Here is a 56,639-nt window from a genome sequence, read left to right on the forward strand (position 1 = left end):
CGAGCCCAGGGCAAACGCCACAACCAGGCGCTGATTGCGCTGGCCCGGCGCCGCACCGACGTGCTTTACGCGATGCTCCGCGATGGCACCCTGTATCAAGATCCGACCGCCCCGCCAGCACCATCATTAGTCGCTCTCGCGGCTTGACGAAAACCATAGAGGCACCCCCCTGGCGCAGGACCTCATCACGCGGCGGTCCGTCACGGCGCCGGGTCCGACGTCCCGGACCGCCATCGATCCCGTTGCGTCAAGGACGCGGCCGCGGAGCGCCCCGGTGCACCAACGGAAGCGGGCACAGGTGCGGAGGCGCGAAACGGCCCGTCATCTGCGCGCGCAGATGACGGGCCGTCGTCGTGAGGGAGCCGGCCCTGCCGGCGACGTCACTCAGCTCAGTGCTGGTGGCCGTGCTCGTCCTCGTCCTCGGGCTTGTCCGCCACGAGGGTCTCGGTGGTGAGCACGAGCGCCGCGATGGACGCCGCGTTGGCCAGCGCGGAGCGGGTGACCTTCACGGGGTCGATCACGCCGTCGGCGAGGAGGTCGCCGTACACGCCCGTCTTCGCGTTGTAGCCGTGGTTCGGCTCCAGCTCGGCGACCTTGGAGACGACGACGTAGCCGTCCTCGCCCGCGTTCTGGGCGATCCAGCGCAGCGGCTGCTTGAGCGCCTTGCGCACGATCTCCACGCCCGCGGCGGCGTCCCCGGTGAGGGCCTGCACGTCGGCGTCCTCGTCCAGGACGGAGAGGGCGTTGATGAGGGCGGTGCCGCCGCCGGCGACGATGCCCTCCTCGAGCGCGGCACGCGTGGAGGACACGGCGTCCTCGATGCGGTGCTTGCGCTCCTTGAGCTCCACCTCGGTGGCGGCGCCCACGCGGATCACGCCGATGCCGCCGGCGAGCTTGGCGAGGCGCTCCTGCAGCTTCTCGCGGTCCCAGTCGGAGTCGGTCGCGGCGACCTCGGCCTTGATCTGGGAGACGCGGGCGTCCACGTCGGCCTTCTCACCGCCGCCGTCCACGATCGTGGTGTTGTCCTTGGACACGGTGATGCGGCGGGCGGTGCCGAGCACGTCGAGGTCGGCCTGCTCGAGCTTCATGCCGAGGTCCGGGGAGACCACCTGGGCGCCGGTGAGGATCGCGATGTCCTGCATCATGGCCTTGCGGCGGTCGCCGAAGCCCGGGGCCTTCACGGCCACGACGTTCAGGGTGCCGCGGATCTTGTTGACCACGAGGGTGGACAGGGCCTCGCCCTCGACGTCCTCCGCGATCACGAACAGCGGGCGGTTGGACTGCAGGACCTTCTCCAGCAGGGGCAGCAGCTCCTGCACGTTGGAGATCTTGCCGGAGTTGATGAGGATGTACGGGTCCTCGAGCACGGCCTCCTGACGCTCGGCGTCGGTGACCATGTACGGGGACAGGTAGCCCTTGTCGAACTGCATGCCCTCGGTGACGTCCAGCTCCGTCGAGGTGGTGGAGGACTCCTCGATGGTGATGACGCCGTCGGTGCCCACGGTGTCGAAGGCGCGGGCCAGCAGCTCGCCGACCTCGTCCGACTGCGCGGAGATGGCGGCCACGTGGGCCACGTTCTTGCCCTCGACCGGGCGGGCGTTCTCCAGCAGGCGCTTCTCGACGGCGGACACGGCCGCCTCGATGCCCTTCTTGACGTCGTTCGGCGCGGCGCCGGCGGCGACCTGGCGCATGCCCTCGTTCACGAGGGCCTGGGCCAGCACGGTGGCGGTGGTGGTGCCGTCGCCCGCGATGTCGTTGGTCTTGGTGGCGACCTCCTTGGCGAGCTGGGCGCCCATGTTCTCGTAGGGGTCGTCCAGCTCGATCTCACGGGCGATCGTGACGCCGTCGTTGGTGATGGTGGGGGCACCCCACGCCTTGTCGAGCACCACATTGCGGCCCTTGGGGCCCAGGGTCACCTTGACGGTGTCGGCGAGCTTGTCGATGCCGGCCTGGAGGGCGCGGCGTGCGTCGTCGTTGAATGCCAGCTGCTTGGCCATGACGGACGCTCCTTTCGGTTCAGGAAGTCTTCGGGGAGTGCGGGACGCGTCGGGCCCGGGGCGGCGCACCGGTGGGGTGCGCTCCGCTCACCGGGCCCGACGCGCGGGGGTCACTTGGTGACGATGGCCAGCACGTCGCGGGCGGAGAGCACGAGGTACTCCTCGCCGCCGACCTTGACCTCGGTGCCGCCGTACTTGGAGTACAGGACGACGTCGCCCTCGGCGACGTCCACCGGCACGCGGCTGCCGTTCTCGGCGACGCGGCCCGGGCCCACGGCCACGACCTGGCCCTCCTGGGGCTTCTCCTTGGCGGTGTCCGGGATGACGAGGCCGGAGGCGGTGGTCTGCTCGGCCTCCAGCGGGCGGACGACGATGCGGTCCTCGAGGGGCTTGATGGCAACGGACATGCTGCACACTCCTTCTTGTTCGACGTGCGGGCCGGCGACAGGGCCGCCGAGTCTGCGTTGACGTGGTCTCAGGGGGTGCCACGGGCGTGGAGACCCTCCGTCGTCGCGGTGCCGCAGGGTCCATCCTCGGGCGTTGGCACCCGGTACCCCCGAGTGCCAGTGTCGACTCTACTCCGGGCCTTGGCACTCCTTCAACACGAGTGCCAGCCGCGTCCGGGGGCGGGGTCCGCTCGCCGGCTCGCCGCGCGGCTCGAGTCGTCAGCGCCCACTCCTGCCCCTTGCCGTATGGACCCGGTTCCAGGGCGGTCACAACACGCCGTCTGCAAGAAGTTCAGGCGGCGTGTTGCGACCACCCGGCGGGGGGCTGGGGCGGGGCGGCGGGGCCGGGCGGCGGGGGGCGAGGCGGGGGCGGGGCCGGGGACAGGGCGGGAGAGCCATAGGGGTCGTCGGGAGGGAGGCGGGACCACCCTCCCCCGGAGCGGACACGCAACGCCCCCTGCACAGCGGCCGACGGCGGGCTGCCCCATCCCCAGATGTGCTCACCGCGAGCGTCGCACGGTCCCGCTGCGCCGAGGCTTCGGCCATGTCGCCGACGACGCCCTCGGGCCTTCCTCCCCTGCCTCCTGCGTTCACCACAGCTGAAGCGCGGACAGCGGGGGTGCCCCCTCAACGGCTGCGACGCGCTGACCTCTCCACTCCCCTGCACGGCGTGCGGGTCCGCGCGGAGTCTCCCGGCCCGTCATGGGCGGACGTCGGCCTGGCCGAACCGGGCCACGGATGGAGCGGGGCTGTCCTCGCCGCCCTGCTGCGCCGACGCGGTGCGGCGGTGCTCTCCCACGACACCGCGGCTCATCTGCACGGCATGCCGACCCCGCACGCCGCGGCCCCCTCCAGCCTCGTCCACGTCACGCTCCCGCCGGGGCAGCGGCTGCGGCGCGAGGGCGTCGCCCCGCACCGTCGGGATCTTCCAGCGCACCACGTGGGTGCCGTCCACGGGCTGCGGGCCACCACGCCGGAGCGGACGTGGGCGGACCTGTGCACGCGCGGCGCTCCGTGGACGCCGGAGGACCTCATCGCCGCCGGCGACCACCTGCTCGCCCGGCCCTGGTCGCGGCGAGGACGACGCGAGCCGGCGTCGACTCCGGAAGGGCTGGCCGCCGTCGTGGAGGCGCTGGGTGGTGTACCGGGCATCGATGCGGCGCGACGGGCGCTGGCGCAGGTGCGCGTGGGGTCGGACTCTCCCCTGGAGACGCGTGTGCGGCTCGATCTGATCGCTGCGGGGCTGGGCGAACCCATCCTGCAGTTCCGCCTGGACGCCGCCGATCCCCAGTGTCCCGAGGTGGACCTGTACTACGCCGACGGCGCCGTCGCCCTCGAGTACGACGGCGCGCATCACCTCGCGCGGGAGCAGCAGGCCCGGGACGCCCGGCGGGACCGCTGGCTCCTCGCGCGGGGGGTCGCTCCCCTGCGGGTGACGGCCGAGGATCACCGTGAGGCCTGCCGACGGCTGGTCGAGGTCATTCTCGAACGGCGGGCGGCGGGGCATCGCATCGACCCGCGCCCGGAGTCCACCTCGCAGAGTGGTCACGACGCGCCGCCTGCAGAGAGTTGAGACGGCGTGTTGTGACCACTCTGGGAGGGTGTGGGCGTCTCTGGGAGGGTGTGGGCGTCTCTGGGAGGGTGTGGGCGTCTCTGGGAGGGTGTGGGCGTCGGATGGAGGGACCGGAGACCACACGGGCGGCCGACGGCAGCCCAGCCCAGCCCCGCTCAGCCCCGCCCCGCCCCGCCCAGCTCCAGCCCCGCCCAGCCCCGCTCAGTAGTAGACGGCGAGCGGGCCGGCCGGCCCCTCCACCACGTGGCACGGCGTCTTGAAGATCCGCTCGAGGACCTCGGGGCGCATGATCTCGTGGGGCGAGCCCGTCTCCACCACCTGGCCGTCGCCCATGGCCACGATGTGGTCGGCGTAGTGCGCGGCGAAGTTGATGTCGTGCAGCACGATCACCACGGTGCGGCCCAGCTCGTCGGCGGCGCGGCGCAGCTGCTGCATCATCTGCACCGAGTGCTGCATGTCCAGGTTGTTCAGCGGCTCGTCGAGCAGCACGTACTCGGTGTTCTGCGCGAGCACCATGGCCACGTAGGCACGCTGACGCTGGCCGCCGGAGAGCTGGTCGAGGTAGCGGTTCTCGAACGGCCCCAAGCCCAGGAAGTCCACGGCCTCGGAGATGTGGCGCTCGTCGTCGAGGGTCAGCCGCCCGCGGGAGTACGGGTACCGTCCGAAGCCCACGAGCTGCCGCACCGTCAGGCGCGTGATGAAGTGGTTCTCCTGGCGCAGGATGGACAGGGTCTGCGCGATCCGCCGCGAGGGGGTCGCGGTGATGTCCTGGCCGCCCACGGCGATCGTCCCGGCGTCCGCGTCCTGAAGCCGCCCGATCATCGTCAGCACGGTGGACTTGCCCGCGCCGTTGGGCCCCACGAGGGCGGTGATGCCCCCGGCGGGGATCTGCAGGTCCACCGGACCGATGCACACCTCGTCACTGTGGCGCTTGGTGACGCCCCGCAGTTCGATCACAGCCGACCCTTTCTCATCACGACGATCAAGAAGGTGATGCCGCCCACGAGCTCGATGACCACGGTGACCGCACCCCCCGCGTAGAAGACGTGCCGCAGCACGAAGTAGGCGCTCGCGAGCACGGCGTAGCCGGCCAGTGCGGCCACGGGCAGCACGAGACGGTGGTCGTACGTGTCCGTGATGGAGTACGCCAGTGTGGCCACGAGGAAGCCGAGGAACGTCATCGGCCCCACCAGGGCGGTGGTCATGGCCATGAGTACGGAGACGAGCAGCAGCGTCCCCATGAGCTCCCGGCGGTGGCTCAGCCCCAGGTTGGTGGACACGTCGGCGCCGAGGGCCACCACGTTCATTCGCCGCGAGCGCAGCCACAGCAGGAGGCACACCACGACGACGATCGGCGCGGCCACCGCCACGTACTCGGTGCGCGCGTTGGAGATGTTGCCGAACAGGCGGGCCGAGAGCACGTCGAACGAGTTGGGGTCCAGCAGGCGCTGCATGAAGGTGCTCAGCGCCGCCAGTCCCCCGCCCAGGACCACGCCCACGAGCAGCATCAGGTGCATGCTCCCGTACGGCCGGGAGAGCAGCCACGAGTACAGGGCGGTGGCCAGCACCACCATGAGCGCAGCCTGGGCCAGGAAGGGCCCGGTCCCGCTCACCACGGCGACGCCGGCAGCCCCCAGCGCGTATACGGCGGCGGTCTGCACCGCCACGTAGAGGGCCTCGAAGCCCATGATCGAGGGAGTGATGATCCGGTTGCCGGTGGCGGTGTGGAAGCTGACCGTGGCGAACGCGTGGCACAGGGCCACGAGGGCGATCACCCCGATCGCGTCCACGCGCATCCCGGCGATGAGCCAGAACGCGCGGGAGCCCGGCGTCGCCTCATTGCCCCACAGCAGGATGCCGGCCGTCGCGGCCAGCCCGACGACGGCGAGCACCGCCACGGTCACGAGGTACCGGGTGCGCTCGGCGCGGGTGACGAACGGGCCGGACGCGCGAGCGCGGTCTGCGAGGGGACCGGCGGCGGTGGAGCCGCTGCGCAGCCCCGGGACGGTGCGGGCCTCAGCCATGCTTGGCCTGCCTCAGGAGCAGGGCGAGGAACACCACGGCCCCCACGACGCCGAGGATCAGGGAGATCGGCACCTCGAAGGGCATGATCACGGTGCGCCCGATGACGTCGCACACGATGACCACCCAGATGCCCACCATGACCACCCACGGCAGGTTGGTGCGCAGGTTGTCCCCGCGCACCATGGAGACGATGTTCGGGACCACGAGCCCCAGGAAGGGCAGGGCCCCGATCACTACGGTGACCACGCCCGTGGCCACGGACACCATCGCGACGCCGGTGAAGACGACCGCCTCGTAGTTCAGCCCCACGTTCGTGGCGATGTCCTTGCCCAGCCCGGCCACGGTGAAGCGGTCAGCGATCACGAAGACCGCCACGCACACGGCCAGCACGATGAACAGCAGCTCGTAGCGGCCGCGCACCACGGAGGTGAAGGAGCCGGCGAACCACGCGCCCATCTGCTGGAGCATGTCGGTCTGCAGCGCGAGGAACGTCGAGGCCGAGCCCACGACGGCGCCCATCATGATGCCCACGATCGGCACGATCAGGGAGGAGGAGAGCCGCACGCGGCGCAGGAACAGGAAGAAGACCATGGTGCCCACGAAGGCGAACAGCACGGCGCCGACCATGCGGGTCATGATCCCGGCGCCCGGGATGAGGAGCATGGTGACCAGCAGGCCCAGCCCCGCCCACTCGGTGGTGCCGGTCGTGCTGGGCTCGACGAACCGGTTCTGCGTCATGAGCTGCATGATCAGCCCGCACATGGCCATGGCGGCGCCGGCCAGGATCAGCGCGATCGTGCGGGGCACGCGCGTGATGCCGAACATCTCCGCCCCGCCCTCCGCGCCGAGGTCGTAGACCCCCACGAAGAGGGAGAGGACGGTGAGCGCCACGGTGATCGCGGCGCCGGCGAGCAGGGGCCACGTGCGCTGCCAGCGCGAACGCTCGGGGCGCAGGACGGCGGGAGGGACCCAGCACACGCGTTCGCCCGGACCCGCCGCGAGGGGCTGGGTCCGGGCGTCGACGGTGCCGGTGGGCGACTGGGTCACCGGGCGCCCTCGAAGGCGTCCGCGAGATCCTCCATGATCGTCGTGTAGTTCTGGATGTCCTCGGCCACGTACAGGTCCGCGGGCAGGTGGACGATGTGGCCCTCCTTGACGGCCGGCACGTCCTTCAGCGCCTCGGACTGCTCGATGAGCTCCTTGGCGGTGGCGTTCTCCTCGCCGATCGCGGCGTCGCGGTCCATGACGATGATCCAGTCCGGGTTGGAGGAGGCGATGGCCTCCACGGAGATGTCGTCGCCCTGGTGGTTGTCGGAGCCGGACTGCTCGAGGGCGGGGGTCAAGCCCAGGATGTCGAAGAGGGGGCCGATCGAGCGGCCCGTCGACGGCGCGACGTAGGCGAGGTCGCCGCCGGTGGCGATCAGGCCCATGACCGTCTGCTCCGGGTCGTACGCCTCCTTGGCCCGCTCGACGGCGGCGTCGAAGTCGGCGTTGAGCTGCTTCGCCTCCTCCTGGTGGCCGGTGGTGTCGCCCAGGAGCGTGGTCAGCTCCTTGAGGCCCTCGTCCAGCGGGGTCTTCACGGGGTCGAAGTCGGTGTCCACGATCGCGGCGTCGCCGGTGAGCTCGTCGATCTCGGCCTTGCGGTCCCGGAAGCGCTGGCCGTTGAGGACCACGTCCGGCTCGGCGGTGACGAAGGCCTCCATGTCCGGCTCGCGGTGGTTGCCGATGTCCTTCACGTCCGCGTCGTCGAGGTACGACGGGCCGCCCTCGCCCTCGTACATGATCTGCTTCGGGGCGGCGCTCAGCTCCACTCCCCACTCGTCCAGCGTGCGGAAGGTCCGGTTGTCGGTCGCGATCACGGAGTCCACCTCCTGCGGGAGGGTGATCTGCGCACCGGACATGTCGGTCACGGTGGCGCCCGCGGCGACGCCCTGCGCGGAGCCGGCCGACGAGGAGACGCCGGCGCCGTCGGCGGCCGAGCTCGTCCCCGCGGAGCCGTTGGAGCCTCCCGCGGAGCAGCCGACGAGGGCGAGGGCGGCGACCGAGGTCAGGGCGATCGCCGACAGGCGAGGGGAGTGGGGGGCGCGCTGCATGGTTCTCCTCCCGGGCGCCGCTCGAGGCGGGCCGAGGTCTGGGGTGTCTCGTCAGGGTCGGCAGGGCCCACCCTCAGGTGAGGCTTGCCTCAGTGGATTAGAGTACATATGAGTACGCTAATCAACAAACCGGGGCCCCGACTCCGCGGATCCGATGTCGGACGGCGACGTCGAGACGCCTCAGCCCACCCCGTCCAGGGGCGTCACCTCGAGGGCCACGCGGCGTCCGCCGACGCGGGCGAGGACGAGGGTCCCGTGCGCGCCCGCCGCTGCCACGCCGCCGGCCCGGCGGCCCTTCTTCCCCGCGCCCTTCCCCGCCCCCGCGAGCAGGCGGGCCCGCAGCTCCTCCGGGCGCACGTCCACGCCGCGCTTCTTCACGTCCAGGCGGGTGATGCCGCGCTCGCGCACCCAGCGGCGCAGCGCCTTCACGTCGAGGGGGTGGACGGCCTCCACCCGGTATCCGCGCGCCAGCGGGGAGGGCACGGGGGCCTCGGTCACGAGGTAGGCCAGGTGCGGGTCGAGCAGCCGGGCCACCGCGCCGCCCTCCTCCCATACGGCGCCGAGGTCCGTGACGAGGCCCGCGCGGATCACGGCGCCGTCGGGCTCGTGGAGGACGCAGCCCGGCAGGGCGTCCAGTCCCGCCTCCCCCACGGACTCGAGGGCGGGCGAGCCGCCGGGACGATCGCGCAGCACGGCGACGGACGGCCGGGGTCTCCGCGTGTCGATGACGGCGGCCGCGCGGACCCCCGGCGCCGTCGTCAGCGCGTTGAACCACAGCACCACCTCGACGACGTCGCCGTCCACGGAGACCCATTCCGCCTCGGCCTCCGCGGGGACGTGCTCGTGCGGCAGCCCCGGGCCGAGCTTGGCGCCCACCGCGCGCCCCTCGGCGGCCAGCCCCAGGACGAAGGACAGCGGCGGGGAGAACGCCTCCGGGTCGAACACGCGCGCCGAGCCCGAGCTGGAGATCCGGCGTCGGGCCGGATCGAACCACAGGGCGTCCACATCGTCGGCGTGGGCGCCCGCCCACGCGAGCGCGTCCCCCTCCTCCACCCGCGCCCCGGGCGCCAGCGCGGCCATGTTGGCGGCGGCCACGGCGGCCACCACGGGATCCCGCTCCACGGCGACGACGGACAGCCCGGCGCGCGCGAGGCCGAGGGCATCGGCCCCGATCCCGCAGCCCAGGTCCGCCACCGAGCGCAACCCGGCCGCCGTGAACCGCTCAGCGCGGCGTTCGGCCACGACCCGGCGGGTGGCCTGCTCGAGCCCGTCGCGAGTGAAGAGCATCCGATCGGCGAGGTCGCCCAGCTTGGTGCGGGCCGCCCGGCGCAGCGCGGCCTGGGTGAGCACCGCGGCCACGAGCTCGGGGGCGTGGCCGGCGGCCCGCAGCCGCGTGGTGGAGGCCAGCGGGTCGGCGACGTCCGCGTCGGTCAGCGAGTCCAACAGCTCCCGGCCGGCCCCGGTCAGTGCGGGGGCCAGGTGCGTGGCGTCCGGGGAGGAGTCCTCGGCGGAGGGGCGGGGGTCGCGGTCGTCGGCCATGGATCCAGGCTAGGGCCCGGGTCGGGCAGCGCCGCCCCGCCGGGCTCGCCCGCGCCTCTAAGATGTCTGCATGAGCCTCCCGTTCCAGCAGTCGGCGCAGTCCACCCTCGGCATCGAGTGGGAGCTCGCACTCGTGGACGCCGTCACCGGCGACCTGCGTCCCGAGGCCCCGGAGGTCATCGCGGCCGCCCGCGACGTCGCCGGCCTCGGCCCGGAGGACGAACACCCGCACGTCACGGCGGAGATGCTGCAGAACACGGTGGAGCTGGTCACGGGCGTGCACCGGACCGCCGGTGCCGCGGCCGAGGAGCTGCGCGGGATCGCCGCCGGCATCCTCACGGCCGCCGAGGCGCGCAGCCTGCAGCTCTACTGCCAGGGCTCGCACCCCTTCGCGGAGCCCTGGCTGCAGCCGGTCACGGACAAGGACCGGTACAACCGCGTCGTGGAGATCGCCCAGTACTGGGGGCGGCAGATGCTGATCTTCGGCGTTCACGTGCACGTGGGCCTCGACGACGTCTCGAAGGCGATGCCCGTGGTCAACGGCCTCGTCAACCGCTTCCCCCACCTCCTCGCCCTCTCCACCTCCTCCCCCTACTGGGCCGGCCACGACACGGGCTACCAGTCGCAGCGCACCCAGGTTTTCCAGCAGCTGCCGACGGCGGGCCTGCCCCACCAGTTCGAGGACTACGCGGATTTCGAGCGCTGCGTGGAGCAGATGGTCCAGGCAGGCATGGTGGCCGACGCCACGGAGTGCCGCTGGGACGTGCGCGCCGTCCCGCGTCTCGGCACGGTCGAGATGCGGGTGTGCGACGGCATGGCCACCATCGAGGAGATCGCCGCCGTCACGGCCCTGACGCAGTGCCTCGTGCACGATCTCTCGTCCCGGCTCGAGTGCGGCGCGGACGCTCCCGCGATCCTGCCGCCGTGGTATGCGGCCGAGAACAAGTGGCGGGCCGCCCGCTACGGCCTCGAGGCGCGCGTGATCCTCGACGCCGAGGGCAACGACGCTCCCGTGGCCGAGCACCTCGGCGAGGAGCTGGAGCGTCTCGCCCCCGTGGCCCGCGAGCTCGGCTGCGAAGCGGAGCTGGACCACGTGCACGCCATGATGGCCGAGAGTGGCGCGGCGCGGCAGCGGCGGATCGAGCGGGAGGCCGCGAGCGTGCCCCCGGCAGAGGGGCAGGCGCCGGACGACGCCGTGGCCCCGCTGCGGGCCGTCGTGCTGGACGCGGCTGCGAGGACGAGGGAGTCGTTGCGGGGCGTCTGACTTCGGAAACAGGTTCCTGATCTCTCGGCAGGTCAGGCGCGCCTCGCGGCTGACAACGAGAGGGCGAACATCTACGGAAGCCGGCATGGGAGTCTTCATCCGTCTGGGGCATCGTCACGTCTCTTGGGTGCTCGACCTCACCACCCACAAGGCCTCCTTGGAGGCGGCCCCGGATATGTACGAGAAGTCCGAAAAGAAGCAGGCCGGCTGCATCGAGGTGGGGCTGAGCCTTTGCGGGCGGCGGCGCCAGTCCCCTCAGCAGGCGGGCGGCCAGACCCACGCCGGATTGCCGCTGCGGCCAGGCGGTAGCATGACGGGGAACTCAGTTCCTGCGGGCGCCGATTGGTCACAGGTCTTCGCGCCTCCCTCAGCTCTGCACCGCCTGCCTCCGCCCCCCACCTCTTGGAGAGACCCCACATGAACCCGCGGAAGTTCGTGATCCGTGCGTCGAAGCGTCGCCAGCTATCCGCACTTGACAACCGAAAGCGTCTGTACGCTGAGACCGAGACGGGCGAGCAGCAGCGGATCCGGCTCGAGAAGCTGAACCAGACTTGGGGGCGGGCACGGGAGGCTTCCCCCTTCTACCGACACTGGGCGAAGAAGTACGGCCTACCCGCCCGACTGGAGGCCCTGGAACAGATGCAGGACTTCCCGCTGCTGACGAAGGAGGTGCTGCGAGAGCACCAAGACCTTGTCTTCGGTGACGGCGGCGGCGAGGCCGCCTACGTCACGGGAGGCAGCACGGGCTCACCGATGCGGTACCCCAAGAGCGACGACGAGGTCCCGGACCGCTGGGTTAACGGCTTCCTCGGACGGTCCTGGATCGGTATCGAGCCGGGGGACCCTTACCTCCATCCTTGGGGCCACAGCCATCTCTTTGGCGGGGGCCCACAGGCAGGCGTCCGCAAGGTGGTGCGCGCCGCCAAAGATCTGGCGAGCGGAGGGCATCGAGTCAATGGTTATGACCGCTCACCCGAAGCCCTCGCCTCCGTCGCGGACGAGTTGGTCCGCCTCAAGCCCAAATACATCATCGGGTACGCCTCCTACATCACCCAGCTGGCCCATCACCTGATCTCTCACGGCCTCCCCGCCCCCAGCTCACTCGAATGGGTCATCCCGACGTCGGACACCTCCACCGCAGAGGACCTTGAGGTGATGGCGCGGGCCTTCGGGGCCAGAGTCGCCGGCGAGTACGGATCCGTCGAGACCGGGCTGCTGGCCCACTACGATGCGACCGCCGGCGCCCTGCGCGTCCCCTGGGCGAGCATCTACGGCGCCCTGCCCGACCCCGAGACAGGCATCCAGGTGACGACGCTCGACCCACGCCGCTTCCCGTTATTCAACTACGCCATCGGCGACGCCGTTGAGGGAGTTGACGGAGTGGATGACATCCGGTTCCTGTCGACGGTTCGGGGTCGGGTGAACCAGCAGGTGGCGGTGCGTCGTCTGGATGGCACGTTCGCGAACGTCCTCCCCAATCAGTACGAACACATGCTGCGAGCCTTCCCCACCATCACCCAGGTTCAGTTCGCCCCGACGTCGGCCGGGGAGCTCACGATCTTGGCGACCGCCCCCGCGCCCACGTGGACGGACGCGGAGATCACCGCGCGAGTACACGAGGATGTCCGGAAGACGGATCAGGGGATCGACCTCACCGCGATCACGGTGAAAATGGTGCGCGAGCCCACCCTCAGTGTCGCGGGCAAGGTCCCCAAAACCCTGCCGGTGGACGCCTGGGACGGCGACCGCTGACGCGCGTCCCCATTCGGTCGCGACTTCGCAGACACCTCCAAGCGGATACCATCGATCCCATGTCCATGTGGCTCCCCAACCTCCTCTCTGCCATCACGCCCCACACCCGGGGATTCGCTTTGCGTCAGCGCGTGTACTCGGTCGCCGGGGCCCGCGTGGACCGCACCGCGAAGATCAACGGGACGGCGGTGCTGTCGAACAAGTGGGTCGAGGTCGGGTCCCAGGCCTGGATCGGCGCGGGATGTCAGCTCATCGGTGGCCCCGGTGCCATGGTGCGGATCGAGGACCGCTGCGACCTCGGCCCCGGTGTCATGTTGGTCGTCGGCAGTCACCACCTCGGCGACACCACGCGGCGCGCGGGCCAGGGCTACAGCGCCGGCATCACGGTGGGCGCCGGGACCTGGGTGGGGGCTCGGGCCACGTTCCTCGCGGGCTCGTCCGTGGGCCGCGGGTGCATGGTAGCGGCCGGTGCCGTCGTGCGCGGCGAGTTCCCAGACAACGTGATGATCGGCGGGGTCCCGGCGCGCGTTCTTAAACACTTCGACGCGTGATCCACCGGCAGAGGCTCGCTCAGGATCAGCCAGCGGCATGAACCGCGTAAATCTCTTATCCATCGCCATCCGCATCGGCGGATTCCTCTGCTCCGCGGGCCAGACCGTCCTGCTCGCCCGCATGCTCGGCGCGCACGACCTCGGTGTCTACTCCGCCATCCTGGCCTTCGCCACCGTCGTCTACCTCGCGGCCCCGACCGGCATGGGAGTCTTCCTCTTCCGCGAGTCCTCACGCGCCATTGCCCGCGGAAACATGGACAGGGTGAGGGGCCTCCGCTCCGCCACGTTCCGTCTCGGCCTGGCGGCGTCCTCGCTGGCCTCTCTTCTCTTGGGGGTCTTGATGCTCACGGGGGTGACGCCGAGCATTGACGGCTGGACCATCGTCCTCGTGATGCTCCTCGCCTTCACCCTCGGGCTTGACCCGCTGCGGTCGGGAATCATGCGTGGAATGGGATCCGCTCTGCAGGCCCAGCTCCCCGAGATTCTGATCCGGCCGGGTATCTTTACCGTGGTCTTGCTGGGGGTGTATCTCCTAACGCCGGGGTCCCTGGATGTGAATGTTGCGCTTCTTGCGTACAACGTGGCCGGGCTGATCGCCCTCGCCTACGGCAACCTCGTCATCAACCGCTGGGTCCCCCGGGGCATGAGAGAGCGCATCACCCCGCGGGAGGTCATCGGCGCCTCAGTGGATCAGACGATCTTCAGCAGCTCACAGACCCTGATGACGAACCTCGAGGTTCTCGTCCTCTCCGCCCTCAGCCTGACCGTCGCGGCCGGACAGCTGAGGGTTGCGCTGCTGGGCGTCGTGGCGCTGCTGTTCATCTACAACGCCATCGCCTTCGTCTCGGTCCGCGACATCGGCGTCAGCCTCGCCAAGAATGACGATCTCCCAGGGGTGCTCCGCGCCTCGGATCGGCTTGTCGGACTGGGCCTCGTCTCCACGGCGGCCATCACCGCCACCATCCTCCTCATCGGTGAACCGGTGATCGCGGTGATCTTCGGCGAGGAGTACCGCCCCGCGTCGGGCGCCCTCAGCATTCTGGCCATCGGGCATGTGCTGGCCATCGCCTGCGGTCCCTCCTTCGAGATCGTCCGGCTGCTCGACAGCAGATGGTTCTCCATCGGCGTGAACCTCGCCACCTGCGTGGTCCTCCCCGTACTCACCGTCGCGTTGCTGCCCGTAATGGACCCGCTCTTCGCGGTGGCGATCGCCTCCGCCATGGCCAACGTCTTACGCAGGCTGACGATCGCCTGGCACGTCGGACGCCAGCTAGGCGCGGATACCACCGCGCTGGGCGCCGTCCGGCGGCGTCTTCGCGCGGTGTGAGACGGGGCGTCCGTCCCTGGCCACTGGGCACACCCGGGGCGTCCCCCTCGGCTCACCTCACCACCATGGCAGGGGCGGCGGCTCCACTCCAGGCAGCCCCTCACGCCAGTGCTCGATGACGCGCTCGAGGTACGCGGCGCCCGCATCAGCGGAGATCGAGGACTCCGCCCAACCCCGCAGCCGATCCCGACCGTCGGCGCTGGGACACTCCTGCGCCCCCGCCCACGCGACCGCCGCCCGTATGCCATTCTCGGTCGGTTCAAACCGGTATCCCTGCAGGTCTGACCGAACTACCTGGGCCGCGCCGGCAGCGCTGGAGACCAACACCCTCGTCCCGGACAAGAGGGCCTCGGAGACGACCGCTCCCCATCCGTCATACCGCGAAGGCAGGACCAGGAAGTCCGCGGTCGCCATGAGCTGACGCACCACGGGATTCGGCAGCGCTCCGCTGACGGTGAGGTGCTGCGGGTGTTGCGCCGCGAGCTCGTGTATCTCCTCCCCGGCCGGCCCCGAGCCGACGATCCGCATCCGCAGGCCGGCACGGACGGCGGCCCGCGCGAACGGGACGATGTTCTTGTTGCCGTCGAGGCGGCCCACGTAGAGGATCTGCCCTGCGGCTGTCTCCTCGGATGTCCCCCCGGAAGCCTCTGCGTGGGGCGAGAGCCAGTACGCGAAGGGGGCGACCTTCGCGGCAGGCACCCCCGCTCGCCGGAGCTGGCCCACGCCGCCCTGGCCCGTCGTCAGGAAGTGCCCCCCTCCCCGGGAGAACCGGCGAACCCACCGGCGGGTCCGCATCCACCAGTTCGCTCGGCGGGGCAGGGTGTTCAACTGCCACGGCTCCACGTATCCAATGTGGAATGCGCCCGATTGGACCGCTGTCTCACGGGCCCGCACCTCGAATGGTGTGCGGCCGATGCCGGAGATCACGTGGATGGTCTCCTGCGTCCAGGACTCGGCGACTTTTGGAGGCACCGGGACGTCTTCCGGCGCGATGACGACACGGGCGTCGCCGTGATCCAGGGCCTGCTCCCAGCCCTGCGCGAGCCGGCGTGTCGCCACTGGCTTTCGCGCGACCACATCGACAGTGTGGCCCCGCCCGGCCAGAGCCGAGAGGAACGCCGCCTGATGGAGTGAGGGGACGGGTTGCCAGAAGACGAACTTCATGAGCTCCTCGCTTCGATTCTCAATCCCCAGGCGATGTCCTGCTCCGACCAGGCCCTGGAGTTTCTTCCTGCACGCCGCATGTGCGGCGCCGGGGGTTTCTCCGTCAACAGAGCGGAGAACACGAGGAAGGTCATCACGGTGAACGAGTTGCCGAAGGTGAAGAGCCAGCCCTCGAATTGCACGTTCGCCAGGATCGCCACGAACGCCGCCGCTCCGAAGCGGGTCCCCCGCGTTCTGGCGAGGATCGCCAGCAGGATCCCCGCCATGAGCGCGAGCCCCCACCAGCCGAATTCGTACGCGGCCTTGAGGAAGACGTTGACTCCTGCCTCACTCTGGACCGAGGCGGATCCGCCGCCGAACCCGAACGGCATGCCGCGGCGGATGTCCGCCAGCGCCAGCGTCCAGTAGTGGGACCGGGAGTCGTTGGTCCTGGTCAGGCCGGTGTCGCCGTCCGAGGTCGTGAACTCCTCGGGCGAGGTCGCCAACTGCACGACACTGAACACCAGCACACCGAGCATGAGGGCGCGGATCCGCCAGTCGGAGAAGATCCTCCAGGCCGCGAGCACAAGAAACAGCGCCGTCGCGAGGGCGCCGGCCCGGGACGCTGTCCACACGAGGGTGAGCATGACCAGCACCCAGTAGACGACCATGACCCAGCGCCGACGGATCACCACGCTCGCGAGCGCCGTCACGAGGGCCATGATCGCGAGGGCGTTGGCGTTCAGGAACAGGCCGCGCAACCGGCCGGCCTCGATCGAGCTGCCAATCCCCGCGATCCCCATCAGCAGCGAGGAGATGACGAGCAGACCGGAGGCGACGAACACGCACCAGAGCAGATCGCGTGGGGTGAAGATCGTCCTGGCCGCCCACAGGAGGGCGAAGGCGATCGCCGTGCTGGTGAAGGTGGCCGCCGTCTGAGGGACGTTCACCGTCCATCCGAGGGAGACGACCGTAGTGATCAGCAGCGCGGCGAGGGACACCAGCAGGACACCGTTTCTCTGGTGAAGCATCCGTCGGCGCGTGCCCACCCAACGGACGAGCAGCCCTAGCATGATCACGACCATGCCGGGACGGGTATCCACACCCGGTCCAACCTGGAGCATGGGAACGGTGTACAGCAGCAGGCCGATGACGAGGGAGACGCGCGGGGCCCACGCCGAGAACAACACCGTGAAGCTGACCGCCAGCAAGCCGCCCACCACCAGGACCAGCGTGTCGATCAGCATGGGCATGCTCTCATCACCTCGCGTTCGGCGATGCCCTCGTCGGCCAAGGGTGGAACGCTCATCCGGTCACCGCCGGATCCCGTGACGCTGGTGGTGCGTCGCCGCCTGGGAGCGGATGTAGTTCAGCACACGCCGCGAGGAGTCCTCGATGGTGTAGTCCGTCGGCAGGGAGGCGGGGCCATCCGCCTGGAAGTCTGCGATGACCATGCGGACCGCGTCCACCACGTCCGCAGGCTCCAGCCCTGTCGCGATGATCGCCCCGGTGTCGATCGCCTCGGGGCGTTCGATCGCGTCGCGGAGCGTCACCGCCGGGAACCCCAGCATGGAGGACTCCTCGGAGATGGTCCCCGAATCGGAGATCACGCAACGCGCATGGAGCTGCAGCTTGTTGTAGTCGTGGAACCCCAGGGGTTCGTGCAGTCGAATCGCACTGGAAGCGGAGAGGTCGAACTGCTCGAGACGCTTGCGCGTGCGCGGGTGCGTGGAGACCAGAAGCGGCACCCCCTGGTCCTCTGCCACCGCCTGCAGGGACTCCAGCACCTTCTCCAGCCGGTCCTGGCGGTCCACGTTCTCCTCACGATGCACGCTGGCCAGCAGGTACTCCCCCGCGTCCAGCTCGAGCCGCGCGAGCACGTCCGAGGCGTCGATCTGATCTCGGTACGCGGTGAGCACCTCGTTCATTGGAGAACCCATCACCATGACGTCTCGCGGGTGCAGGCCCTCGGCCAAGAGGTTCCGGCGGGAGTGCTCGGTGTACACGAGGTTGTAGTCGCTGACATGGTCCACAAGGTGACGGTTGATCTCCTCGGGGACGTTCGGATCGAAGGAGCGGTTGCCCGCCTCCAGATGGAACACGGGCACCTTCATCCGCCTGCCCATGAGGGCGGACACACAGCTGTTGGTGTCACCGAGCACGACCATGGCATCCGGCTTCTCCTCCAGCAGCACCCGCTCGGTGCCCTTGAGCACGTCGCCGAGGACGGCTCCCAGGGAGCTGGTGTCCGCTTCGAGGAAGTGGTCCGGCCGGCGAAGGCCGAGGTCTTCGAAGAACACCTCATTGAGGTTGTAGTCGTAGTTCTGCCCGGTGTGGACCAGCACATGGTCCACATGCTTCTCCAACCGGCGGATCACGCACGCCAGGCGGATGATCTCGGGGCGGGTGCCCACGACGGTCATGACTTTCAGGCGACCGCTCATGGTCACACCACCTCAGGGATCGTGTCGGGGTTCGTGGGATCGAAGATGTCGTTGGTCCAGAACGCGGTGTACAGAGTGGACGCACCCACGTTGGTGATCTTGTGTGACACGAGCGTGGGCATGTCCACCGAGACAGGCTGCTCGCCGTTCACCCGGAACACGTGGACCTCGTCGGTGCCCATCTTCCGCAGAGAGATCTCCGCCTCCCCCGCCAGCACCGTGAAGCGCTCCACCTTGCGACGGTGGTAGTGGTCGCCTCGAGTGACGCCCGGAGCGGTCGTGGAGAACGACGTCTGCCCGGTGCCGCCCCGGGAACGCACGATCTCGAAGAAGGAACCTCGTACATCCCCATGACGCGTGATGGGCAGGGGCAGCCCATGGGGATAGAGGTAGGACCGGTACGTGTTGAACAGGTCCCGGTCGAAGTCAGTGGCCAGATCCGGGAACTCGGTGCGCTTATACGTGCGGGCCATGTCTCCCAGGCGGGCGGCGAGCCCGCTCACCGTCTTGTGAACCGCGAGGGTGTCCATGGCTGCGACGGGCACGGCGCCGACGAGCACGTCCGCCGCATGCTGGGCATGCAACAGGGTCAGCTCCTTGTCCTGCTGCACCTCCGGTGTCTCCCCGGCGGCGATCAGGTGGCAGAACGTGGCTGTCACCGCGTTGTAGAACGGACGCCCGAACTCCCCGAACAGATTCGGCAGGCGGATGTCCTCGTACTCAGCGCCCCGGTTCCGCGCCTGAGTGCCCAGCACGTCCGCTGCTCCCGTCTTCGCCTCGCCATAGACCGATCCGTTGGCGGCCTGGGTGCTGTTGGCGAAGACCACGCGAGAGGGAACGGAGTCGACCTGCCCGAGAACCTCGGCCACCTGCCGCGCGAACCGGTTGTTGCCCTCGGCGACCTCCTGGTCCGTGCCTCGGTTCACGCCGGCAAGGTGCAGCAGCTGGTCCGCGCCGTCCAGGGCCGCACGTGCCGCCTCCGGGTCGAAGGAGTCCCCCACGGGCAGGAGGGCGACCTCGTGGCCGTGCTCCTGGAGCGCGGCCCGCGTGTGGAGCCCGAGGAAACCACGACCTCCCGTCAACACATAGCGCGCCATGGTCAGCCTTCCTTGGTCGGAATGCCCGCGAGTGCCAGCTCGCGGCGGACGTCCGGAAGAGTCAGCAGCAGTCGCTCGACGTCCTCCACGGACATGAGCGGAACGGTGTGGGAGTCGTAGTCATCGTACTGCGTGTGTGCCTTGTCTCCTTCTTCCACATAGACCTTGTAGTTCAGGTCGCGGGCATCGGCCTGGATGCGGAAGTAGTCCCCCATGTCCTCAGCGCGGGAGAGCTCCTCGCGGCTGGCCAGCGCCTCGGAGACCTTCTCCGCATGGCGGGTGCCGATGATGTCCACGCGGGCATCGGAGTGGAAGAGGTTGATCACTGCCTGTGCCAGGGCGCCGATCGTGCAGGAAGGAGCCTTGCGGATGAACAGGTCACCCTGCTCGGCGTGCTCCCAGGCGAACTCCACGAGGGACACGGACTCGGAGAGGGACATCATGAAGCGGGTCATCTCCGGGTTGGTCACCGTGAGGTTCTTCCCAGCCTTGAGCTGGCGGATGAAGAGGGGGATCACGGAGCCCCGGGAATACATGACGTTGCCGTAGCGCACGCAGGAGACGGTGGTGGCGGCCGTGGGGTTGTTCAGGCCGTGGGACAGAGCCACCTTCTCCATGAGCGCCTTGGACATGCCCATCGCGTTGACGGGGTACACCGCTTTGTCCGTGGAGAGGCACACGAGCGACCGCACCCCGGCCTCATCCGAGGCGCGCACCACGTTGGCGGAGCCGTTCACATTGGTGCGCACCGCCTCCATGGGGAAGAACTCACACGAGGGGACCTGCTTGAGGGCAGCCGCGTGGAACACGTAGTCCACGTCGCGGACCGCCCGCTCCATGCTCGTGTAGTCGCGGATGTCGCCCAGGTAGAACCGCAGGCGCTCGTCGCCGATGTCGTGGCGCATCTGGTCCTGCTTCGCCTCGTCCCGGCTGAGGACGCGGATCTCCGCGATGTCGCCCCTGTCGAGGAGCTTCTTGGTGACGGTGTGGCCGAAGGAACCGGTGCCACCGGTGATCAGGATCTTGAGGTCGGTCTCAGTCATCGAGGACTCCCGGGTTGGTGAGGACGTCATGAAAGGAAGCTGGGCGGGTCAGTCGCGGACCACAGTGCGCAGAGTGTCGGCGAGGATGCGCAGGTCGCCCGTGAAGGAACGCGTCCGGACGTAGCCGACATACGCGGCTGCCTTCCGAGGCAGAATGCTGCTGACGTAGTGGGCCTCCGGGTCCTCCACCGCAGCCAACTCGTCGGCCTCGTTGCGGAACTCGATGGAGGCGGGGTCCGTGATCCCCGGGCGGACTGAGAGGATGGTGGGCCGCAGGTCCGCCGGCCACTGTGCCACGTACTGGGGAACCTCCGGCCTCGGCCCCACGCAGGACATCGCCCCGCGCAGCACGTCGTAGAGCTGGGGCAGCTCGTCGAGCTTGGTCCGGCGCAGCACGCGTCCCACCGGGGTGACCCGCGGGTCGCCAGCGTGGGACACGGCGGTGCCGTCGTGGTCCACCCGCATCGTGCGGAACTTGTGGATGGTGAACGGGCGTCCGCCCAGGCCGACTCGCTCCTGACGGAACAACGCCGGCCCGGGCGAGGTGGTCTTCACGGCCACCGCGACACCGGCGAGCACTGGGGCGCTCAGCGCCAGGGCCGCGCCGCTGGCGACGATGTCGAAGGCACGCTTCAGCATCAGCCGACCACGCGCCGCACGGCATCGATCACGGTGTCCACCTGGTCCTGGGTCATCGACGAGAAGATGGGCAGGCTCACCGTGCGCTCGAACTCTGCACTGGCCACCGGGAGGTCGGCCTCGGTGACTGCACAGTTATCGCGCCAGTACGGGTGCAGGTGGAGCGGGATGAAGTGGACGGAGGTGCCCACCCCTTCCTCGCTCATACGCTCGATGAAGCGATTGCGGTGGAGCCCCGCACGGTCCTCGTCCACGCGGACGATGTACAGATGCCACGCATGCGCATCAGGGTCGGTCTCGACCACCGGGCAGGTGATGGGCAAGTCCGCGAAGGCCTTCGTGTACTGCTCCGCAATGGCTCGGCGGGCATCGCGCATCTGGTGGGCTCGCCGCAGCTGGACCCGGCCCATCGCGGCAGCGGTGTCCGGCAGGTTGTACTTGTACCCCGGTGCCACCACCTCGTACTGCCACGACGGCGTGGTGGACTGGTAGCGGTTGAAGACGTCACGGCTGATTCCGTGCAGCCGCATCGTGCGCATGCGGGTGGCCAGCTCGGGGTCTTTGACCACCACCATGCCGCCCTCGCCGGTGGTCATGGTCTTCGTGGCATAGAAGCTGTAGACCACGGCGTCGGAGTCGGAATCGCCCACCCATCGGCCCGCGGACCGCACCGGAAAGGCATGCGCCGCATCCTCGATGACCTTGAGGCCGAACTCGTCGGCGAGGGCCCGCAGGGGGCCGGCCTCCACCGGCATGCCCGCCATGTGCACGGGCATGATCGCCACCGTCTGTGCGGTGATCTTCCGACGGGCGTCGGCGAGGTCGATGTTCAGTGTCACCGGATCGGCATCCACCAGGACGGGGTTAGCCCCCATGTAGCGGACCACCTCCGCGGTCGACGTGAAGGTCCAGGTGGGCACGAGGACGTCATCGCCGGGACCCACTCCGAGGGCCTCCACCGCGAGGTGAAGACCGGCAGTCGCGGAGTTCACCGCGATGCATTGGGCGTCCTCTGCGCCCAGGAACTGGCCCATCTCCTTCTCGAAGGCGGCCGCGTTGGGCCCGGTGGTCAGCCAGCCGGAACGGACGGTGTCCGCCACGGCCTGCACTTCCTCCTCCGTGATGTCCGGAAGGGCGAAGGGAAGGAACGATCGCGTCGTGGGGGTGTGCGTCACGATGTGACTCCTGCCTCGGTCGGGCGGGAGACCGCCAGATCTGTGATGTATCGGTTCATGGGGCGCCCCTCGGGCGTGGTGTAGGTGGTGTCGAGGCTCCAGCCGGCGCGTTGGTAGAACGCGTTCACGGCGTCGTTGCCCGAGGCGTCAGTCGTCAGGAAGGCACGATCGGCGCCGAGCCCACTCGCTCGGCGAGTCCAGCCCTCCAGAACCAGACGTCCTACTCCGGCGCCCTGACGGCCCGGTGCGACGAAGACAGAACTGAGCAGCGCACCATCCGGATCATCGACCCCCGGCGCCCCGCCACGGTAGCCGACGGCGCGGAGAAGCCGCGGCGCGCGGCGCGGAGCCCGTAGCGCCGCCTTCGCGCTCTGGTAGGCGAACCCCGCCCAACGGCGCCGCAGAAGTCGCCGGAAGAATCCCGCCGGAGACGTGCTCCCCACGGCCGCTGCGACCACATGACCTGCGCCATCCTCGACGACGGCTGTGACGGCATCGGGGTCCTCGAGGAATCCGGCGTAGAACTCCCTCAAGAACCCCTCTCCCAGTTGGGAGAGGAAGAAGTCAGGGAATGCGGCCCGATGGAGGGCCGCGACCTGGGGGATATGGCGCCGGCGCAACCGGTGCGCCGTGAATTCCTCATTCTCACCGCGACGGGCTGGGCGGCCCGCGACCTCCTCAAGCAGCTGCTCCACGGCATCCGTGGTGGTGCGCACGCTGAACTGGTCCTCGTACGCCCGCCCGGCGTTGGTTCCCCACTGCGCCAGGCTGACCCGCCCCATTGCGGCCAGACGATCGATGGCCTCGCGGATTGCGCGAGGGCTCGATTGGTCTACCCCGAGCCCCGCCTCGGACCCCTCCACGACCGCAACGACATCACCCGTGGCCGCGACGAGGGCGGGAAGTCCGCTGGCCATGGTTGCCTGTGTCTTGCTTGGCAGCGTGAGTGGTGTCAGGGGGTCCGCGACCAGGCTGATGTACGCCACATCCGCCGTCGCCATGAGATCCGGCATCCGCTCAGGAGCCACGCGCCCGATGAACCGGGCAGCCGGCACCTGACGGGCACGCCGCCGCAGGTCCGCCTCCATGGTCCCACCACCAGCGAGCAGGCAGACCAGCTGCGAGGGGTCCACCCCTTCCAGTGCCTCGATGAGCGTCTCCAGGCCTTGGGCTGCACCCATGGACCCTGCGTACAGCAGGACGACGGTGTCCGCGCTGATCTCGAGGCCGGCCCGCAGATCGGAACCGGGTTGCCGGAAGACCTGTTCGTTGCCGGGCTTGGGAATGTAGACGAGCTTGTCCGCAGCCACACCCCGGCTGCGGAGGACGTCTGCCACGGACGGCGCGATGTGCACCACCGCGTCGGATGCGCGGTACATGGCATCAACCCAGCGGTGCAGGAGGGCGCTCGCCAGCTGACTCCGCATGCCCGCGGCACCGAATCCGGAGACGAGAAGAGTGTCCGGCCACAGGTCCGCGACCTCCGTGACGAGCGGGACGCGGTGCAGGAGGCGACTGGCCAGCATGGGCAGGGCTACGGTGATGGGCGAGTAGTTCACCCAGACGACATCCGAGCCACGGAGGTGCCGCACCCCCCAGAGTGTGGAGGAGACCGCGAAGGAGCCGTAGTTCAGGATGCGTCCGACGAGGCCGGTTCCATGGTTGGGATACAACGGCGTTCTCACCACGCGGACGCCGTCCCGATGCTCCACTGCACACCTCTGCTGGTGATAGCCGGGGGCGATCGTACCCGTCGGGTAGTTGGGGAAGCCCGTCACCACCGTGACGTCATGCCCTCGACGTGCCAGCTCGCGTGCCAGCACACCGGGAAGGGCGGCGGGGCCCGGCTCGGGGTCATACCACTGGGTGATCATGCCGACCCTCATGCCGCGTTCCCCGTCGATGCGCCGTCGTGCACGGGCTGTGTGCCCTGGGCACGCTGCAACCATTCCGCGTAATCGAGTGCGTCGGGGCCGAGGGTACTCACGTCGGCGTGGGAGATCTTGGGGTGGAAGGGTCGGTTGTCTGTCTCCCCCTCTCCGATCAGCTCCTCGTGGAGCTTCTCGCCGTGGCGGAGTCCCGTGAACACGAGGGGGACGTCCTTGCCGGACATCTCGATCATCCGCTGGGCGATGCCCAGGATGTTCACCGGTTCTCCCATGTCCAGGATCATCACCTCACCCGGCCGGCCGATGGCTCCGGCCTGGATCACGAGGTGGCTGGCCTCGGGAATGGTCATGAAGTACCGGGTAACGTCCGGGTGCGTGACCGTGACCGGGCCCCCCTGCTCGATGAGCCTGCGGAACGTGGGGAGCATGGAGCCCCGACTGCCGATCACATTGCCGAACCGCACCGAGAGATAGGGCTTCTGAGTCTGCCCGGCCATCCAGGCGGTCAGCTTCTCCGCCACGCGCTTGGAATGACCCAGCATGGACGTGGGGTTGGCTGCCTTGTCCGTGGAGATGTTGATGAAGACGTCCACGTCCGCGGCGCGGGCGGCCTCCAGGACGTTGAGCGTGCCGAGGACGTTGGACTTCCACGCCTCCTCCGGATACTGCTCCAGCATCGGCAAGTGCTTGAGTGCCGCCGCATGATAGACCACGTGGGGCCGGCGTTCCGCAAAGACTTGCTTGAGTGCTTCGGCGTCCCGAATGTCCGCCAGGACGACGTCCTTGGTGTCCAGCAAGCCGTGGCCCACGGTGCCCAGCTGGGCGTCCTGCAGGGCGGTCTCGTCGCGGTCCAGCATGATCAGCTCGGCTGGCGAGTATTTGATGATCTGCTGGCAGAGCTCAGAACCGATGGAGCCTCCCGCGCCGGTGACCAGCACCCGCTTGCCGGAGAGATACTCGGCCGCCGTGTCCACCGCCGTGTCCACGGGCTCCCGCCCGATCAGGTCCTCGATGGAGAGGCTGCGCAGATCTTGGAGGCCGACAGCATCCGTGAGCTGGCGATCCAGCACGGGAAGCACCCGGACGTTGACGCCGGTGGGGGCCGCCACGTCTGCCACATCTCGGATGAGATGGTTGTCTGCGTCGGAGATGGCCACGATCAGCTCGGTGGCACCCGTCCGCTCCACCGCCTTCGGGAGATCCCGCAGGGTGCCGGCCACCGGTACGCCGCGGACGAGACGGCGCTGCAGGCTGCGGTCGTCATCGAGGAAGCCCACGGGTCGATACGACGAGTGCGAGTCGATCTGCATACGTCGCGCCAGGCTCTCTCCCAGCATGCCGGCCCCGTAGATCAGCGTGGGCGCGGCATTGTCTCCCGGCCCGAAGCGCGACTCGCGGCGGAGACGGTGCACGTAGCGCAGGCCGAGCATCGTCACCAGGGCGACGGGCCCGGCGACCACCATGGTGCTGCGGGGGACCTGCCACGCCGGACCCACGATGAGGAGAACGGCCGTCACCACTGCAGAGACGCCGAGCACCAGAATGGTGAGGCCCCGGACCTCATCGAAAGTGCCGTAGCCGTACCTGCCCCGATAGAGCCCCAGGAGGTACCCGCTCACGAGCTGGACCGTCACCACCAGGATGAAGATCGCAGTCAAGCCCGTCCAATGGGCGGCGTCCATGACGAACTCGAAGCGGAACAGGGTTGCCAGCAGAAGAGCGAGGGCCCAGGCTCCCACGTCCAGTGCGAGGAAACGGACCCAGTCTCGTCGGCGTCGTTTGACGCTGATGGTCACCTGACGACCTCCACGAAGTATGTACCGCACTCCATCACAGCACCGACACGTTCTCTGCGGACGGCACGACATGCCGGGTATCGAATACCCGGACCCCGAGGTCCGCCAGCGCCTGGTAGTCCACGTCGGTGTGGTCAGTCAGCACCACCACGATGTCCTGGCCGCGCAGGTCCTCCACGCCCTGAGCGCGCGCCACGCGCTCCGGCCAGGCACGATCCAGGATCCAGGTGTCCAGGGCGGTGACCTCGGCCCCGTACTCGTGGAGGAGACGGATCACCACCTCGGAGGGGGATTCCCGGAGATCGGACGAGTCCCTCTTGTAGGCCAGGCCCGCGAGGGCCACCCTCGCCCCGTTCAGGGCCTTCTTGTCCTGGTTCAGCAGCCTCATCACGCGCTCGACCACGTGGACGGGCTGGTTCTCGTTGATGTCGTTGGCGAGTTCGACGAACCGGAAGGTCTGCCCCAGGTCCTTCTTCACCGCCCACGAGAGGTAGCTGGGGTCCACCGGCAGGCAGTGCCCGCCCACGCCTGGACCGGGCGTGAACTTCATGAATCCGAAGGGCTTGGTGTCTGCCGCCCGGATCGAGTCCCATACGTCCACGCCCAGCTGGTGGGCGAAGACGGCGAGCTCGTTGACGAGGGCGATGTTCACGTGCCGGAAGGTGTTCTCCATGAGCTTGGTCAGCTCCGCCTCCCGCATCCCCTTCACGGGGACGGGAGTGTCGATGATCGTCGCGTAGAACTCGAGCACCTTCTCCAGGGATTCGGGGGTGAGACCGGAGACGACCTTGGGCGTGGTCTGGAACGTCCAGTCGGTGCGTCCCGGGTCGATCCGTTCCGGGGAGTACCCCACGTGGAAGTCCGTCCCCGCGGTGAGACCGGAGCCGCGCTCCAGGATGGGCACCAGCAGCTCGTCCGTGGTGCCGGGGTAGGTGGTGGATTCGAGGATCACGGTGCAGCCGGGGCGGATGTGCTCGGCCAGCGAGGCCCCGGAGGCCTCGATGAAGGTCAAGTCCGGGAGGGAGTCGCGCAGCGGGGTGGGCACGGTGATCACCGCGACGTCGAAACCGGCGGCGTCCGCGTAGTCCCGGGAAGGCTGGAAGCGGCCCGAATCGAGGGCGGCCTGGATCTCCGCGTTCGGGATGTCCTCCACATAGGAGCGGCCGGCGAGCAGATCAGTCACCCGCACCTCGCTGAGGTCGAGCCCGATGACATGGTGACCCACCTCGATCGCGCGCATCGACACCGGCAACCCCACATACCCCTGACCCACAACCACCAATTTCATCGGTCGTCCTTCCGCTTCTCCGCGCTCACCGCACGAGGCTCTTCTCGCTGTCCTTGCAGCGGGCCTCTGGATTAACCCCCATGACAGAGGAGCATAGCGCCTCAGAAACAGACAGAAGCCAGTCATTTCATGGACACATCTCTGATCATGCATCAATAGATCCAGGGTGAATTGCAGATGAACGCCTAGGAATGGCCCCGCCATGACTAGGCTGTTCGGAACGACGAGGGCAGCCACGCGGCTCGGCTCCGAGCGGTGCGCCCGGAATCGGACGCCTGGGCCCTTCACCCGACGACAAGATGAGGCAGGGCACCGATGCACGAGCACGCGATGTCGGAAGAAGCCGGCATGCCCGGCGAGGAGCAGGGCGGCTTCACGCTCCGCGACGTGATGGCGGTCTTCCGGCGCCGCTGGCTGCCCGTCCTCCTCGCGACCCTCCTGGGACTCGGCCTGGCCGCCCTCCTCACCGCGCTCCAACCTCGCCTCTACACGTCCTCGAGCACCGCGGTGGTGAACCCCGTGGTGACGGACAACCCGGCGGCCGCCCTGAGCCAGGACACCGTGGCGAAGTCGCGGGCCGTGCAGTACAACGAGCTGGCCAAGTCCATGCTCGTGGCCACGCGTGCCGTGGATCTGGTGGACTTCCCGCTCACCCCCGGCCAGGCGCGCGGCGCCGTCACCACCACTGTGCCCACGGGCACGTCGCTGATCCAGGTGCGGGCGGAGTGGGCGGATGCCCAGCAGGCCGCGCAGCTCGCGGACGCGTGGGTGGAGGCCCTCACCCAGGAGGCGGACACGCTCGCCCGGGCGGACGGGGCCACGCCCCAGGTGCAGATCAACCGCATGCTCCCGGCCACCGTGCCCGGGAGCCACTCCTCCCCGCGCGAGGCGCTGAACCTGCTGGTGGGCGGCGCGCTCGGCCTTGCCGCGGGCGTGGGCCTCGCCCTGCTCCTGGAGGCGCTGGACCGGCGGATTCGCGGCACGGAGGACCTCCAGCGGGCCGGGCTCACGCCCATCGGCATGATCCCCGCGTCCATCGAGCTCTCCGGTGACCGCCGGGTGCTCCTCGAGGGAGGCTCGAATCCGGACGCCACGCACTTCCGCGCCCGCGAGGCCTTCAACGAGCTGCGCATCAACCTGCAGTTCATGAATCCGGACGATCCGCCGCGCATCATCACCGTGACCTCCACGAACCAGGCAGACGGCAAGTCCACAGTGGCGGCAAACCTCGCGGCCACCCTGGCCCACGCCGGGGTGCCCTCGGTGCTCGTGGACGCGGACCTGCGCCGGCCCACCGTGGCCACCACCTTCGGTCTGCTCGCCGGGGCCGGTCTCAGCGATGTCGTGGTGGGGCGTGCGGACCTCGCCGACGTGATCCAGGCCCCGGCCGAGTTCGGGGGCCTGCTGGTGCTGCCTGCCGGCCAGATCCCCCCCAACCCGACGGAACTGCTCATGTCCGACCGCTTCAAGCAGGCTCTGGAGGCGCTGGCCGAGACCCACATGGTGATCGTGGACGCGCCCCCGCTGCTCGCCGTCTCCGACGCCGCCGTCATGGCCACGCGCCTGGACGGCGCCCTGCTGGTGCTGGACGCGAAGTCCACCACGCGCGATGACGTGCGCCAGGCCGTGACTGCGCTGGAGCGTGTGCACGCCCCCATCCTCGGCGCGGTGCTGAACCGGGTGGAGAGCAAGGGCAAGGACGGCCGGTACGGGTACTACCGCTCGGACTACACCACGGCCGCCCCGTCGGCCTGAGGCCATGTGATCCGGGCCCCGCTCCCCAGCGCTTCCGCGCGATGGGGGGCGGGGCCCTATCCTTCTGTCCATGCGAGCACTCACCTGGCAGGGAAAGCGAACCGTCTCCGTCGAGGACGTCCCGGATCCGCGGATCCAGGAGCCCACGGACGCCATCATCAAGGTCACCTCCACGGGCATCTGCGGATCGGACCTGCACCTCTACGAGGTGCTGGGCCCGTTCATGGACGCGGGCGACGTGATCGGGCACGAGCCCATGGGCATCGTGGAGGAGGTCGGCTCGGCCGTCACCCACATCAAGCCCGGCGACCGCGTGGTCATCCCCTTCATCATCGCCTGCGGGCACTGCTGGATGTGCGAGCGCGGGCTGCAGTCCCAGTGCGAGACCACTCAGGTCCGCTCCCAGGGCTCCGGCGCGGCCCTGCTGGGCTACTCCCGCCTCTACGGCTCCGTGCCCGGCGGCCAGGCCCAGTACTTGCGGGTCCCCCACGCCGACTACGGGCCCATCAAGGTCCCCCACACCGGCCCCGACGAGCAGTGGCTGTTCCTTTCCGACGTGGTCCCCACCGCGTGGCAGGGCGTGCAGTACGCGAACGTCCCCGCCGGCGGCACGCTCGCCGTGCTGGGCCTCGGCCCCATCGGCCAGCTGGCCTCCCGCATCGGCGTGCACCTGGGGTACCGGGTGATCGGCGTGGACCCGGTGGCCGAGCGGCGCCACATGGCCGCCCGGCACGGCGTCGAGGTCATGGACATGCAGGGCTGGGGCGGCCGCGAGGTCCCCGAGCTGCTGCGCGAGGCCACCGGCGGGCGCGGTCCGGACGGCGTGGTGGACGCCGTCGGCATGGAGGCCCACGGCTCCCCCGTGGCCAAGGCCGCGCACCAGGCCGTGGGGATCCTGCCCGGCCCTGTGGGCCGGGCGGCCATGAAGACCTCCGGTGTGGACCGCCTCAACGCCCTCCACACGGCCATCGAGGCCGTCCGCCGCGGCGGCACGGTGTCCCTCTCCGGCGTGTACGGGGGCATGCAGGACCCGATGCCCATGTTGACCATGTTCGACAAGCAGATCACCCTCACCGAGGGCCAGTGCAACGTGAAGCGCTGGATCGACGACCTGCTGCCGCTCGTGGACGACCCGTCCGACCCGCTCGGCGTGCTGGACCTCACCACCCACACGGCCGCGCTCGAGGACGCCCCCCGCATGTACGACATGTTCCAGAAGAAGGAGGACGGCTGCATCAAGGTGGTCCTGCAGCCGTGAGGATCGTCGTCCTCGGCGCGACGGGCAATGTGGGCACCGCCCTGCTCGAGCGCCTCCACCGGGCCCCGGAGGTCACCCGCGTCGTCGGTGTGAGCCGCCGGGGCCCGGACAGGGCGGGGCCCCCCTACGACGGCGTGGAGTGGCACCGTCTCGACATCGCCGACCCCGCCTCCGCCCCTGAGCTGGAGGAGGTTCTGCGGGGCGCCGACGCCGTCGTCGACCTCGTGTGGGTGATCCGCCCCAACCGGGACCGGGCGCACCTGCGGGCCGTGAACGTGGTGGGGAACGAGCGGGTCTTCCGGGCCGCGGCCGCCGCGGGCGTGCCGCACCTCGTCTACGCCTCCTCCGTGGGCGCGTACGGCCCCGGCCCCAAGGACGCCGCCGTGGACGAGTCCCACCCGACGACGGGCGTCCCGACCTCCCACTACGCGGCCCAGAAGGCCGAGGTGGAGTCCATCCTCGACCGCGTCGAGGAGGGGAGCCCGGAGATGCTGGTGACGCGCCTGCGCCCCGGGCTGATCTTCCAGGCCGCCGCCGGTCCGGAGATCAAGGACTACTTCCTCGGGGACCTCGTCCCCGGCCGGCTGGTCGCCCGGCTGCGGACGCCGCTGCTTCCCTTCCCGGCGGGCCTGCGCTTCCAGGCGCTCACCGCGCAGGACGTGGCCGAGGCCTACTGGCAGGTGATCGCCCACCGCGCGGGCGGTCCGTTCAACGTGGCGGCCGATCCCGTGCTCGACGCGCACACGATGGGCACGGCGCTCGAGGCGAAGCGGATCCTGGAGCTGCCGATGGGCCTGTTCCGGACCCTCGCCTCGCTCACCTACCGCGCCCGGCTGCAGCCCACGGACCCAGGATGGCTGGACATGGCCGCCGCGGTGCCCGTGATGGACACCTCCGCGCTGCGCCGGGCCACCGACTGGCGGCCCACCACCGACGCACGGGAGGCCGTCCGCCTCGTCCTGGACCACCTCGACGGGCGGGAGGGTCTCGGCAACGCCGGGCACCGCTCCCACTCCCCCGCGGAGTGAGCGCGATGGAGACCACGCGACGCCTCGTGGTCTCCTGCCTGCTCGCCACCGCGGGCCTCGGCCTCACCGGCTGCACCTCCTCCGGCTACCCGGCCGACCCGGAGGGCACCCTCGACCGCATCACCGGCGGCGTCCTGCGCGCCGGCGCGGCCCACCACCCGCCCTACGTGGACGTCACCGGAGCGGAGCCCACGGGCTCCGAGGCGGACCTCGTGCGCCGCTTCGCGCAGTCGCGCGGGGCGAGCGTCGAATGGACGGCCTCCGGCGAGGAGGCGCTCATGACGGCCCTCGAGAAGGGCGATCTTGACATCGCCGTCGGCGGCTTCACGGAGAGGTCCCCGTGGACCACCCACGCGAACCTCACCCGACCCTACGCCGAGGTCACCGGGCCAGACGGAGAGGACGCGAAGCTCGTGATGGCGGTCCCGCTCGGGGAGAACCAGATGCTCGGGGCCCTGGAGAGGTTCCTCGACGAGCAGCCGCAGGAGGACCGAGGATGAGCCGCACCGACTCCCCCGCCGGGCGCCGCTTCGGACGCGCGGAGCTGCCCCCGGAGATCCAGCGCGCGGCCCATCAGGCCGTGGTCCTCGAATGGCTGACCCTCGCCTCGCTCTCGGTCACCATCGGCCTCGTGGTGCTCGTCATGGGATCCTCGCAGGCGATGAAGGCGGCCTGGATCGAGGACCTGCTCTCCCTCGTCCCGCCGATCGCCTTCCTCATCGCGCTGCGCGTCTCGCGTCGGCGTCCGCGGCGGGAGCGGCCTTACGGCGACCACCGCTCCGTGGGCGTGGGCCATCTCGTGGCCGCCGTCGCCCTGACCGCCATGGGCCTGATTCTCATCGTGGACTCCGCGATGACCCTGATCACCGGCGAGCACCCGGCGATCGGCACCCTGCAGCTCTTCGGCCACACCGTGTGGCAGGGGTGGCTCATGATGGTCGTGATGGCCCTGTCCATCCCGGCGCCCGTGATCCTCGGCCACAAGAAGCTCAAGCTCGCCGAGCAGCTCCACGACCGCGTGCTCTACGCCGACGCGGACATGAACAAGGCCGACTGGCAGACGGGCGTGGCCACCATCGTCGGCGTGGCCGGCGTGGGGCTCGGCCTGTGGTGGTTCGACTCGGCGGCCGCGATCTTCGTGGCGGTCAGCATCCTCAAGGACGGCTGGTCCAACCTCAGCCAGGCGATCGGCGTCCTCGCCGACCGGCGCGCCACCGAGATCGAGGGAAAGAAGCCGCACCCGCTCATCGACCACGCCGAGCGGGTGGCCTGGGCGCAGCCCTGGGTCCGCCACGCCGGCGCCCGCGTCCGGGACCAGGGCCACGTGTTCCACGTCGAGATGTTCCTGGTGCCCCAGCACGGGGCCGACGTCACCGTTGGCCGCTGCGCGGACTTGCGCGAGCAGATCGAGGAGCTGGACTGGAAGCTCGAGGACGTCGTGGTGATCCCGGTGGCCGAGCTGCCGGAGGAGGTCCACGGCGGCCGCTCCGGGGACGAGCAGTCCAAGGGCAGCGAGTAGGGGCGGGCCTCAGCCCAGGAAGCGGCGGAGCAGGGTCTCGTCGGTGACGCGCTGGACCTCGGCCAGGTACTCCCGGGTCTGCTCCAGCAGGCCCCGCGCCTCCTCGGCGTCGAGCCCCGGCACGTGGGGTGCCAGGCGCTCCAGGATGCGCCACATCTCGGACTGGCCCTGCAGGGCGCCGGTCAGCACGTCCAGCTCCACCTGCGTCCACCCCGAGCCCTTCGCGCGCACGGCGTTGACGGGGTTCAGCCGCCCGCCCGCGGCCGCCACGGCCCCGGCGGCCCGGTCCCGCACGGGCGTGCGGAAGCCGAGGCGGGCGATGATCTCCTCGAGCCGCTCCTGGCTGGCCTCGACGCCGTCTGCCAGGCGGGCGAGCACCGCGTGCTGGGGCGTGCCCTCCCAGGTGTCGGCGGCCGCGCGGAACGCGGGCACGCCCGGGCGGGACCCGAGCAGGTGCTGGTTGAGGTAGTCCTCCAGCATCTCCCGGTCGAGGGCGGAGGGCTGGGACTCGGATGCGGGGGCCGCGGGGGTCTCTGACATGAGCCTTGTCTACGGGAGGGGTCCCCTCCCCATCAAGGGGTCAGACGCTGACGAGGGACACGGGCTGACCCGGATCAGCGCCGAACGCCAGGCCCGAGGGGACGACCCCGTCGGCCACGAGCCGCGCGCCGAGGGCGGCGACCATCGCGCCGTTGTCCGTGCAGAGGTTCACCGGCGGCACGATGAGCTCGATCCCGGCGGAGCGGCAGCGGTCGGCCAGGAGCGCGCGCAGGCGCGAGTTGGCGGCCACGCCGCCGCCCAGCAGGAGGTGGGTGAGCCCGTGCTCGCGGCACGCGCGGACGGCCTTGGCCGTGATCACGTCGGCCACGGCCTCCTGGAAGGACGCGGCGATGTCCGCCCGGGGCACCTCGAGGCCGCGGGCCTCGAACTGCTCCACGGCGCGGGAGACGGCGGTCTTCAGGCCGGAGAAGGACCAGTCGTGGCGGTGCGCGCCGGGCTCCTCCGCCGAGCCGACGAACTTGCCCGCCGTGAGCCCGCGCGGGAAGCGGAAGGCCTGGGGATCGCCCTGCTGCGCCATGCGGTCGATGACGGGGCCGCCCGGGTAGCCGGCGCCGATGAGGCGGGCGACCTTGTCGTAGGCCTCACCGGCGGCGTCGTCGATCGTGGAGCCGAGCAGGGTGACGTCCGCGCTGATGCGGTCCACGCGGAGGATCTCCGTGTGCCCGCCGGAGACGAGCAGGGCGCCGAGATCGGCGGGGAGGTCGTCCCACGCGGTCGGGCGCACGCCGTCCAGCATGCCGACGCCCACGTGGGCCACGAGGTGGTTGATCCCGTAGAGGGGCTTGCCCAGGGCGGCCGCGAGGGCCTTGGCTCCCGACACGCCCACCATGAGCGCGCCGGCCAGGCCCGGCCCGGACGTCACGGCGATCGCGTCGAGGTCCTCGAGGGCGACGTCCGCGGCCTCGAGGGCCCGGCGCACCGTCGGGACGAGGGCCTCGAGGTGGGCGCGCGCCGCGATCTCGGGGATGACACCGCCGAAGCGCACGTGCTCCTCGACGGAGGAGGCGACCTCGTGGGCGAGCAGGGTCGTGCCGCGCACGATCCCGACGCCGGTCTCGTCGCACGAGGACTCGATGCCGAGGACGAGGGGGGCGGCGGTGGCGGTGGGCATGGGCTCCATTCTAGGGACGCGCCCGGCTCACAGCTCCTTCAGCATCACGACGGCGTCCTCGCCGCCCGGGTAGTAGCGGCGCCGCACGCGGACGTCGGCGAAGCCATGACGCGTGTAGAGGCGGCGGGCGGGGTCGTTGGACGCGCGCACCTCGAGCATGAGGCCGCGGGCGCCGCGCGCCGCGGCCTCGGCGACCATCCACCGCAGCTGCGCGCCGCCGATCCCACGGCCCTGGGCCGAGGCCACGGTGCCGATCGTCTGCACGTCGGCGACGTCTCCGGCCACCATGATCCCGCCGTAGCCGACGATGTCCCCCGGGTACTCGCCGGCGTCGACGTCCGCGGTCTCGTCGCGCACGACCACGCGGTAGTCGCGGGTCGCGGGGCGCCCGTGCGCGTCCGCGCCGCCGGCCGGTCCCACCTGGGCGAGCTCCTCCTCATAGAAGCGGGCCGGCCACGCGTCGAGCGGGAAGAGCGTGTGCTCGTGCATCAGCACCTCGGGGATGTCCCACACGGTCATGGGGCGCAGCATGAACCCGGCGGGGAGCCCGACGTCGGCGCCCGGCCGCTCGCCGCCGTCGCGCGCCTCGGCGTCCCGCGCCGCCATCAGGCCCCCGCGCGCTTGCGAGGACCGGGCACCTTGGCGTCCGACTCGCGCAGGTAGAGCGGGACGGGCGGCAGCAGGCCGCGCCCGCGCCGCAGGGCCAGCTCCGCGACGGCGCCGAGGCCCTCCGCGTCCGGCACGGCGGCGGTCCACCCGTCCACGCCCGCGAGCGCCTCCGGGTAGAGGCCGGCGCCGGCGCCGTAGGCGGGCAGCGGGGTGACCTCGGCGGGCGGCGTGACGAACGGGCCGTGCAGGAGGGTCGGCTGGCCGCCCACCTGCACGTAGTGCGCCCAGTAGACCTCGCGCCGGCGCGCGTCGGTGGCGACGACGAACTCCTCGGCGCCCCGGCGGAAGGCGTCGACGCCGGCGCGGTGGGCGAGCGCGTCGAGGCTGCGCACGCCGTGCACGGGCACGTCCCACGCGAAGCCGAGCATGGCCGCCGTCGCGAGGCCGGCGCGCAGGCCCGTGAAGGGCCCCGGGCCCACGCCGACGGCGATCCCGTCCAGGTCCGTTCCGCGCACGCCGGCCTCGGCGAGGACGCGGGTGACGGCGGGGGCGAGCACCTCGGCGTGCGTCGTGGTGCGCTCCGTGGCCCAGGCCGCGCGGACCTCCCCGTCGGTGAGCACGGCCACGGAGGCGGCGGCGGACGAGTCCAGGGCGAGGAGCAGCGGCATGCCCGCCAGTCTACGGAAGGCGCACCCCGCGCCACCGCGGCCCGTAGCCGGTCACGACGGCGGTGCGCACCTCTTCGGCCGACTCGCCCTCCTCGTCGGAGAAGTCGGTGACGATCACGGCAGGCCGGCCGTCCGACGTCGGGCCGGCCGACTCCCCGCCGCGGGCGCGGACGATCTCCACGTCGAGCCACGAGGCGTCCGGGTCCTCGGGGAACCCCGCGAGCGACTCCGCGAGCCCGCGGCCCCACTCCACCACCGTGACGGAGCGGTCGAGGCTCTCCTCGAGGTCGAGGTCGGTCAGCTCCGCCCCGGAGCGCAGGCGGTAGGCGTCCACGTGCACGAGGTCCGGCCCGTCGGCGGGTCCCGGGTGGATGCGGGCGAGCACGAACGTGGGCGAGATGACGCCCTCGCGCACGCCGAGGCCCTCCCCGAGCCCCTGCGTCAGCGTCGTCTTCCCGGCGCCGAGGTCGCCCGTGAGGATGACGACGTCGCCGGGGCCGAGCACCCGCGCCAGGGCGCGCCCGACGGCGCGGGTGCCGACGGCCCCGTCGAGCTCGACGGCGGTGGTGAGCGTGGGCGCAGGCAGGGTGGTCATGCGCGGGCCTCCCCCGTCGTCGCCGCGGCGTCCCCGGCGCTCGCCTCGAGACCGTGGTCCGAGTCCACGTGCTCGCGCGGCACGCGGCTCCCGATGCGGGTGACGAGCTCGTAGTTGATGGTTCCCGCGGCCTCGGCCCAGGCGTCCGCGGGGATGCCCGACGTCGGGCCGAACAGCTCGACGGGGTCGCCCACGCGCTCCGCGGCGTCCGGGCCGAGGTCCACCACGAACTGGTCCATCGCGATGCGTCCGGCCACGGTGAGCCGGCGTCCGGCGACGTCAAGGGGGGCGTCCTCCGCCACGCGCGGGACGCCGTCGGCGTAGCCCAGCGGCACGAGGCCGAGCACGGTGGGCGCGGCGGTGCGGTGCCGGTAGCCGTAGGACACGCCCTGGCCGGCGGGTGCCGCCTTGACGCTCGCGAGCGACGTCCGCAGCGACATCGCGGGGCGCAGCCCGAACTCCGGCGCGGGGCGATCCGGGAACGGGCTGAGGCCGTAGAGGCCGAGGCCCACGCGGACCATGTCCAGGTGCACGTCCGGGCGGGTGAGCGTGGCGGGCGTGTTGGCGATGTGGCGGACGGAGGGCGTCAGGCCCGCTTCCCGCAGGACCCGCACACCCGCCTCGAACGCCGCGAGCTGCGCGTCGGTCTCCGCGGCGCGCTCGGGCTCGTCTGCGACCGCGAGGTGGGAGAAGACGCCCTCGACCCGCAGCACGCCCTCGGCCTCGAGCGCCGCGGCGCGCGCGGCGAGGTCCGGCAGCGCGGCGGGCGGGCAGCCGTTGCGCCCCAGGCCGGTGTCCAGCTTGAGGTGGACCGTGGCGGGACGTCCGGCGGCGCGGGCCGCGTCGGCGACGGGCTCGATCTCCCACCCCGAGACGCCGAGGGCGACGTCGGCCGCGAGCGCCTGAGCGAACGGGGTGTCCCGCGTGTGCAGCCACGCCAGGACCGGGGCGTCGACGCCGGCGGCCCGCAGGCCGAGCGCCTCGGTCACGTGCGCGACGCCCAGGCGGTCGGCACCGGCCGCGAGCGCGGCGCGGGCCACGGGGACGGCGCCGTGGCCGTAGGCGTCCGCCTTGACGACGGCCATGAGCGCGGGGGCCGTGCCGTCGGGACGGCGAGTGCGCTCCTTCAGCGTCCGCACGTTGTGGCGGACGGCGGCGAGGTCGATGCGGGCGCGGCGTTCGAGGGGGTGGTCGGTCACGGATCCCATTCAATCAGCCCGGGTTCCGCGCGCCTCGCCCCACCACATCCGCGCCACCGTCCCCCCGACCGCGGCCGGCAGGGTCCCGGCGGTCATGCGGCCCGCACGGGCCTGGTCGGCGCCGGCGCGGGCGTGCAGCCACGCGGCCGCGGCGGCGAGGGACGCGAGGGTCGGGACGTGCCCGACCTCCCCGGCCCCGCACGCCGCGCCCTCCTCCCCGGCCCCGCACATCGCGCCCTCCTCCTCGGCCGCGCGGGCCCGGCGGGCCACATCGGCGGCCAGCACCGCGCCGAGCACGCCGGAGAGGACGTCGCCCGTCCCGCCGACCCCGAGCTCGGGGCCGCCCTCGCCCATGAGCCACGCCTCGCCGTCGGGCGCCACGACGAGCGTGCGCGGCCCCTTCAACAGCACGGCGGCGCCGTGGGCGGCGGACCACGCCCGCAGGCGGGCGAGCTCGTCCGGGGCGTGGCCGGCGCCGTCGGCCCCCGGCACGGGGATCCGCTCGGTGAGGCGCGCCCACTCCCCCGCGTGCGGCGTGAGGACCACGCGGGCCCCGGCGTCGCGCAGGGCGGCGAGGTCCTCCGCTGTCACGAGGGTGAGGGCGGAGGCGTCCACCACGAGCGCCGCCCGCGGGTTCGCCAGGACGGCGTCGCGCACCCGGATGAAGCGCTCCCGCGCGTCGTCCTCGGTGTCCAGACCGGGCCCGACGACCCAGGCGTCCGTGCGCTCCGGCGCGGGCCCCTCCGCCGAGACGAGCGCCTCCGGGTGCGCCGCGATGACCGCGGCCCGCGTCGTCGCGGGGCCGGCGTGGTGCGCCATCCCGGCGCCCGCCTCGAGCGCCCCGGAGGTGCTGAGCACGGCCGCGCCCGGGTACCGCGCGGAGCCCGCCACCACCCCGACGACGCCGCGCGTGTACTTGTGGCCGTCCGCCGCGGGGGCGGGGTGCAGCCGGGCCGCCGTCGGGCCGTCCATGACGCGCAGCCGCTCCGCCGGCGCGCTCGGCAGGTGGGGCCCGAGGCCGATGTCCACGAGGCGGACGTCCCCGGCGATGTCCGCTCCGTCGCCGAGCAGCAGGCCCGTCTTGAGCGCGCCGAAGGTGACGGTGACCTCCGCGCGCACGCCCCCGCCGCGCACCTCGCCCGTGTCCGCGTTCACGCCGGAGGGGACGTCGCACGCCACCACGGCGGCGCCCGCGGGCAGGCCGCGCGCCGCGTCCGGCACGGCGAACTCCCCCCGGAATCCGGTCCCGAGCATCCCGTCCACCACGACGTCGGCCCGGGCCGGCACCACGTCCGCGGCCGTGCCGCCGGCCGCGCGCAGGGCAGCCCAGCCCTCGGCGTGCCAGCGGGGCGCGCCGTGCTCGTCCCGCGCGATCGGCACGGCGACGGCCGCCACCCCGCGGCGGCGCAGGAGGGCCAGGGCCCACAGCGCGTCGCCGCCGTTGTTGCCCGCGCCCACGAGCGCGGCGACGGTCGCGCCGGCCACCGGGCCGCGCCCGCGCAGGACCCGGAGCACGTGCTGGGCGAGCCCCCAGGCGGCGCAGCGCATGAGCGCGGCGCCCTGGCCGGCGGCCAGGAGGGGCTCCTCGGCGGCGCGCACGGCGGAGCCGGTGACGGCGAACGGGGTCGGGGATGCGGTCACGGGGTGTCCTCCTCCGCTCGCCGCTCGGCCACGACGTAGGCGGCGGCGACGTCGCCGTCGTGACTGAGCGAGAGGTGCCAGTGGGTGATGCCGAGGGCTCGGGCCTGCGCCTCGACCGTGCCGGTCAGCCGCACCTCGGGACGGCCGTCGCCGTGCTCGGGGCGAGGGATCCAGCAGTGGTGCCACATCATGCCGGGCGGGGCGCCCATCGCCTTGGCGATGGCCTCCTTCGCGGCGAACCGCGCGGCGAGCGAGCGCAGCGGGAGGTCCCGCTCGTCCACGGTGAAGAGCCGCTCCCGCAGGGCGGGCGCCCGCTCCAGCTGTGCGCGGAACCGCGGCACGTCCACCACGTCCACGCCGACGCCGACGATCACGCCGACGTCTCCGCGAGCGCGACGGCGACCGGCCGGACGCCAGCCGTGCGCACGGCGGCCTCGATGGGCATGCCCAGGGCTCGCTTGGCGAGGTCGAGCGGCCAGCGCACCACGCCGGGCAGCTCGTCGCCGCAGCCGGGCGTGAGGCCCGCCTTCCCGTACGCGAGGACCGCGTAGGCCGCCTGTCGTGCGCGGACGCCGTCGTCGTATCCGGCGTCGAACTCGTACATGGACACCGTGCCCTCCTCCTCCGGCCAGCACCGCTGCGCGAGCAGGCGGGCGCGTTCGAGGTGTTCGCCGAAGGTGAGCACCCCCAGGTCCTGCAGGCCGAGGGCCCGCATGCGCTCGCCCGCGTACATGACCTCCCCCTGGGTGGTCACCGGATCCGGGGAGAAGCACTCCACGGTGACGCCGTGCAGGCGGGGGTCGGCCTTCGCCGGCTCTCCGCACAGCTTCTCATGGCCGTCCGGCCCGAGGTGCGCGGAGACGAACACGCGGTCGGCCACGCCCGCGCCGAGCAGGTCGAGCGCCGCGTCGTAGACCGCCGGCTGGCTGTAGAGCACGAGCAGCGCGTCCACGTGCTCAGGGTTCTCCGCGTGGGGCTCGAGCGTCTGGCGGGCGGCCCATGACGCGCCGTACGCGAGGGCCGCGATCGCCAGGACCGCGAGCGCCGCGAGCATCCACCGCGGGGCCCGGGGCCCCGCACGCCGCGGGCGCGCCGGGACGCGCCCCTCGGCCGGGGGGATCACGCCGAGGCGTCCTCGGGGGTCTGGCGCAGGATCATGGTGGAGCGCGGCGGCAGCTCGACCACCTCGCCGGCGCGCACGATCGGATGGGTGCCCTGGGGCGCCACGTGCGAGGACGTGTCCAGGACGATCTCCCAGGCCGCGGGGAACGTGGGGCCGGGCAGGGTGTACGGCACCGGCTCCCACCACGCGTTCATCAGCACGTAGAAGTCCCGGTAGGGCTCCTCCTCCCCGTCTCGGCGCGGCAGCGCATGGCCGTTGAGGTAGAACCCGATCGAGCGGGCCTCGTTGCCCCAGTCGTCCTCCGTCTTGGGCGAGGCGTCCGGCTCCAGCCACACGATGTCCGGCAGGGGCGCGTCCACGTCGCGGGCGGCGGGGCGGCCGTCGAAGTGCTGGCGCCGGCGGAACACCGCGTGCTCACAGCGCAGCCGGATGAGCGTGCGCGTGAACTCCACGAGGTTCGCGTCCACCGTGGACCAGTCGATCCAGGCGATCTCGTTGTCCTGGCAGTAGGCGTTGTTGTTGCCGCCCTGCGTGCGGCCGAGCTCGTCGCCGTGGCTGATCATCGGCACGCCCTGGCTGAGCAGGAGCGTGGCGAGGAAGTTGCGCTGCTGCCGGGCACGGAGGGTGAGGACCTCCGGATCGTCCGTCTGCCCCTCGACGCCACAGTTCCAGGAGCGGTTGTGCGAGTCGCCGTCCTTGTTGTCCTCGCCGTTGGCGGCGTTGTGCTTCTCGTTGTAGGAGACGAGGTCGCGCAGGGTGAAGCCGTCGTGCGCGGTGACGAAGTTCACGGACGCGCCGGGGCTGCGGCCGTCGCCCTCGTACAGGTCCGCTGAGCCGGTGAGGCGGGTGGCGAACTCGCCGAGGGTGCCCGGCTCACCGCGCCAGAAGTCGCGCACCGTGTCCCGGTACATACCGTTCCACTCGCTCCAGATGCCGGGGAAGTTGCCCACCTGGTAGCCGCCCCACCCCACGTCCCAGGGCTCGGCGATGAGCTTGACCATGCGCAGCACCGGGTCCTGGCGCACCACGTCGAAGAAGCCGGAGAACATGTCCGGGCCCTTCTCCCCCTCCACGCGTGTGAGGGTGGTGGCGAGGTCGAACCGGAAGCCGTCCACGTGCATCTCGGTCACCCAGTACCGCAGCGAGTCCATGACGAGCTGGAGGGCCTTGGGGCTGGAGAGGTCCACCGAGTTCCCGGTGCCCGTGTAGTCCATGTAGTGGCGCTCGTCGCCCTCCACGAGGTGGTAGTACCCGGCGTTGTCGAAGCCGCGCAGGGAGAGCATGGGGCCCTTGTCGTTGCCCTCGGCGGTGTGGTTGTAGACCACGTCCAGGATGACCTCGAGGCCAGCGGCGTGGAGGTCCTTGACCATCTGCTTGAACTCGCGCACCTGGCCGCCGAGGTCGTCCGCCGCCGCGTAGGCGGCGTGCGGGGCGAAGAACCCGATCGTGTTGTAGCCCCAGTAGTTGTCCAGCCCCTTCTCCTGGAGCGTCGCGTCGTTGACGAACTGGTGCACCGGCATGAGCTCGACCGCGGTCACGCCCAGGTGCGTCAGGTGCCCGACCACGGCGGGGTGGGCCATGCCGGCGTAGGTGCCGCGCAGCTCCTCCGGCACGTCCGGGTGCAGCCGGCTCATGCCCTTCACGTGCGTCTCGTAGACCACGGTGTCCGTGAGCTCGGTGTGCGGCGGGGCGTCCTCGCCCCAGTCGAAGTCGTCGGCCACCACCACGCCGAGCATGGTCGAGCCCAGGTTGTCGGTGGTGTCCATGCGGTCCGGCTCGTCGAAGTCGTACGAGTGGTGCTGCTGGCCCCACGCGTACTCGCCCGTGAAGGCGCGCGCGTAGGGGTCCACCAGGACCTTGGCGGGGTTGTGCCACAGCCCGCGGGCGGGCTCCCAGGGACCGCGCACCCGGTACCCGTAGCGCTGGCCCGGGCCGACGTCGGCCACGTGCACGTGCCACGTGGTGTCGTGGCGCTCCTCGATCGGGATGCGCTCCTCCGTGCCGTCCTCCCCCACGAGGCACAGCTCCACGGCCTCGACCTCCCGGCCGACGGCGATGGCGAAGTTGGTGCCGGTGTCGTCCACCGTGGCCCCGAGGGGGTACGGCTGGCCGATGTCCACTGTGCGCATGTCTCTCCGAGGTCAGGCAGGGCGCGCCGGAGCCGACGCGCATCGCCCCCGAGTCTACTGGGGTTGGGCACTCACAAAGCGGAGGGAACACTCCCTGGGCGGCGCCCGTCGTCATGCGTCTGGAAAGAGCCCCCGGCCCCTCAAGAGGTCGAACAGGTGCGGCGTCGCCAGCGACGCCCGGCGCCAGTCGTCATAGGCACTTGCCGCCGCACGGCGCGTGCCTATGACCTCGGCTTCGGACATGTCCGCCAGTTCTTGGAGGGCTGATCGGATCGCTGCCGCGGAGCGTTCCACGACACGGCCGGCGCCGCCGGTCTCGAGCACCGATGTCCACGGCGTGACATCGGGGACGACAACCGGCACCCCCACCGAGAGTGCTTCTGCGATCACGTGCCCGAAGTTCTCACTTCGGGTGGGCAGGACTAGGACCTCGTATCCGCTCAAGGTCGCTCGAACGTCGTCGTGGGACAAAGTTCCCCGGATTCGGATGCGCCCATCGGTGCTCTCCGCCAGACAGCGCAACGACGCGGTGAATGCCTCATCTTCTGCGGGACCGTAGATGTCCAGTGTCACCTCACCGTCCAGTGCCGCCACGGCTTCCGCCGCCAGATCCGGGCCCTTGTGCTCGACGAGACGCCCGAGGAACACCGCCCGAAGCGCGCCTCGCCCCGAAGCCGGCGTCGAGTCCGTCACCGGCTCCGCTCGAGCCGGCAGAAGACTGTCGTTTTCACGGATGACCACAGGTGCAACTGGACCGATGTACCGGCGGATGTCGTCCGCTTCCCCCACGGAGCTCGCGTGCCAGATCACGCTCCGGTGGGATCCGCAAAGCTGGTTTCCCCAGCGCATCAGCGCCTTGCGCGTGGAGTGCCGGTTGAGGGCCGCCGGTGCGAACTCGCCCCGTGGCGCGATCACGACGACGGCCCGTCCGAAGAGACCGCATCGGTGGATCGCCATGACCCCCTGCGAAAAGAAGAGGCTCCAGTAGGAATTGAGGTAGATGACATCGGGCCGCCACCGTACGAGACCTGCATAGAGGGCACCCAGCCCTCGTACGGTGTGCGCGCGGGCATATGTGACCTTGGTCCCCTCCCACATCGTGGGCCTGTCAGTGATGTCGACCATGTCCTGCCGCTCCCCGTGGTCGCGACTCTGCGTGAACACGTGGAGGTCCAGCCAGGTGGGGGCCCCCTGGACGAGCGCGGTGAGGGTCCGGATGGGACCGCCGCCACGGACGCCGGGGGCGAAGAGCGGAGTGATGACCGCGAGACGGGGGCGCATGGGTCAACCCTATGACGCGAGAAGCGGCACACGCCGCCCCGCGTCGGGACGGCGTGTGTGGCGCGACGGACCGGGCTGGCTCACTCCACCGTGACGGACTTCGCCAGGTTGCGCGGCTGGTCCACGTCGTAGCCCTTCGCCGAGGCGAGCTCGAGCGCGAAGATCTGCAGGGGCACGGTGGTGAGGAGCGGCATCAGCATCGGCTGGGTCTCCGGAACCTCGATGACGACCTCGGCCTGCGAGCGCACCGCGGCGTCGCCCCGCTCGGCCACCGCGAAGGTGCGGGCCCCGCGGGCGCGGACCTCCTGGATGTTGGAGACCACCTTGGCGTGCAGGGAGTGGCGGTCCATCGGGGAGGGCATGACCACGAACACCGGCTGGCCCTCGTCGATCAGCGCGATCGGACCGTGCTTGAGCTCGCCGGCGGCGAAGCCCTCCGCGTGGATGTACGCGAGCTCCTTGAGCTTCAACGCGCCCTCCATGGCCACGGGGTAGCCGACGTTGCGTCCGAGGAACAGCACGGAGGTGGCGTCCGCCATCGAGCGGGCGAGCTCCTTGACCTGGTCCGCGTTCTCGAGGATCTCGCCGATCTTCGCGGGGATGTCGGCGAGGTCCGCCATGATGTCGCTGATCTGGCCGCTGAAGAGCTTCTTGTTCAGCTGCGCGAGGTAGAGGCCGAGGAGGTAGGCCGCCGTGATCTGGGCGAGGAACGCCTTCGTGGAGGCCACGGCGATCTCGGGGCCGGCGTGCGTGTACAGCACGGCGTCGGACTCGCGCGGGATGGTGGAGCCGTTGGTGTTGCAGATGGACACCGTGCGGGCGCCCTGCTCCTTCGCGTACCGGACGGCCATGAGCGTGTCCATGGTCTCGCCGGACTGGGAGATGGAGACCACGAGCGTGCCGTCGTCGATGATGGGGTCCCGGTAGCGGAACTCGTGGGAGAGCTCCACCTCCACCGGGATGCGGCACCAGTGCTCGATCGCGTACTTGGCCACCATCCCGGCGTAGGCCGAGGTGCCGCACGCGAGCACGATGATCTTGGTGATGCTGCGCAGCTCCTCGGGCTCGATCCGCAGCTCGTCCAGCACGAGCGCGCCCGAGGCGTCCGTGCGGCCCAGCAGGGTGTCCTGCACGGCCTGCGGCTGGTCGTGGATCTCCTTCTCCATGAAGGTGGCGAAGCCGCCCTTCTCCGCGGCGGAGGCGTCCCAGTCCACGGAGAACGCCTTGCCCTGCGCGGGCGCGCCCGCGAAGTCGGTGATCTCGACGGCGTCGGCGGTGATGGTCACCACCTGGTCCTGCTCGAGCTCGATGGCGTTCCGCGTGAAGTCGATGAAGCCCGAGACGTCCGAGCCGAGGAAGTTCTCCCCCTCGCCCACGCCCACCACGAGCGGGGAGTTGCGGCGGGAGGCGACCACGCGGTCCGGGTGGTCCACGTGGACGGCCAGCAGGGTGAAGGCGCCCTCGAGGCGCTGGGAGGCCATCTGCATCGCGCGGGTCAGGTCCCCGGCGGCCCCGTTGCGGTAGATGTCGCCCAGCAGGTGGGCGGCCACCTCGGTGTCGGTCTCCGAGAGGAAGCTCACCCCCTTGGCCAGCAGCTCCTCGCGGAGCTCGGCGTAGTTCTCGATGATGCCGTTGTGGATCATGGCCAGACGGCCCTCGTCCGCGACCTGCGGGTGCGCGTTGACGTCCGTGGGGCCGCCGTGGGTGGCCCAGCGCGTATGGCCGATGCCCACCTGCGCCGCGGGCACCGGGTGCGCCTCGAGCTCGGCGGCCAGGTTGGCCAGCTTGCCCGCCTTCTTGCGGTGGTACAGCTCGCCGTCCGCCACGACGGCGACGCCGGCGGAGTCGTATCCGCGGTATTCGAGACGGCGCAGGCCCTCCATGAGGACCTCGAGGGCGCCGTGGTCCCGAGTGGTGGAGGGGTGGCCGATGTATCCGACGATTCCGCACATGCGGATGAGGATACCGGCCGCGGCCCCGGGCGCGCGCCACCGCGCTCAGGACTCGCGGTAGCCGTGGGGGTTGGCCTCCTGCCAGGCCCACATGTCCCGGACCATCGCCTCGACACTGCGCCGGGCGCGCCAGCCGACCTCCCCGCCGATCGCGTCGACGGCCGCGCGGGACTCCCCGATGTCCCCCGCGCGGCGGCCCACGACCCGGTACGGGACGGCGCGGCCGGTGACGGCCTCGACGGCGCGGACCATCTCGAACACCGTGACGCCCTCCCCGCGCCCGATGTTCCAGACCTTCACGGCCGGCGCGTCCCGCGTGTGCTCCGTCATCCACTCGAGGGCGGCCACGTGGGCCTCGGCGAGGTCCATCACGTGGATGAAGTCGCGGATGGCGCTGCCGTCCCGCGTGGCGAAGTCCGCCCCGAACACCTGCAGCTCGGGACACTGCCCGGTGGCCACGCGCGCCACGAACGGCATGAGGTTGGCGGGCGTGCCCTGCGGATCCTCCCCCAGGCGGCCGGAGGGGTGGGCGCCCACGGGGTTGAAGTAGCGCAGCACCGCCACGGAGAGCGCGGGCACGGACCCGTGGACGTCGCGCAGGACCTGCTCGGCCATCAGCTTGGAGTGGCCGTACGGGTTCACGGGCGCGGTGGGCGCGTCCTCGGCGACGGGCACGGGGGCGTCGTCGCCGTAGACCGTGGCGGAGGAGGAGAAGAGCAGGACACGCGCGCCGGCCTCGGCGGCCACGCGCGCGACCTGTGCGGTCCCGGCCACGTTGACGCTGTAGTAGGCGGCAGGCTCCCGCATCGACTCCGTCGGCGACTTCAGGCCCGCGAAGTGCACGACGCCGTCCGGCGCGTAGCGCACCACCGCGGCGGCGTAGTGCTCGGGACGGCAGACGTCCGCCTGGAGCAGGTCGAGGCGGGGGCCGCCGAGCTCGACGCCGCACACCTCGGCGGCCCGCTCGAGGGCTGCCCGGGACGAGCTGACGAGGCTGTCCAGCACCAGGACGTCATGGCCGGCGTCGAGCAGGGTGGTCACCGTGTGTGACCCGAGGTAGCCGGCGCCACCGGTCACGAGAACGCGCATGGGTCCGATCCTAGCGGCGGCGGTTCGGGGCCCGGGGGCGCGCCGCAGGGGGCCCGGGACGCGCCACGGAACGGCGGGCTCCGACCCGCCGCAGGGCGACCGTCATAATGGTGCGGTGACGGACACCGACGCGCTCCCCGCGAGCCCTGCCCTCCCGGCCCGGCCCCGCGAGCCCGCCCGGGCGGCCGACCACCACCGCTCTCCCTTCGTGGAGCTCGAGCGGCAGACCTGGTCCCGCCTCGCCGCGGAGATGGCCCAGCCCTTCGACCAGGCGGACGTGGAGCGGCTGCGCGGCATCGGCGACACCCTCTCCCTCACCGAGGTGGCCGAGGTGTACCTCCCCCTCTCCCGGCTCCTGGGCATCAACGTCGAGGCGTCCGGTGCACTGCGCAGCGCGACCAATGCCTTCCTGGGCGAGCACACCGGCCGGACCCCCTACGTGATCGGCGTGGCGGGCTCGGTGGCCGTGGGCAAGTCGACCACCGCGCGCGTGCTCCAGGAGATGCTGCGCCGCTGGCCCACCACCCCCCGCGTGGAGCTCATCACCACGGACGGCTTCCTCCATCCGAACGCCGTCCTCGCCGAACGCGGGCTCATGAAGCGCAAGGGCTTCCCGGAGTCCTACGACCGGCGCGCCCTGCTCCGCTTCATGGCCGACGTGAAGTCCGGGGCGGAGGAGGTGCGTGCGCCCGTGTACTCGCACATGACCTATGACATCGTCCCCGGCGAGGAGCAGGCGGTGCACCGCCCGGACGTGCTGATCGTGGAGGGCCTGAACGTGCTCGCCCCGCCACGCACCCGCACCGACGGCACGGCCGGCCTCAGCGTCTCCGACTTCTTCGACTTCTCCGTGTACGTGGACGCCCGTGCCGACTGGATCCGCCGCTGGTACATCGAGCGCTTCATGGACCTGCGCTCGGGCGCCTTCCGCGATCCGCGCAGCTACTTCCACCGCTACGCCCACCTCTCCGACGCCGAGGCGCAGGCCACCGCGGAGCACATCTGGGACACCATCAACGGGCCCAACCTCCAGCAGAACGTGCATCCCACCCGGGGGCGGGCGCGACTCGTGCTCACCAAGAACGAGCGGCACGAGGTCACGCGGGTCCTGCTGCGCAAGGTCTGACGCCCGCCTCGTGGCCGGACCCTCGTCGCCCCGGCCCGGCCGAGCCTCGGACACGGTCGGCGCCGGCCTCGAATGGCCATAGACTTGCCCCATGCTTCAAGGATTCAAGGAATTCATCCTCAAGGGGAACGTCATCGACCTCGCCGTGGCCGTCGTCATCGGCGCCGCCTTCAGCAAGGTGATCAACGCGGTCGTGGAGAACGTGCTCATGCCGTTCATCTCCGGGCTCGTGAAGGCGCCGGACTTCGACCAGTTCGGCGTCGTGATGCTCAACGGCAACGCCATCCAGTTCGGCGTCCTCCTCACCGCGATCGTCAACTTCCTGCTCATCGCCGCGGCGGTCTACTTCGTGATCGTCCTGCCGATGAACGCCATGATCGAGCGCCGTAACCGGCGCCTCGGCATCACCCCGAAGGACGAGGAGGTGCCGGAGGACGTCGCGCTGCTCTCCGAGATCCGCGACCTGCTGGCCGCCCAGCGCGGCGGCGCCGCGGGCACCGTCACCGGGACCGACCCCCGCCTCTGAGCCTCCCTGCTCCCCGACCCCGACGGGCCCCGGACACCTCCCCAACGGAGGCGTCCGGGGCCCGTCCTGTCACGGGGCTCACCCGCCGGGGGCACGGGGCCGCCCCCTACGGTGCGGTGGCCGCGCCGCCGGTCCCCGCGTCCAGGCACGGCAGCCATTCGAGCGCCACGCCGCGGCCGCACACCGGGGCGTCCACGGCCACGTAGGCCACGCCCCACAGCAGCGCCAGCCCGGCCGTCAGTGCGCCGAGCAGCACCGCCCTGCGAGGCGGCTGGTCCGGGCGCACGGGTCAGGCGTGGAGCGCGAGCTCGCGCTGCACGACGGCGGCCAGGGACTCGGCCTCGCCGCGGGCGGTGTCCTCGTCCGGGGCCTCCACCATCACGCGCACCACCGGCTCCGTGCCGGACGGGCGCAGCAGCACCCGCCCCGTCTCCCCGAGGCGCGCCTCGGCCTCGGCCACGGCGGCCTGCACGGCCTCGTCCGTCCCGGCGCGGGCCTTGTCCACACCGCGCACGTTCACGAGCACCTGCGGGAGGCGCTGCATCACGCCGGCGAGCTCGGAGAGCGGGGTGCCGGTCTGGGCCACGCGGGAGGCGAGCTGCAGGCCGGTCAGCACGCCGTCGCCCGTGGTGGCGTGGTCCGCGAAGATCACGTGGCCGGACTGCTCGCCGCCCAGCGAGTAGTCCCCCAGCTTCATGCCGGCCAGGACGTAGCGGTCGCCGACCTGGGTCTCCACCAGCTGGACCCCCTCGCGGCCCATGGCCAGCTTGAGGCCGAGGTTGGACATGACGGTGACCACGAGGGTGTCGTCGCGCAGGGCGCCGCGGTCCTTCAGGGCCAGCGCCATGACGCCCATGATCTGGTCGCCGTCCACGACCTCGCCGTGCTCGTCCACCGCGAGGCAGCGGTCGGCGTCGCCGTCGTGGGCGATGCCCAGGTCCGCGCCGTGCTCCTTGACCGCCGCCTGGAGCATCTCCAGGTGCGTCGAGCCGCAGCCCTCGTTGATGTTCAGCCCGTCCGGGGAGGCGCCGATGACGACCACCTGCGCGCCGGCGGCGCGGAACGCCTCCGGTGAGCAGCCGGCGGCCGCGCCGTGGGCGCAGTCCAGCACCACGGTGAGGCCGTCCAGGCGGTGGGGCAGGGACTGGAGGAGGTGGAGGACATAGCGGTCCTCGGCGTCGGAGAAGACGCGCACGCGGCCCACGTCCGCACCCGTGGGGCGCAGCGGGTCGGCGCCCTCCAGGTGCTGGATGATCTCGTCCTCCTGCCCGTCGGTGAGCTTCTGGCCACCGCGGGCGAGGAACTTGATGCCGTTGTCCGGCGCAGGGTTGTGGGAGGCGGAGATCATCACGCCGAAGTCCGCGCCCAGGTCCGCCACGAGGAACGCGGCCGCCGGCGTGGGCAGCACGCCCGCGTCCCAGACGTCCACGCCGGACGAGGCGAGGCCGGCCACCACGGCCGCGCCGATGAACTGGCCGCTGATCCGCGGGTCCCGCGCGACGACGGCCACGGGCCGCCTGCCCGCCTCGAGGGCCTCGGCCCCGAGCACGGGGGCGGCCGCCTGGGCCAGCTGGAGGGACAACTCCACAGTGAGGGTCTCGTTGGCCAGGCCACGGACGCCATCGGTTCCGAACAATCTCGACATGATCAGTGAGTCTACGAGCCTGAGTGGCCCGGAGCACCACCCCCCGGGTCTCGAGCGCGCCGCGCGGCCGGTACCATCGAGCCGGTGGGCCCGCGCCCGTGCACCCGTCCGGCTCCCGGACGTGCGGCCCCGCGGCCCCCCGCCGCCCCGACACGAAGGACCCCTCCATGGCCGATCTCCCCGAGACCACCCCACGACGACGCTGGCCGCGCCGCGCCGTCCTGGGCGGCACCGGCATCGCGCTCGCCTCCGCCGCCGTCGCCTGCGGATCCGGCGACGAGGCCCCCGAGGCGTCCGCCTCCGCCGGCGGCGACGACCGCCCCCGCCTGCCCGCGCCGGAGATCCTCACGACGGACGACTGGGGCGCGGTCACGCCCGCCAACTACCTCCAGACCCTCTACGAGCGCCCCTCGTACCTCGTCATCCACCACACGACGACGCCGAACACCTCCGACGGGTCCCGCCAGGCCGCCATGGACCTCGCCCGCATGGTGCAGAAGGGCCACATCGCCCAGGGCTGGGGCGACTCCGGCCAGCAGTTCACGATGTCCCGCGGCGGCTTCCCCATGGAGGCCCGGCACGGCTCCCGCCACGCCCTCGAGGGCGGGGAGACCTTCATGCTGGGCATCCACGCCCTCGGCTTCAACGCCTACGCCCTGGGCATCGAGTGCGAGGGCTTCTACATGGTGAATCCGCCGCCGCAGAGCCTCTACGCGGGGCTCGTGCGGCTCTCCGCCTACATCTGCCAGCAGTACGAGATGCCGCCCTCGCGCATCATCGGCCACCGCGACGTGGTGGCCACCAGCTGCTGCGGCGACGCGTTCTACGCGAAGCTCCCGATCCTGCGCGAGGACGTGCGCGCCTCCCTGGAGGCCGGCGAGTACCGCATCAGCGAGGGGTTCGGGGCGGAGAACCTCCTCGACGACGCCCACGTCAACGCGGAGTGGGTCAAGCGCAACCCCTGAGCATCCGCACCGCCGACGACGGCGCCCCACCCGAGCGGGCGGGGCGCCGTCCTCATGCGGGGGCCTCGGCGGGCCGCCGCGCCCCGGACGTGCTCAGCGCACGCGCGGGAAGGAGCCGCTGTCGTGATCCTCGCCCATCTCGAACAGGTCCGTCGCGGGTGCGCAGATGAGCGGGTCCGGGGCGTGCACGATCCGCGCGTCCTTGTCCGGGTACGGGAGCGTGTGCAGCACGTGCCGGATGGCCTCGAGGCGCGCGCGCTTCTTGTCGTTGGACTTCACCACGGTCCACGGCGCGTCGGCCGTGTGCGTGTAGAAGAACATGGCCTCCTTGGCGTTCGTGTAGTCGTCCCACTTGTCGAGGGAGGCCATGTCGGTGGGCGAGAGCTTCCAGCGGCGGACGGGATCGGTCTCGCGGGAGGCGAAGCGGTTGAGCTGCTCTCGCTGGGAGACGGAGAACCAGAACTTCACGAGGTGGATGCCGGAGTTGACCAGCATGCGCTCGAGCTCCGGGGTCTCCCGCATGAACTCGAGGTACTGCGGCGGCGTGCAATAGCCCATGACGCGCTCGACGCCGGCCCGGTTGTACCAGGACCGGTCGAACATCACGATCTCCCCGCCGGAGGGCAGGTGCTGGATGTAGCGCTGGAAGTACCACTGCGAGGCCTCGGCCTCGGTGGGCTTCTCGAGGGCCACGGTGCGGGCGCCGCGCGGGTTGAGGTGCTCGTTGAAGCGCTTGATCGCGCCGCCCTTGCCGGCCGCGTCGCGCCCCTCGAAGATGATCAGGACCTTCTGGCCCGTCTCCTTGACCCACAGCTGCATCTTCAGCAGCTCGATCTGGAGCTCGCGCTTGCGGCGCTCGTAGAGGCGTCGGCTGATCTTCGTCTCGTAGGGGTAGCCCTCGCGCCACGCGAGCGGGTCCGGGGTCGGCAGGGCCTTGTCCCCGCGCAGCTTGCGGCCGAGCTCGTGGATCTCGTCGACCTCCGCGGCGTAGTCGTGGGTCACGGCGAACGGGAGATCGGAATCCCCCGCCTCCAGCACGTGGACGGGGGTGCTCTCCGGCGACGCCGGCGCGTCGGTCTGCGCCTGGCCCTGGGCCTCCTGGGGGGCGTCCTCCGGGCGGCGGGATGAATCTGCCATGGCGGATCTCCTCGTGGCTCTCACACGTCTCGCGCCACCGGCGGGAGCCCTCACGCCCCGGGCGAGCCCCCGCCGCACTGCGGGGACCCTCACAGTCTAGGCGCCGGACGCGGCAGACCCCGCGCCACCGGGGAACGGTGACACGGGGTCTGCGGGGCGGATCCGCTCGGCCGGAGCCGAGGCGCAGATCAGCGCTTCGAGAACTGCGAGGCCTTGCGGGCCTTCTTGAGGCCGGCCTTCTTGCGCTCGATGACGCGGGCGTCACGGGTGAGGAAGCCGGCCTTCTTGAGGGCGGCGCGGTTGTGCTCGCGGTCGATCTCGTTCAGGGCGCGGGAGATGCCCAGGCGCAGCGCACCGGCCTGGCCGGAGGGGCCGCCGCCGTGGATGCGGGCGATCACGTCGTACGCGCCGGCGAGCTCCAGCAGCGTGAAGGGGTCGTTGACCTCCTGCTGGTGCAGCTTGTTGGGGAAGTAGTTCTCCAGGGTGCGGCCGTTCACGGTCCACTGGCCGGAGCCGGGGATGAGGCGGACGCGCGCCACGGCCTCCTTGCGGCGGCCGACGGCGGCACCAGGGACGGTCAGGGCGGGACGCTCGGACACGGCGGCCTCGTCGGTGGAGGCGGTGGCGGACGACTCGGAGGTGTAGCTGGTCAGCTCCACGTCCTCATGCTCATTGATGCTCATGGTTCTCCTCAGGAAAAGTCTCAGGCGGTCGCCAGGGTCACTGGGCGACCTGGCCGATCTCGAAGGTGGCGGGCTGCTGGGCGGCGTGCGGGTGCTCGGCACCGCGGTACACCTTGAGCTTGCCCATCTGCTGGTCGGCCAGCGAGTTCTTGGGGAGCATGCCGCGGACGGCCTTCTCCACGGCGCGGACCGGGTTGGTCTCGAGGAGCTCGGCGTAGCTCTGCGACTTCAGGCCGCCCGGGTAGCCCGAGTGGCGGTAGGCGCGCTTCTTCTCGAGCTTGGCGCCGGTGAGGGCCACCTTCTCGGCGTTCACGATGATGACGAAGTCGCCCATGTCCATGTGGGGGGCGAACGTCGGCTTGTGCTTTCCGCGCAGCAGGGTGGCGGTGTGGGTGGCCAGGCGGCCGAGGACGACGTCGGTGGCATCGATGATGTGCCACTGGCGGTCGGCATCGCCAGGCTTGGGAGAGTACGTACGCACGTTGTCTGCCTTCAGGGTCGGTGATCGGTCACAGTGGCCGCGCGCTGGGGCGTGATTCCGGCGTGGGGCGCACTGTCAGTTCTCCGTGCGCGCCGGGGCTCCAGGTGAGGACTGGAAGGCGACCGGGCCCGAGGATCCCGGGGGTGCGGCGCGAGCTGAAGGCCATGCAACTGAGCCACTCGCGGCACGACGCATCCGGGTGCGGACATGCGCAACGTCTCCCCATGCTACCGGGTCCGCGTCCCCGCGGCAAAAGCGCGGGCCCACGTCCCGCGGCGCCCTTCGGGGGCGCCCCCGACGTCGACGCCCGGACTCACAGGGAGCGTCGGGCCCGTGTCCCCGCGGCGCGGGCCCGCAGCACGTCCGGGTTCGCCGGGTAGGCGACGCGGGCCAGGGTCAGCCCACCCGGCGGCGCGAGGCGCACATGGGAGTCCCGCACGCGGGCCGCCAGCCGCTCGCCCGCCCAGCCGGGAGCGCGACGCCCCTCCCCCACCTCCAGGAGCGCCCCCACGATGGAGCGCACCATGTGGTGGCAGAACGCGTCCGCGCGGATCTGGACACGGACGATCCCCTCCGGGTCCCGCTCGACCCGCAGATCCTGGACCTCGCGGATGGTGGTGGCACCCTCGCGCGGCCTGCAGAAGGAGAGGAAGTCGTGCAGGCCGAGGAGGGCGTGGGCCTCCGTCTGCATGCGCCCCACATCCAGGGCGGCGCCGTGCCAGTGCGTGCCCCGGCGGGTGAGCGGGTCCTGCGTCGCTCGGCGGTCGCTGATGCGGTACTCGTACTCGCGCCACAGGGCGCCGAACCGCGCGTCGAAGCCCTCCGGTGCACGGGCCGCGCCGTGCACCACGACGGCGCCGCCCCAGCCGGAGAGCACGCCCGCGAGGCGGCGCAGCAGGGCCTGCCCCGGGTCATCGCCCGGCCGGCCCCGGGAGAGGCCCTCCCACTCGGCGGCGGAGAGGTCCAGATGGACCACCTGGCCGCGCGCGTGGACGCCGGCGTCGGTGCGCCCGGCCACCACCGTGGCCACGGGGCGGCGCAGGATCCGCTCCAGCGCCTCCTCGAGCGCGCCCTGGACGGTGGGCAGCCCCGGCTGGGAGGCCCAGCCGGAGAACGCCGAGCCGTCATAGGCGAGGTCGAGCCGCACCCGGAGGCGCGCGTCGGGGACGGCGAGGTCCGCGGCGGCGTCTGCGGCGGGCGCGGCGAGGTCCGCGGCGGCGGACGGGGTGGAGTCGGCCTCGGCGGACGCGTTCCCGCGCGGGCGGGTGTGCTCGGCAGAGCGGTGCTCGGTCATGGTGCTCCTGGGGGTCGACGCGACGAAGGGCCGCCCACCGAGGTGGACGGCCCTTCGCTCAGGGGTTGCGCTCCCCGCCGAGGGGGTGCGCACGGCCTCACTCGGAGGCGGGCATCTTCTGCGCCGCAGCGCCGCCGGCGGGCTCGAAGCCGGCGGCCACGGCCTCCTCGACGGTGGTGAACCAGACCTCGGCGGTGGTCTGGTCGTACCAGCGGGAGCCGGGGACGTGGTACTTCTTCGAGCTGGCGTTGCCCTTGATGGTCGCGCCCTCGGGAGCGGAGCCGTCCTCGGTCGTGGCGACGGCGCCGTCGATCTCGGCGGCGGTCTCCTCGGACTCGGCCACGGTGACGTCCTCGGTGGCGGCCGGGTCCACGGCCTCCACGGGGACGGCCTCGGCCTCGACCGGGGCGGCCGGAGCCGTCTCGACGGCGCGCTCGGCCTCACGGACGACGGCCTGCTTCGGGGAGACCGGATCCATGATGAGCTCGATCACGGCCATGGGCGCGTTGTCGCCGTGGCGGTTGCCGATCTTGGTGATGCGGGTGTAGCCGCCGTTGCGCTCGGCCATGGCCGGGGCGATCACCGTGAACAGCTCGTGCACGATGGACTTGTTGGTGCGGTTCTTGGCCGCGATGATGCCCTGCACCTTGCGACGGGAGGGCAGGTCGCCCTTCTTCGCGAAGGTGATGAGGCGCTCCGCGTGGGGGCGGAGGCGCTTGGCGCGGGTGAGCGTCGTGGTGATCGACTTGTGCTCGAAGAGCTGGGCCGACATGTTGGCCAGCATGATGCGCTCGTGGGCCGGGCTGCCGCCCAGGCGCGGACCCTTGGTGGGGGTAGGCATGGTGTTTCTCCTCAGGTGGTCCCCGGTGCCGGCGTCGGCCTCGGGGTCAAAGATTCAGGGGTGCGGTGCGGCTCAGAAGTCCGAGAACGGATCGTCGTCCATCTGGCGCGCGTGGAGCTGCGGGTCGTAGCCGGCCGGCGAGTCCTTGAGGGACAGGCCCAGCTCCTCCAGCTTCTCCTTGACCTCGTCGATGGACTTCGCGCCGAAGTTGCGGATGTCCATCAGGTCGGCCTCGGACCGGGCCACGAGCTCACCCACGGAGTGGATGCCCTCGCGCTTGAGGCAGTTGTAGGAGCGCACGGTCAGCTCGAGCTCCTCGATCGGCTGGGCCAGGTCGGCGGACACGTCGCCCTCCGCCGGCGTCTCGCCCAGGTCGATGCCCTCGGCCTCGACGTTGAGCGCCCGGGCCAAGCCGAACAGCTCGACGAGCGTGGAGCCCGCAGAGGCCACGGCGTCGCGCGGCAGCATGGACTCCTTGGTCTCCACGTCCAGGATCAGGCGGTCGAAGTCCGTCCGCTGCTCCACACGGGTGGCCTCGACCTTGAAGGTCACCTTGAGCACGGGTGAGTAGATGGAGTCGACCGGGATGCGGCCGATCTCCGCGTCCGCGGACTTGTTCTGGGCCGCCGTCACGTAGCCGCGGCCGCGCTCGACCGTCAGCTCCATGTCGAACTTGCCCTTCGCGTTGAGCGTCGCGATGTGGAGGTCCTTGTTGTAGATCTCCACACCGGCGGGGGCGGTGATGTCCGCGGCGGTCACGACGCCGGCCCCCTGCTTGCGCAGGTAGGCGACGACGGGCTCGTCGTTCTCGGAGGAGACGGACAGCTGCTTGATGTTGAGGATGATCTCGGTGAGATCCTCCTTGACGCCGTTGACGGTGCTGAACTCGTGCAGGACGCCGTCCACGCGGATGCTGGTCACGGCAGCACCGGGGATGGAGGAGAGCAGAGTGCGGCGCAGGGAGTTGCCGAGGGTGTAGCCGAAGCCGGGCTCCAGCGGCTCGATCACGAACCGGGACCGACGGTCGGACACGACCTCTTCGGTCAGCGTGGGGCGCTGTGCAATGAGCACGAACATTTCCTTTCGGCGAGCGTCCGCCATATGACGCACGCGGGGGGTGGAAACGAGGACGGGATGGGATCAGGTCGCAGACCTGTCCGCACCCGCCCCGGGGGACGGGGCGGGTGCGGAGAAGACGCTCAGGTCAGACGCGGCGGCGCTTCGCGGGGCGAGCACCGTTGTGGGCCATGGGGGTGACGTCCTGGATGGACCCCACCTCGAGGCCGGCGGCCTGCAGGGAGCGGATGGCGGTCTCGCGACCCGAGCCCGGGCCCTTCACGAA

52 protein-coding genes and 1 pseudogene (1 of these 53 running past the window's edge) are annotated in these 56,639 nt (G+C 71.3%); 14 read left to right on the forward strand and 39 right to left on the reverse strand.

Features of this window, described 5'->3' with window-relative positions; translation table 11 throughout:
- A pseudogene (locus KZX60_RS04525) lies at positions 1-147 on the forward strand (IS110 family transposase); the annotation flags it as partial.
- A gap of 242 nt (positions 148-389) precedes the next feature.
- Here KZX60_RS04525 and groL read toward each other — a convergent pair.
- Positions 390-1,997, reverse strand: a complete 1,608-nt coding sequence (groL, locus tag KZX60_RS04530; RefSeq protein WP_248115873.1) for a chaperonin GroEL — start codon at positions 1,995-1,997, stop codon at positions 390-392.
- A gap of 110 nt (positions 1,998-2,107) precedes the next feature.
- Positions 2,108-2,404, reverse strand: a complete 297-nt coding sequence (groES, locus tag KZX60_RS04535) for a co-chaperone GroES (protein WP_248115875.1) — start codon at positions 2,402-2,404, stop codon at positions 2,108-2,110.
- Between the two features lie 709 nt (positions 2,405-3,113).
- Between groES and KZX60_RS04540 the strand changes: the two genes are divergently transcribed.
- Positions 3,114-4,016 (forward strand): hypothetical protein, encoded by a 903-nt coding sequence (locus tag KZX60_RS04540; protein ID WP_248115876.1) that lies wholly within the window; start codon positions 3,114-3,116, stop codon positions 4,014-4,016.
- A gap of 201 nt (positions 4,017-4,217) precedes the next feature.
- Here KZX60_RS04540 and KZX60_RS04545 read toward each other — a convergent pair whose 3' ends face one another.
- The 5 genes from KZX60_RS04545 to KZX60_RS04565 form a co-directional block, all read right to left on the reverse strand.
- Complete coding sequence (locus tag KZX60_RS04545) at positions 4,218-4,973, reverse strand: ATP-binding cassette domain-containing protein (RefSeq protein ID WP_248115879.1); 756 nt, start codon at positions 4,971-4,973, stop codon at positions 4,218-4,220.
- Positions 4,970-6,040 carry an iron chelate uptake ABC transporter family permease subunit gene (locus KZX60_RS04550; protein WP_248115881.1) on the reverse strand — a complete coding sequence of 357 codons (1,071 nt, stop codon included), beginning with the start codon at positions 6,038-6,040 and terminating at the stop codon, positions 4,970-4,972. Before KZX60_RS04550 ends, KZX60_RS04545 begins: the two co-directional genes overlap by 4 nt.
- On the reverse strand, positions 6,033-7,088 hold the full coding sequence (locus tag KZX60_RS04555; RefSeq protein WP_248115883.1) for an ABC transporter permease: 1,056 nt from the start codon (positions 7,086-7,088) through the stop codon (positions 6,033-6,035). Before KZX60_RS04555 ends, KZX60_RS04550 begins: the two co-directional genes overlap by 8 nt.
- Positions 7,085-8,134 (reverse strand): ABC transporter substrate-binding protein, encoded by a 1,050-nt coding sequence (locus tag KZX60_RS04560; protein WP_248115885.1) that lies wholly within the window; start codon positions 8,132-8,134, stop codon positions 7,085-7,087. The genes KZX60_RS04555 and KZX60_RS04560 overlap by 4 nt, the downstream gene beginning before the upstream one ends.
- 180 nt (positions 8,135-8,314) lie before the next feature.
- On the reverse strand, positions 8,315-9,673 hold the full coding sequence (locus KZX60_RS04565; protein ID WP_248115887.1) for a class I SAM-dependent methyltransferase: 1,359 nt from the start codon (positions 9,671-9,673) through the stop codon (positions 8,315-8,317).
- A gap of 70 nt (positions 9,674-9,743) precedes the next feature.
- Here KZX60_RS04565 and KZX60_RS04570 point away from each other — a divergent pair, with 70 nt between their 5' ends.
- The 4 genes from KZX60_RS04570 to KZX60_RS04585 all read left to right on the forward strand — a co-directional run bounded on the left by KZX60_RS04570 (position 9,744) and on the right by KZX60_RS04585 (position 14,567).
- Positions 9,744-10,937 (forward strand): glutamate--cysteine ligase, encoded by a 1,194-nt coding sequence (locus tag KZX60_RS04570; protein ID WP_248115888.1) that lies wholly within the window; start codon positions 9,744-9,746, stop codon positions 10,935-10,937.
- 417 nt (positions 10,938-11,354) lie between these two features.
- Positions 11,355-12,689 carry a hypothetical protein gene (locus KZX60_RS04575; RefSeq protein WP_248115889.1) on the forward strand — a complete coding sequence of 445 codons (1,335 nt, stop codon included), beginning with the start codon at positions 11,355-11,357 and terminating at the stop codon, positions 12,687-12,689.
- A 59-nt stretch (positions 12,690-12,748) separates the two neighbouring features.
- Complete coding sequence (locus KZX60_RS04580; protein ID WP_248115890.1) at positions 12,749-13,240, forward strand: acyltransferase; 492 nt, start codon at positions 12,749-12,751, stop codon at positions 13,238-13,240.
- Between the two features lie 37 nt (positions 13,241-13,277).
- Positions 13,278-14,567 (forward strand): oligosaccharide flippase family protein, encoded by a 1,290-nt coding sequence (locus tag KZX60_RS04585; protein WP_248115892.1) that lies wholly within the window; start codon positions 13,278-13,280, stop codon positions 14,565-14,567.
- Between the two features lie 57 nt (positions 14,568-14,624).
- Here the strand turns inward: KZX60_RS04585 and KZX60_RS04590 are convergent, their stop codons facing one another.
- The 10 genes from KZX60_RS04590 to KZX60_RS04635 all read right to left on the reverse strand — a co-directional run bounded on the left by KZX60_RS04590 (position 14,625) and on the right by KZX60_RS04635 (position 27,081).
- Complete coding sequence (locus tag KZX60_RS04590) at positions 14,625-15,731, reverse strand: glycosyltransferase (RefSeq protein ID WP_248115893.1); 1,107 nt, start codon at positions 15,729-15,731, stop codon at positions 14,625-14,627.
- The gene (locus KZX60_RS04595; RefSeq protein ID WP_248115894.1) at positions 15,728-16,957 is read right to left on the reverse strand and encodes a hypothetical protein; all 1,230 of its coding nucleotides are present in this window, start codon (positions 16,955-16,957) and stop codon (positions 15,728-15,730) included. Before KZX60_RS04595 ends, KZX60_RS04590 begins: the two co-directional genes overlap by 4 nt.
- Positions 16,958-17,023: 66 nt before the next feature.
- Entirely contained in the window at positions 17,024-18,154 is a 1,131-nt protein-coding gene (gene wecB, locus KZX60_RS04600) for a UDP-N-acetylglucosamine 2-epimerase (non-hydrolyzing) (protein WP_248115895.1), read from the reverse strand.
- Between the two features lie 2 nt (positions 18,155-18,156).
- Positions 18,157-19,251: an NAD-dependent epimerase/dehydratase family protein gene (locus tag KZX60_RS04605; RefSeq protein WP_248115898.1), complete on the reverse strand. Its 1,095-nt coding sequence runs from the start codon at positions 19,249-19,251 to the stop codon at positions 18,157-18,159.
- Between the two features lie 2 nt (positions 19,252-19,253).
- Positions 19,254-20,294: a polysaccharide biosynthesis protein gene (locus KZX60_RS04610; RefSeq protein WP_248115900.1), complete on the reverse strand. Its 1,041-nt coding sequence runs from the start codon at positions 20,292-20,294 to the stop codon at positions 19,254-19,256.
- A 48-nt stretch (positions 20,295-20,342) separates the two neighbouring features.
- Positions 20,343-20,933: a sugar transferase gene (locus KZX60_RS04615; RefSeq protein ID WP_248115902.1), complete on the reverse strand. Its 591-nt coding sequence runs from the start codon at positions 20,931-20,933 to the stop codon at positions 20,343-20,345.
- The gene (locus KZX60_RS04620; protein ID WP_248115904.1) at positions 20,933-22,108 is read right to left on the reverse strand and encodes a DegT/DnrJ/EryC1/StrS aminotransferase family protein; all 1,176 of its coding nucleotides are present in this window, start codon (positions 22,106-22,108) and stop codon (positions 20,933-20,935) included. The genes KZX60_RS04615 and KZX60_RS04620 overlap by 1 nt, the downstream gene beginning before the upstream one ends.
- A complete protein-coding gene (locus KZX60_RS04625) occupies positions 22,105-23,982 on the reverse strand; it encodes a GNAT family N-acetyltransferase (RefSeq protein ID WP_248115906.1) in 1,878 nt (625 codons plus the stop codon). The genes KZX60_RS04620 and KZX60_RS04625 overlap by 4 nt, the downstream gene beginning before the upstream one ends.
- Positions 23,983-23,990: 8 nt before the next feature.
- The gene (locus KZX60_RS04630) at positions 23,991-25,793 is read right to left on the reverse strand and encodes a nucleoside-diphosphate sugar epimerase/dehydratase (protein ID WP_248115908.1); all 1,803 of its coding nucleotides are present in this window, start codon (positions 25,791-25,793) and stop codon (positions 23,991-23,993) included.
- Positions 25,794-25,827: 34 nt separating this feature from the next.
- Positions 25,828-27,081, reverse strand: a complete 1,254-nt coding sequence (locus KZX60_RS04635; RefSeq protein WP_248115910.1) for a nucleotide sugar dehydrogenase — start codon at positions 27,079-27,081, stop codon at positions 25,828-25,830.
- A 330-nt stretch (positions 27,082-27,411) separates the two neighbouring features.
- Here KZX60_RS04635 and KZX60_RS04640 point away from each other — a divergent pair, with 330 nt between their 5' ends.
- From KZX60_RS04640 to KZX60_RS04660, 5 genes are all read left to right on the forward strand, one after another.
- On the forward strand, positions 27,412-28,836 hold the full coding sequence (locus KZX60_RS04640) for a polysaccharide biosynthesis tyrosine autokinase (RefSeq protein ID WP_248115911.1): 1,425 nt from the start codon (positions 27,412-27,414) through the stop codon (positions 28,834-28,836).
- A gap of 70 nt (positions 28,837-28,906) precedes the next feature.
- Complete coding sequence (locus KZX60_RS04645; protein WP_248115915.1) at positions 28,907-30,094, forward strand: zinc-dependent alcohol dehydrogenase; 1,188 nt, start codon at positions 28,907-28,909, stop codon at positions 30,092-30,094.
- On the forward strand, positions 30,091-31,122 hold the full coding sequence (locus KZX60_RS04650) for an NAD-dependent epimerase/dehydratase family protein (RefSeq protein WP_248115918.1): 1,032 nt from the start codon (positions 30,091-30,093) through the stop codon (positions 31,120-31,122). Before KZX60_RS04645 ends, KZX60_RS04650 begins: the two co-directional genes overlap by 4 nt.
- A 5-nt stretch (positions 31,123-31,127) precedes the next feature.
- On the forward strand, positions 31,128-31,622 hold the full coding sequence (locus tag KZX60_RS04655; protein ID WP_248115920.1) for a transporter substrate-binding domain-containing protein: 495 nt from the start codon (positions 31,128-31,130) through the stop codon (positions 31,620-31,622).
- On the forward strand, positions 31,619-32,641 hold the full coding sequence (locus tag KZX60_RS04660; RefSeq protein WP_248115922.1) for a cation transporter: 1,023 nt from the start codon (positions 31,619-31,621) through the stop codon (positions 32,639-32,641). The genes KZX60_RS04655 and KZX60_RS04660 overlap by 4 nt, the downstream gene beginning before the upstream one ends.
- Positions 32,642-32,650: 9 nt before the next feature.
- Here KZX60_RS04660 and KZX60_RS04665 read toward each other — a convergent pair whose 3' ends face one another.
- The 13 genes from KZX60_RS04665 to galE all read right to left on the reverse strand — a co-directional run bounded on the left by KZX60_RS04665 (position 32,651) and on the right by galE (position 46,599).
- Positions 32,651-33,181 (reverse strand): hypothetical protein, encoded by a 531-nt coding sequence (locus tag KZX60_RS04665; protein WP_248115924.1) that lies wholly within the window; start codon positions 33,179-33,181, stop codon positions 32,651-32,653.
- A gap of 40 nt (positions 33,182-33,221) precedes the next feature.
- Positions 33,222-34,313 (reverse strand): tRNA (adenosine(37)-N6)-threonylcarbamoyltransferase complex transferase subunit TsaD, encoded by a 1,092-nt coding sequence (tsaD, locus tag KZX60_RS04670; protein ID WP_248115927.1) that lies wholly within the window; start codon positions 34,311-34,313, stop codon positions 33,222-33,224.
- Between the two features lie 27 nt (positions 34,314-34,340).
- Positions 34,341-34,919 carry a GNAT family N-acetyltransferase gene (locus KZX60_RS04675; protein WP_248115929.1) on the reverse strand — a complete coding sequence of 193 codons (579 nt, stop codon included), beginning with the start codon at positions 34,917-34,919 and terminating at the stop codon, positions 34,341-34,343.
- Positions 34,919-35,590 (reverse strand): tRNA (adenosine(37)-N6)-threonylcarbamoyltransferase complex dimerization subunit type 1 TsaB, encoded by a 672-nt coding sequence (tsaB, locus tag KZX60_RS04680; RefSeq protein ID WP_248115931.1) that lies wholly within the window; start codon positions 35,588-35,590, stop codon positions 34,919-34,921. The genes KZX60_RS04675 and tsaB overlap by 1 nt, the downstream gene beginning before the upstream one ends.
- Positions 35,591-35,600: 10 nt before the next feature.
- A complete protein-coding gene (tsaE, locus tag KZX60_RS04685; RefSeq protein ID WP_248115933.1) occupies positions 35,601-36,185 on the reverse strand; it encodes a tRNA (adenosine(37)-N6)-threonylcarbamoyltransferase complex ATPase subunit type 1 TsaE in 585 nt (194 codons plus the stop codon).
- The gene (alr, locus tag KZX60_RS04690) at positions 36,182-37,384 is read right to left on the reverse strand and encodes an alanine racemase (protein ID WP_248115936.1); all 1,203 of its coding nucleotides are present in this window, start codon (positions 37,382-37,384) and stop codon (positions 36,182-36,184) included. The genes tsaE and alr overlap by 4 nt, the downstream gene beginning before the upstream one ends.
- Before the next feature lie 9 nt (positions 37,385-37,393).
- Complete coding sequence (locus KZX60_RS04695) at positions 37,394-39,025, reverse strand: NAD(P)H-hydrate dehydratase (RefSeq protein ID WP_248115938.1); 1,632 nt, start codon at positions 39,023-39,025, stop codon at positions 37,394-37,396.
- Positions 39,022-39,399 (reverse strand): holo-ACP synthase, encoded by a 378-nt coding sequence (locus KZX60_RS04700; protein WP_248115940.1) that lies wholly within the window; start codon positions 39,397-39,399, stop codon positions 39,022-39,024. Before KZX60_RS04700 ends, KZX60_RS04695 begins: the two co-directional genes overlap by 4 nt.
- Positions 39,396-40,148, reverse strand: a complete 753-nt coding sequence (locus KZX60_RS04705; protein ID WP_248115942.1) for a hypothetical protein — start codon at positions 40,146-40,148, stop codon at positions 39,396-39,398. The genes KZX60_RS04700 and KZX60_RS04705 overlap by 4 nt, the downstream gene beginning before the upstream one ends.
- Positions 40,145-42,277: a glycogen debranching protein GlgX gene (gene glgX / locus KZX60_RS04710; RefSeq protein ID WP_248115944.1), complete on the reverse strand. Its 2,133-nt coding sequence runs from the start codon at positions 42,275-42,277 to the stop codon at positions 40,145-40,147. Before glgX ends, KZX60_RS04705 begins: the two co-directional genes overlap by 4 nt.
- Positions 42,278-42,388: 111 nt before the next feature.
- Positions 42,389-43,558, reverse strand: a complete 1,170-nt coding sequence (locus KZX60_RS04715) for a glycosyltransferase (protein ID WP_248115946.1) — start codon at positions 43,556-43,558, stop codon at positions 42,389-42,391.
- An 80-nt stretch (positions 43,559-43,638) separates the two neighbouring features.
- The gene (glmS, locus tag KZX60_RS04720) at positions 43,639-45,510 is read right to left on the reverse strand and encodes a glutamine--fructose-6-phosphate transaminase (isomerizing) (protein WP_248115948.1); all 1,872 of its coding nucleotides are present in this window, start codon (positions 45,508-45,510) and stop codon (positions 43,639-43,641) included.
- A 45-nt stretch (positions 45,511-45,555) separates the two neighbouring features.
- Positions 45,556-46,599 (reverse strand): UDP-glucose 4-epimerase GalE, encoded by a 1,044-nt coding sequence (gene galE, locus KZX60_RS04725; protein WP_248115950.1) that lies wholly within the window; start codon positions 46,597-46,599, stop codon positions 45,556-45,558.
- Positions 46,600-46,807: 208 nt separating this feature from the next.
- Here galE and coaA point away from each other — a divergent pair, with 208 nt between their 5' ends.
- Both coaA and mscL read left to right on the forward strand, forming a co-directional pair.
- A complete protein-coding gene (gene coaA / locus KZX60_RS04730; protein WP_248116156.1) occupies positions 46,808-47,725 on the forward strand; it encodes a type I pantothenate kinase in 918 nt (305 codons plus the stop codon).
- 91 nt (positions 47,726-47,816) lie between these two features.
- A complete protein-coding gene (gene mscL / locus KZX60_RS04735; RefSeq protein WP_248115953.1) occupies positions 47,817-48,251 on the forward strand; it encodes a large conductance mechanosensitive channel protein MscL in 435 nt (144 codons plus the stop codon).
- A 106-nt stretch (positions 48,252-48,357) separates the two neighbouring features.
- On the opposite strand, the gene KZX60_RS04740 is transcribed toward mscL, so the two are convergent.
- On the reverse strand, positions 48,358-48,537 hold the full coding sequence (locus tag KZX60_RS04740) for a hypothetical protein (protein ID WP_248115956.1): 180 nt from the start codon (positions 48,535-48,537) through the stop codon (positions 48,358-48,360).
- Positions 48,538-48,540: 3 nt separating this feature from the next.
- Positions 48,541-49,896, reverse strand: coding sequence for a phosphoglucosamine mutase (gene glmM / locus KZX60_RS04745; protein ID WP_248115958.1), 1,356 nt, complete (start codon positions 49,894-49,896; stop codon positions 48,541-48,543).
- A gap of 167 nt (positions 49,897-50,063) precedes the next feature.
- Between glmM and KZX60_RS04750 the strand changes: the two genes are divergently transcribed.
- A complete protein-coding gene (locus KZX60_RS04750) occupies positions 50,064-50,861 on the forward strand; it encodes a peptidoglycan recognition family protein (RefSeq protein WP_248115960.1) in 798 nt (265 codons plus the stop codon).
- A gap of 93 nt (positions 50,862-50,954) precedes the next feature.
- Here KZX60_RS04750 and ppk2 read toward each other — a convergent pair whose 3' ends face one another.
- The 7 genes from ppk2 to rpsK form a co-directional block, all read right to left on the reverse strand.
- Positions 50,955-51,998 carry a polyphosphate kinase 2 gene (gene ppk2, locus KZX60_RS04755; RefSeq protein WP_248115962.1) on the reverse strand — a complete coding sequence of 348 codons (1,044 nt, stop codon included), beginning with the start codon at positions 51,996-51,998 and terminating at the stop codon, positions 50,955-50,957.
- Between the two features lie 188 nt (positions 51,999-52,186).
- The gene (rpsI, locus tag KZX60_RS04760) at positions 52,187-52,681 is read right to left on the reverse strand and encodes a 30S ribosomal protein S9 (protein WP_248115965.1); all 495 of its coding nucleotides are present in this window, start codon (positions 52,679-52,681) and stop codon (positions 52,187-52,189) included.
- Positions 52,682-52,718: 37 nt separating this feature from the next.
- Positions 52,719-53,162, reverse strand: coding sequence for a 50S ribosomal protein L13 (gene rplM, locus KZX60_RS04765; protein ID WP_248115967.1), 444 nt, complete (start codon positions 53,160-53,162; stop codon positions 52,719-52,721).
- 313 nt (positions 53,163-53,475) lie between these two features.
- A complete protein-coding gene (gene truA / locus KZX60_RS04770; protein WP_248115969.1) occupies positions 53,476-54,456 on the reverse strand; it encodes a tRNA pseudouridine(38-40) synthase TruA in 981 nt (326 codons plus the stop codon).
- A gap of 97 nt (positions 54,457-54,553) precedes the next feature.
- A complete protein-coding gene (gene rplQ / locus KZX60_RS04775; protein ID WP_248115972.1) occupies positions 54,554-55,297 on the reverse strand; it encodes a 50S ribosomal protein L17 in 744 nt (247 codons plus the stop codon).
- A gap of 72 nt (positions 55,298-55,369) precedes the next feature.
- Positions 55,370-56,368: a DNA-directed RNA polymerase subunit alpha gene (locus KZX60_RS04780; protein ID WP_248115975.1), complete on the reverse strand. Its 999-nt coding sequence runs from the start codon at positions 56,366-56,368 to the stop codon at positions 55,370-55,372.
- A 133-nt stretch (positions 56,369-56,501) separates the two neighbouring features.
- A protein-coding gene (gene rpsK / locus KZX60_RS04785) for a 30S ribosomal protein S11 (protein WP_248115977.1) crosses the window boundary here: on the reverse strand, positions 56,502-56,639 show its end. Its footprint extends 267 nt past the window's final position; 138 of the gene's 405 nt are visible here — the last part of the coding sequence; its start codon lies beyond the right edge, outside the window — the gene reads right to left on this strand; it ends in the stop codon at positions 56,502-56,504.

This window comes from Micrococcus sp. EYE_212, from assembly GCF_023147585.1.
GTDB lineage: Bacteria > Actinomycetota > Actinomycetes > Actinomycetales > Micrococcaceae > Micrococcus.

Coding starts and splice junctions, on each gene's coding strand:
- groL (WP_248115873.1), bottom strand. CDS start 1,997: ATGGCCAAGCAGCTGGCATTCAACGACGACGCACGCCGCGCCCTCCAG.
- groES (WP_248115875.1), bottom strand. CDS start 2,404: ATGTCCGTTGCCATCAAGCCCCTCGAGGACCGCATCGTCGTCCGCCCG.
- KZX60_RS04550 (WP_248115881.1), bottom strand. CDS start 6,040: ATGGCTGAGGCCCGCACCGTCCCGGGGCTGCGCAGCGGCTCCACCGCC.
- KZX60_RS04560 (WP_248115885.1), bottom strand. CDS start 8,134: ATGCAGCGCGCCCCCCACTCCCCTCGCCTGTCGGCGATCGCCCTGACC.
- KZX60_RS04565 (WP_248115887.1), bottom strand. CDS start 9,673: ATGGCCGACGACCGCGACCCCCGCCCCTCCGCCGAGGACTCCTCCCCG.
- KZX60_RS04570 (WP_248115888.1), top strand. CDS start 9,744: ATGAGCCTCCCGTTCCAGCAGTCGGCGCAGTCCACCCTCGGCATCGAG.
- KZX60_RS04575 (WP_248115889.1), top strand. CDS start 11,355: ATGAACCCGCGGAAGTTCGTGATCCGTGCGTCGAAGCGTCGCCAGCTA.
- KZX60_RS04580 (WP_248115890.1), top strand. CDS start 12,749: ATGTCCATGTGGCTCCCCAACCTCCTCTCTGCCATCACGCCCCACACC.
- KZX60_RS04585 (WP_248115892.1), top strand. CDS start 13,278: ATGAACCGCGTAAATCTCTTATCCATCGCCATCCGCATCGGCGGATTC.
- KZX60_RS04590 (WP_248115893.1), bottom strand. CDS start 15,731: ATGAAGTTCGTCTTCTGGCAACCCGTCCCCTCACTCCATCAGGCGGCG.
- KZX60_RS04595 (WP_248115894.1), bottom strand. CDS start 16,957: ATGCTGATCGACACGCTGGTCCTGGTGGTGGGCGGCTTGCTGGCGGTC.
- wecB (WP_248115895.1), bottom strand. CDS start 18,154: ATGAGCGGTCGCCTGAAAGTCATGACCGTCGTGGGCACCCGCCCCGAG.
- KZX60_RS04605 (WP_248115898.1), bottom strand. CDS start 19,251: ATGGCGCGCTATGTGTTGACGGGAGGTCGTGGTTTCCTCGGGCTCCAC.
- KZX60_RS04610 (WP_248115900.1), bottom strand. CDS start 20,294: ATGACTGAGACCGACCTCAAGATCCTGATCACCGGTGGCACCGGTTCC.
- KZX60_RS04615 (WP_248115902.1), bottom strand. CDS start 20,933: ATGCTGAAGCGTGCCTTCGACATCGTCGCCAGCGGCGCGGCCCTGGCG.
- KZX60_RS04625 (WP_248115906.1), bottom strand. CDS start 23,982: ATGATCACCCAGTGGTATGACCCCGAGCCGGGCCCCGCCGCCCTTCCC.
- KZX60_RS04635 (WP_248115910.1), bottom strand. CDS start 27,081: ATGAAATTGGTGGTTGTGGGTCAGGGGTATGTGGGGTTGCCGGTGTCG.
- KZX60_RS04640 (WP_248115911.1), top strand. CDS start 27,412: ATGTCGGAAGAAGCCGGCATGCCCGGCGAGGAGCAGGGCGGCTTCACG.
- KZX60_RS04645 (WP_248115915.1), top strand. CDS start 28,907: ATGCGAGCACTCACCTGGCAGGGAAAGCGAACCGTCTCCGTCGAGGAC.
- KZX60_RS04655 (WP_248115920.1), top strand. CDS start 31,128: ATGGAGACCACGCGACGCCTCGTGGTCTCCTGCCTGCTCGCCACCGCG.
- KZX60_RS04660 (WP_248115922.1), top strand. CDS start 31,619: ATGAGCCGCACCGACTCCCCCGCCGGGCGCCGCTTCGGACGCGCGGAG.
- KZX60_RS04665 (WP_248115924.1), bottom strand. CDS start 33,181: ATGTCAGAGACCCCCGCGGCCCCCGCATCCGAGTCCCAGCCCTCCGCC.
- tsaD (WP_248115927.1), bottom strand. CDS start 34,313: ATGCCCACCGCCACCGCCGCCCCCCTCGTCCTCGGCATCGAGTCCTCG.
- KZX60_RS04675 (WP_248115929.1), bottom strand. CDS start 34,919: ATGGCGGCGCGGGACGCCGAGGCGCGCGACGGCGGCGAGCGGCCGGGC.
- tsaB (WP_248115931.1), bottom strand. CDS start 35,590: ATGCCGCTGCTCCTCGCCCTGGACTCGTCCGCCGCCGCCTCCGTGGCC.
- tsaE (WP_248115933.1), bottom strand. CDS start 36,185: ATGACCACCCTGCCTGCGCCCACGCTCACCACCGCCGTCGAGCTCGAC.
- glgX (WP_248115944.1), bottom strand. CDS start 42,277: ATGCGCACAGTGGACATCGGCCAGCCGTACCCCCTCGGGGCCACGGTG.
- KZX60_RS04715 (WP_248115946.1), bottom strand. CDS start 43,558: ATGCGCCCCCGTCTCGCGGTCATCACTCCGCTCTTCGCCCCCGGCGTC.
- glmS (WP_248115948.1), bottom strand. CDS start 45,510: ATGTGCGGAATCGTCGGATACATCGGCCACCCCTCCACCACTCGGGAC.
- galE (WP_248115950.1), bottom strand. CDS start 46,599: ATGCGCGTTCTCGTGACCGGTGGCGCCGGCTACCTCGGGTCACACACG.
- mscL (WP_248115953.1), top strand. CDS start 47,817: ATGCTTCAAGGATTCAAGGAATTCATCCTCAAGGGGAACGTCATCGAC.
- glmM (WP_248115958.1), bottom strand. CDS start 49,896: ATGTCGAGATTGTTCGGAACCGATGGCGTCCGTGGCCTGGCCAACGAG.
- KZX60_RS04750 (WP_248115960.1), top strand. CDS start 50,064: ATGGCCGATCTCCCCGAGACCACCCCACGACGACGCTGGCCGCGCCGC.
- ppk2 (WP_248115962.1), bottom strand. CDS start 51,998: ATGGCAGATTCATCCCGCCGCCCGGAGGACGCCCCCCAGGAGGCCCAG.
- rpsI (WP_248115965.1), bottom strand. CDS start 52,681: ATGAGCATCAATGAGCATGAGGACGTGGAGCTGACCAGCTACACCTCC.
- truA (WP_248115969.1), bottom strand. CDS start 54,456: ATGACCGAGCACCGCTCTGCCGAGCACACCCGCCCGCGCGGGAACGCG.
- rplQ (WP_248115972.1), bottom strand. CDS start 55,297: ATGCCTACCCCCACCAAGGGTCCGCGCCTGGGCGGCAGCCCGGCCCAC.